Raw genomic sequence first — 51,481 nt, 5'->3', positions numbered from 1 at the left:
AGCATGAATTTGAATCGGCTGATCGATCCTGACGCCACGGTCGCCATCAACTACCAGCGCCTTGCCTCTCAAGCGATGGAGGATGTATTCGTCAACGAGGCGTCCGGGACGACCATGGGCGACTACCGCGAGAAGTTGATCGGAGAGGTCCGGTTGCCGCTCAAGCGGTTGTTCCCCGATCTAACCTTCGTCGGCATCGGAAATCCTCTCGCCGATGGCACCTTTCAGTTCGATAAGGGTACCTCGCAGGGCTTCGACTACAAGAACCTTTCCGGTGGTGAGAAGGCCTCTTTCGACCTGATCCTCGATTTCGTGGTCAAACGCCGCAGTTATGCGGATGCAATCTACTGTATCGACGAGCCGGAGATCCACATGAACACGCGCTTGCAGGGGGCGCTGCTCGGTGAACTCGTCGGGCTGCTTCCCGGCAACTCCCAACTCTGGATCGCGTCGCACTCGATCGGGATGATGCGGAAGGCGCGCGAGATGTACGATGCCGACCCGACGTCGGTGGCCTTCATAGATTTCAGCGGTCACGACTTTGACCAAGCGATTACGCTCTCGCCGAGCAAGCCCACCCGAGCCTTCTGGGAGGGAGTGATGCACGTCGCCCTCGACGATCTCACGGCGCTTGTGGCGCCCAAACAGGTCGTCATCTGCGAGGGCAACCCGAAGGGCACGATGCCTGGAAAGAACACCGAGCACGACGCTAGGATTTACGAAATGATCTTCGGCGATGAAATGCCCGAGACCACCTTCATTTCTGCCGGTAACTCGAAGGAAGTGCAGAACGATTTCATCGGACTCGCGACCGTTCTACCGAAGCTGGCCTCGGGCATAAGAATCATCCGCCTGATCGATCTAGACGACCACACCCCAGATGACGTCGTCGAGTTCAAAAGCAAGGGCATACACGTTCTGAGCCTCCGGCATCTCGAGGCTTACCTTTACGACGACGAGGTATTGACCGCTCTCTGCAACTCGGTCGGGCAGCCCGACAAGGCGACGGACTTGATCGACGCTAAGGCTAACGCAGTCGCGACCGTTGTGAGCCAAGGCCATCCTGAGGACGACGTCAAGAAGGCTGCGGGCATGATCTATACCGCAGCCAAGCAGATGCTGTCGCTCACTCAGGTGGGCAACGATGCCCCGGCGTTCGCCAGGAACACGCTGTCGAAGTTGATCAAGCCCAGCATGGCCATCTACGCCAAGCTGCGCATGGATGTGTTTGGAGTCTGACGAGACCTGAACACTTCTTTCTACCCCTTTATATTCAGACTGTTCAGAACCGAAGTTGCCACGGAAGGGCTGGATGCTGCCGGGCTACAATTGATCTATCTTGTGGCGCGCACTCGTCGCTGCCGACGCCGATCGTACGTCTTTCGCACCATGCGCTCATCTGCATGGCCCGTCGCGTCAATGATCCGGTCGTCGCCTTCCTCCTGCCGATCGGTCACGGCGGCTGGTCGCATGTCGCGCAGCGCAAACCGTTCGAACGGCACGCCGCGCGCCTGCGCTTCCTTCTCGCAGTAGCCCATCAGCCGCGACCAGTTCGTGTTCCATCCGCTGCGCGTGTACACCTGGCCGGCCGTGTTGCCGAAGACGTGCACGCTCGACGTACGCTGCAGAGCGAGCGCTTCGTCGATCACGGCCTTCAGCTCGGGTGACCACAGCACGAGCTTCACGCGCTGCTGCTCGCCGGCCTTGCGCTTTCCGATCGGCACCTCGACGCCTTCGGGCCGGATACTCTGACGGTGCAGCTCGCGCATCTCCGTCGGCCGGCTGACGGTCAGGTAGGCGGCCTTCACGCATAGCGCGAGGATCAGGTACGCGGAACTCGGGTGCTGGTCGCCGATGCTTCGGCGCGACCGCGCGACTTCCACCGCGAGATCGACCTCGTCCTGACGCACATACCGCTGGCGCGGCCGCGTGGGGTTGTACTCGATACCGCGGCACGGGTTCGTTTCGAGCTCGCCGCGGCGCCGGCCGTATTCGAGGATCGCGGACAGGAGGGCGATTTCCTTGTTCGCCTTCGCCGGCGCGCCGAGCTGCGCACGTTTGTCGAGGTAGCCGTAGACGTGCTTCGGTTTGATCGCGGCCGGCGCCATCTTCCCGAAGACCTTGACCAGGCGCTTCGACTCGACGCGGTTCTCGTCCAGGGTGGACTGGGCCTTACGGCGCTCGTCGGAGTGCGGCAGTCCGTCCTGCCATTCGAAGTACCGGGCGACGAGCGCCTCGACCGTGCCCGGTTCGATCGCATTCCCGTTGAGCGCCTCCGCGCGCTCGATCGCCTGCTTGCGGATCTCGGCGAGCGCTTCCTTGTTGTGCGCCGGCGCCGACAGGCGAAACGCCCAGCGGCCGTTCGGCAGCTTGTAGCCGAAGCTGACTTTGTGTTTCCCGTAGTGGGCGTACAGCCGGAAGGGCAACCCGTCCGGCCGTTTCCGTCGTCCGATCATGATTAAAGTGCGGCGAAGTTCGGTTCTTCCGATGCGGCGGCGCGGTGCCGGCGCGCGGGTGTTGGCGGTGCGGTGCCGTTCATGCGGGCGTCGTAATACTCGCGCGCGACGAGCGGCACGCCGGCGATGTTGACGGCGAACGGCCAGTGGTTGCGTTCGAGCCAACGTTTCATGCAGGCGTGGCTACGCGGCTTACAGCCGACCAGCTCGGCCAGCTCCGGCGTGGTGAGGTAGATGCTCATGGTTCGATCCTTCGAAATTCCACGACCCAGACCCAGGGGTTCGCGTCCCAGCCGTGCCCGCGCGCGGCGTTCAGGCTGTCCCACAGGTCATGGAAGGCGCGGATGCTCGGCGGCCGGAAGACTCCGGAGCTGTAGCCGCGCATGTGGTGGTCGGCGATCGTCACACCTTCGTCGCGCGCATCGGCCTCGCTGATGCTCTGCAGGCGCTCGGCGCGCACGCCGGTGATCTCGAGCGTTATGCGGGACGCCCAGCGCGGCATGTGGATCGCCGGAACCGTCGCGCCGGTCTGGCCGCGGTACGCGTACAGATCAAGCCAGCGCCCGGCGGCCTCGCTCGAGTCGTCGATCGCGCGGAACGCGCCATCGGCGGAATACCGCACGCCGTCGAGGCCACCGTCGAGTTCGGCCGCGCGGCACGTCTCGCGCACCCACAGCCGTTCGCCGACTTTGCCGTATGGGCTGGGCGTCCAGTACCAGTCACCGGCCATGGGGTGCTTACCTGGCAACACAGGCCAGCGTCGTAGCGACTTCAGAAGTTGGCCCGGCTGCTGGTCTTCAGACCAGAAAAATGATCCGACCGGGCGTGGCTTGCCGTCTTGCATCAGCGAATGACCTTCTGACGCGAACGTGGCCCAGGCCGGGGGCAATTCGCTGCGCACTTTCACGACTCGTCGCGTCTGCGTCTTGCGGCCTTCGAGGATGGCCCGTACCATCGGGCCAGAAAACAAGATCGGGAGTTCACGCATGTCTTGGCACCACGGGGATTGGTTGTCGTTCGCGCAAGCCGTCGTCTCGGCCACGGCGATTCTCGGCGCATTTGGCGTCGTGTTTCTTCAACATCATCTGGAAGGGATTAGGCGGCGCGCTGCCGAACAGGCCGATGCGCGAAGGGTGTTGATGATCGCTTATGCGTTCACCAAAAGGGCATGGATCGTCGTTTCTAAAGTCTCTAGCTTGCTTAGTAATCCAGAACGCGTCGCGGACGAGTCTGATCGCCGGAAGTATTGCAGCGAGCTATATCAGTCGTTGGAAGCGCTCAATGGACTTCCGATCAATGTTCTCCCTACGGCTGAGGCTGCTGAGCAAATCATTCGGGCGCGCAGTGAGCTTGCTGCGGCCTGCTTTGAGGCTGACAAGCCCCGTCCTAACGATCAGGCTGGCTGTCTTTATCTCGCCGCGCCGTGGGCGAAATGGGAAGCTCGGCTCGCCGACGTGATGAAGATTCTTAGCCAAGAAAGGGATAAATTTTCGGAGTCGAAGTAGGGCGATCATCTGTGTTCCGGGAATTCGTCGTGCGTGCGGCCGTCGAGGTGGCGGCCGGCGGCGCGCTTGCCGATGCGATACACGGTCGGCTCGTCGTCGTAGCTCAGACCGTCATGCTCGCTCGGCGTCATCGTGCTGAACGACCGTTCGTCGCTAAACCAGTCCGCAACACGCTCGGTGCGCGTCGGCCGGCCGCCGCAGTTTTCGCCTGGCGCCCATTCGCCCCATTGCTTGAACAGGAACGGGACACCGGCAGCCGCGCACTGGTCGCGGAGATTTCTGGCCCAATCGGGATGCATCGGCCGCGCGTTGGGGCCGCTTTCACCTCCACAGATGACCCAGTCAGGCATCAACTCGGTAGGGATTTCGCCGAGGTCAGCCAGCATTGGCTCGACACTCCAGAACCGCATGCGCGCCGGCACGGCGAGGAGCTTTTCGGCATCGCGCAGCATCTCTTCGCGGTTCACGATCGTCGCGCCGATCGAGACGTTGTCGTGCAGGCGCGGCCTTTCGATGCAGTCGAGGTCGAATTGGTACTGAGCGGCTTCGCTGACCATCGACATGACGTTGCCGATCCGCTTCGTGAGCAGTAGCCAATCGAGGTTCGGCGTGTCGGCGATCAGCCGGAACAGGTCCGCGCGCCACGCGGGATCGACAGCGTTGTCGAACACGTCCGCGAGCGACGCGCAGAACACACGCTGGCGCCGGCCGTGGATTGCGTAGAACGTGCCATCGCGGTTCCACTGCAGCGGCTTGCGCCAGTTCGCGGCCGACGTGCGGCGGCGCGGCGCGCCGGGCCCCCAGTTCACGGCCGTGCCGCCGGCGAAGCGCGAGTTGCGCGACTCGGCGTAGCAGTGGTCGCAGCCCGGGCTGACCCTCGCACAGCCCTCCCACGGGTTGAACGTGTGGTCGCACCACTCGATTTTTGTGTTCTCGCTCATGGTCTGTTGTCCGCGCCGCAGTTAGGGCAGTCGAGGGAATAACGGTCAGCGTCTCGCAGGAAGCGGCCGCAGCCGACGCAGCTCACGCGGTCGGCGTACAGCTTCCGAGGCTTGGTGAGTGTGATTCCGGTTCCAGCGAGCGCCTCCTCGCGCTTGATGTGCTGAGCGTCGACGGCCGGCCGCCACTTCGAGTCGATGTAATCCTTCGGCCACGGGATGTCGGTCGCGCGCGCGTCGTGGCGCGCCTGTGCCTCTTCCTGCGTGTAGACGTTTGCTTTGCGCAGGTCGGTCGTGTAGCCGTTTCCGTCCTGAGCCCACCACATCACGTCATTGCCGACGAACGAACGGCTGTCCTGAAGGTAGAAAAGTGCGGTCATATCTGGATGTCCACGTATTTGGTGGTGAGGCGCGCTTCCTCGCTGTGGTGCCGGCGATAAACGATACGAATGCCGCCACCGAGGTCGAGCGGCCGGCCGCGGTCGTTGTCGTCGTTGAGCTCGGCCTGGTGGTCGCAGCAGACCGCGCGCAGTGTGTCGGCGAGGGCGACGGGATCGACCAGCAGCCGAAGCAGGAAGTCGTGGTTGATCTCGATGATGGTTCGCGTGCTCATGCCGCAAGCTCCTCGTCGTTGACGTCCATAGGCTGTTGGAAGACACGGCCGCGCTCGCCGACGGGGATCGTCACCAGACCCGCCGCGGTGAGGAACGGATTGCGCTTCATGGCGCTGCGGGCCGCGCGTGCTGCATCGGATTTGATTGCAGCCGGGCAGGGCACATCGGGCCCAGTGCCGACCGCCCAGACCGGCCGCCACTGAGCGCGACCCTCGGGCGGGATCCAGTCGACGATCTGCACTTCGGTGCGGTGAAGCGTCAGCAGCTCACTGACGCGCTGCTGCGAGACGCCGCAGCGTTTAACCAGCTCGCGAACCGACAGTTGCTCCCGCTCGAGGATTGCGCGCATCCGATCCCACGCCGGCGTCGCGCGCGACCTGTAATCGCGCTGCGCCCGCTTGACCTTGAGCACCCTGGTGGCAAAGGTCTGGACCGACTTCTGCGACCGTCGCGGAAACGCTGCGTAGAGCGCCTCGGTTGCGATGGGGGACGGATAGAGGCGGGCGAGCAGGCGCGCCTCGGCGGTCGTCCACAGGTTGTGTGTCGACGTCGACATGCGACGATTCCTCCGGGTATTTGCAGATGGTCGAGCGAAAATGATCGGGCGCCCGAGCGGGCTCAAGTTTGATGCGTGTATGTCGATAACTCGGGGATGAAGACGACAATTACCAAGGCGGAAGCCCACGAAGTCCTTGAAACTGCAACCAAGCTCGTCGAGGCCCTGGCGGCCGCAAACGGGGTTGCGGTGGACTCCCCTGATGGGCAAGTTCTGTACGACAAGATCGTGTTCGGCGCACTTAGCGAATGCATGCCGAATGTCACGATCGAGCAACTGTTCGAGCTACTTGAAAAGCCGGAAATCGACCATTAGCGCGGTAACGCCGCCAGCTCGTCGGCCGGCGCAGCTGCGAGCTGCTCGACAGGGGCTGCGGCGAGCAGGGCACGCATGACAGAGCGCAGTTCTTCGGCGATATACAGGCTTTCTGCTTCATCGAGACGGTACGCACACGCGATCAAGATTGCGGATTGCTCGTCCGTCAGCGCGCCAGCGTGGCTCTTGTCGACGGTCATCAAGCGTCTCCAGATTCGATCGCACCGGTGTCGCGCCATTCGTAGGGTGATCACGGTTCGGATGGACCCGGCAGCGGCGAGTGCTTCGGCTTCGCGGCCTGTTTCGCGCGGATCTTCGCGATCGTCTCGGGCGCGTTGATACGCGTGAGTTCAGTCTCGCCGGCCACGTGCATGTCGAGGCCGTTCGCAAGGCAGAGCGCGGCCAGAGTGACCATGACTCCGCCGACTTCCTGCGTCGGCTCGCCGACTGGCCGCGACCAGGTGTAATCGACCAGCGCGTGCGCTTCCTCGCGCGTCATGCCGCACGCCTGCACGAGTTCGCCGGCCTCCTCGAAGAACCGGTGATTGCGCTCGAGCTTGTCGGCCGAGATCTCGGCGCCGATGCATGCCTGCTCCACGGCTGCACGCGCTGTTGGAAAGGTGCCTGTGTACTGGCGACGGCGCGGTCCCGCCGACAGGAGCCATCCGTGCGCTGCTCGCATAGGCCCTCGCCGCTGCACATGCATGGCGTCGGCACACGAGCGAGCCGCGCGCGCAGCCACGTCGCGACGTCTTCGCCCTGCTGGCAACCGAACTCGCTGCAGATCCCGTGCAGCAGGTCGAGGTTCACTCGCACCGCGTTGTAGACCCAGCGGGTGATCGGGCGCAGCAGATCGCCGTCTTGCTGCGGCTCGATGGCGTCGAGCAGGTCGCGCACGATCTTGACGCTCGCTGAACTGTCGTTCGTGAGTTCGTCGATGTTGTCGCCGCCATGCTCCGCGTCGTAGTGGTGGCGGATGAACTCGCGCAGCTGGTCGACGATATAGCCGCCGTAGGTGTTGGTGGTCATGGTGTGAGCCTCGATGGTCATGCGAATAGGTCGCCCTGCTTTTTGCCGCTCGACTCGGCGAGATGCGTAGGGCAGAAGTGGACGTCGGCATCGACCTGATGCGCATGCATCGCACACAGGTGCCGATCGCACGTCTTACCCGGCTTCGTCTGGAAATCGCAGAGGAAGTCGCTCGGCGCGCCGCAGCCGTCGACCGAGCAGCGACGCCCGCGTTTACGACCGCGCGTGCAGATGATTCCGGACATGCCGCCGGGGAGGCGAAACGGGGTGCAAGGCATCAGTTGCCTCCGCTTTAGAAGGTCTGCGGCGCGACTGTCAGCGCGATCGCGATCGGGCGCACCCAGACCGGTGTCGACGAAAGCTGGAACGTCTCGCCGGTTTCGGCGAGCAGCAGCGTGGTGCCCATCACCTCGGCGATCGCCTGCGCGGCGTCCGGCGGCACCGCGTTGCCGATGCGCTCGCGCCACGCCTGGTCGGACAGTCCGTCGAGCTCGAGATACTCCTCCGGCTCAACGAGCGATTGCAGGACGGCCAGCTCCAGCGTGGTGAACGGCCGGTGCCAGGTGCCGTCGAGCGCGCGGATCACGGCGACGGTCTTCTCGTTCGCCGCGGGCATGCGCGGATCCGCGACGGACCAGCGGCCGTTGTCGTGGCCGGCGGCGGCAGACACCGCGCCGCTGTGCTGGTCCCAGCCGACAACGCCGTAGTGGCCGCCGGTCAGGTACGCGTCGCCGCGCCCGCGGCGCATGCCCGGGCGCGGGTCGGCCACGGCGAACGCGCCTTGGCCGCTGTCGCTGCGCGCGATGACCGTGCCGGCCGGCTCGTCGAAGCCGGTCACGCGGTACTTGCCGGCGCCTTCGAAACCAGTGCTCGCGCGCGGATCGGCGACCGCGTACGCGCCCTGGTCATCGCCACCGATGACCGTACCTGCGTGGCCGGCCCATTCGGTCACCTTGTACTTGCTGAAGAGCGGACCGGCCGGCGGCCGCGGGTCCTGCACGCATTGGCCGGTTCCGTGCGCGCTGGTAACGGCGCCGGCCGGGTCGCGCCAAGGAACGATCCGGAATTCGTTGTTGTGCTTTGCCGGGCCCTGATGGCGCGGGTCTGCGACGCTGAAGGTGCCTTGCCCGGGCGACTTCTGGCCGGTAATCGTGCCGGCGTGGTCGTTCCAGTCGAGTACGCCGTACTGCTGGTATTGTGCGGCGTCGGCCGGCCCGCGCGGGTCCGCGACCGAAAAGGTGCCGTTGCCCGGCCGGCTCGCGCCGGCCACCACGCCGCACGGTTCCTCCCAGCGGTTTACGCCCAGCACGCCGTTGTGCATGTCCGGCACGATCAGGTAGTCGCGCAGCTGGCCGTTCTCGACCGCGAGCTTGTTCAGGCTGCGCCAGTCGCTGCCCGCTTCGACGAAGGCGAGGCGCACCCATGTTTTCCACTGCAGCGACGGCACGCGATGCATTGGGCCGGCGGCCTCGACGTCGCCTGGCAGCGGCATGCGGCCGAGTAGCGTGCCGACGCCGTGAAGGCGATTCTGGGGCGGCTCGTACAGGAATGCTGGTACTTTTTCGGTATGCCGCGCGACGAGCAGGAAGCGTTTCCGGCTCTGTGCCATGCCGCGCTTCGCGATGCGGCCGCAGTCGTGACTCGTCTCGTTCTTCGCATAGCCGAAGTGCTGCAGAATCTGCCCGATCTGACCCAGCAAGTGGCGGCCGCGCGTTGCGAGCCGGGGGACGTTTTCGAACACGATGAGTTCGACCGGGTCGTCCTTCCACGCCTCGCACATCAGCCACACGCAGCGCAGCGTCAGCTCGTTGAGCGCCTGGTACTTCGGCGTGCGGCTAAGCGTTTCCGACAGCAGGCCGGACGCGCCCTTGCACGGCGACGAGATGAACACGCAGTGCGGATGCTGGTAGCCGGCGGCGCGGCGCACGTCTTCGGGTGTGGCCTCACGCCATCCGGCTGGCGGCTCGACGCCGTGGAACGCGGTGTACTGCTCGCGCGTGAACAGGTCCATGACCGTGCACGGCGTGCCGACCAGCATCTCGAAATCGCGCGCGGCCGCCGGATCGTTGTCGATGCCGCCGATGCAGCGCCACGTCGCGGTCATGTTGCCGACGCGAGAGGTGGCTTTGGTGAAACCCTTGGCGCCGCCGCCGAGGCCGCAGCAGAATCCGAAGCTGTTGTACACGCGCTGAACGTTCATAGGTGTCGGAGCAATTAAAAAAACGGGCGCCGTACTGGCCGCCCGCAAAAAAGCCGCGCATCCGAGGCAACGGAATTTGCGCGGCTGAGGAGGGAATAGATTGGGTACTCTATTTGTCTAAAGAATATCGAAATGCAGCCGATATGCCGGATTTGGCGGAGGTGATGTGAATTTCTTCGAGCTCTTGTCGATGTACACAGACGTAGCGATGACGGGATTTTTCGTGTATGGACTCGCGTTTATCCCGGTATGGCTGATCACCGCCAACCTGACGTATGACGAGTGGAAGGTCCCGGTGGCTCTCGCGGTCGCGTTTGTGCTTGTCTTGTCTCCCGAGCTCTATCACTTTGCACAGTGGCATTGGGGCGGTTTCGAGAAGCAACTTGAGATGCAAATGCTTCGGTATGACAGAGACATCGTTTACAACGCGTTGAAGGTCAAATTCTGGTCAGAGATCGCGGGTGGTGCAGCCGCCTGGTTTGTGATGAATCGCTTTGCCTGACAGGTGTAACTCACTGACATGAGGGAGCGGCGTGCGCTCGATTCGCTCGGATTCTTGGCTTGCAGTGCGGCGATAGCCCCTGCAAGACAGGCGACAATGAGTAACCGGGCGCCGCCGATATGCATGCAGTCCACATGCTACGATTCGCACCAAAACAAACGGGGGTGCGATGGAACGCGGTCTGTTTAAGTACGCGGTGGTTGTGATGTGTGCGATGGTCGGCATAGCCGGATACAACGTAGTCGACTGGAAGCGTTTGGACGCTGCCAGCTGGGCCGCATGGGTGCAGGCGGTTGGCGGAATCTTCGCGGTAATTGCGGCCTTCGGAGTTGCGCGATATACGATCCGCGCGGATCAGAAGCGCAAAGCTCGTGAAGAATCAGTTACCCAGGCGGCGGATTTGCTGGCGTTGCACCACATCGCGGCAGAGCTCGAGCAAATGTGCATATTGACGAACTTCGAGAAGTCGAATTTGTGCGAGCGGACCATCTATCCCGACGCGGCCGGCGAATTTCGTTCGATCGCCGAGCTTGTTGCGTCGTTACCCGTCATCAATGTGGTAACACTTGGGGAGATGGAAATGCTGTTGGAACTGCGCAGAACAGCGACATTTTGTTCCCGTATCTTCGAAGAAGATGGTCATCTAAAAGGTGATGAGTTTGTTTTGAAACATAGGCGAGACTTCGCTAAATTCCACGACCGCTGCGCACATATCAGCACTCATATGTGGGATCGCGTCGAAGAAGTTTGCCCTGGACATTTCACTGATAAGCGCCGAATGCATCTTTGAATCCGCCGCTGGGCAGTAGATGCTTATGCAGTCCGCGGATTCATCCCATTCCTGGGTGGTCGCGTGGCCTAGGAGCGCTACGACAAGCACGCCAAGGCTCTTGAGCCATAGGATCAGCGGGGCATCCATTCGATACCGCGCACGATCCGGCCGACCGGTTCGAGCACAAGCACCTCGGATTCCTTCTCGCTGCGCACGAGCGCGTTGCCACGCCGCTGGGCTTTCTCGAGCGACGTGTGACGTTTCGGCTTGCAATACCTGCCGACCGTCACGAACAGCGGCGCACGTGCGCCGACCGGCCCGAGCGTCAGCTCATCGATGCGGGCTTCGAGTGCCGCGGTATTCGCGCGCCAGGTGTCGGCTCGTTGCTGCGCGGCGTCGCGCTCGGCGGTAAGGCGTTCAACTTCGGCGCGCAGGTCCGCGATGATCCGCGCGACGTCGACGACTCCGAAATTCGGCTCCACCGAGTCGTCAACCGGACCGACCGATACCAGTGCTGGCGCTGCAGCGGCGGGCGGCGCGTCACCGGTCGGCGTTGCCGGCCGCGGTGCCCGCGCGAGCCAGTACACATACTCGTTGCCGCCGCCGGCCCGCTTCTCGCGCTCGACGAGCGCCTCGCCAAGCATCCGGTTCAACTCCTTCGTCACGTCGAGATGCGGGAGCCCGGTGCCGGTCGCCACGGCCTTCGCTGTGGCTTCCGACGTCGCGGCGAGATATTTCTCGATGTCCTCTCTCACGCTGCCTCCCGAATTGCATGCTGCGCGGCCGGCGCGACCTGACCGCCCTCGACCCAGAATGCTTCGATGGCTTCGGGCAGGCCGCCGGGCGGCGTTTTCAGGCTCATGAACACGAGCGCCGTGTCGATCTGGTCGGTGTACGCGAGATCGTCGAGCCAGTAGAGCAGCCGGTCTCGCTCCGGCCCGACCAGAACGTCGGCGCGATCGAGCACGAGCACCTTCAGGCCCGAGAAGTGGCTGATCGCCGCGGCGATGTGCGCGTCGACGCGCCAGCGCTCCGATTCGGACAGCAGGGCGTATGCGCGCCCGTCGGCGAAGATCTCCATCTCCGGCGTGATCGTCACGCCGGCCCATTCGGACATCTCGGCGAGGCCCGTCAGGCGCTCGTTCATCGGCGTGAGCGCTTCGCTGAGCAGGTCGGCCGGGATTCCGTTCGGCGCCAGCGCGTCGGCGATCGCCTCGTACGCCGCGACGTCTTCGTGCAGCGCCGCAGCCTGCTTCGCCAGATCGGTGGCGCCGGCGGCGCGCCGCTCGATTTCGCGAAGGGTCGCGATATCTGTATCGAGCTGCTTTCGGCGGCGCTGAAGGTCCGCCAGTTCCGAGCGCGCGGCGTCGCCACTCTCGCGCGCGGCGGCCGCGCCACTTTCCTCTGCGTCGTCTTCGAGTGCGCGCAACTGCGTCGCGGCCGATTCAGCCGCTTCGACGTCGCGCTTGCGGTTCGCGACTGCGTTTTGCAGCGTCTTCAGGCCCTGCTCATACTCGGGCAGCTTCGCGGCCGCGTCAGCGTCGCGCGCGCCGACCGCGGCCGCCGCCGACAGCACGCCGTTGAGGTAGCGCAGGAGCGCACCGCATTCAGGGCACGTGCATTCGGTGCCAGCCGGCGCCGCGCCGGCGAGCACACGAAGCGCTTCGACCTTGGGCAGGAATTCGGCAACCTGTTCGTCGGCGAGCTGCGCGAGCTCGACCGCCTTCGCGTAACCGGCGGCGCGCGTGCGCAGATCGGCGATTTTCGACGCGCGCGCACGTGCCGCGGTGTCCGCCGCGTCGGCCGCGCCGATCTGCTGCTGCAGTTCGCCGATCCGGTCGTCGAGCGCCGCGCGGTCGCCCGTGAGCTTCCGCAATGCTGCCTCGTCGAACTCGACCGGTGCTGGCCGCCAGGTGGCGGCCTTCTGGCTGCCGTACGTTTCGCCGGTGGCGTTGCGCCACGATTGCTTCGCGCCGCGCGCGCGGTCGGCGGCCTCCTTCTGCGCTGCTTCGAAGCCGGCACGCAACATCGGCGTGATGGCCGCGAGCCGCGCGGCGGCCGGTGCCGGCACCGCATCGGCGCGGAACCCGAGCTTGCCGAGCAGCCGGGCGCGCATTTCGTCGACGCCGATCTTCACGCCCATCAGGTCGTACAGGAACGCCCGGCGCTCGGCCGCGCCGAGGTGAGCGAACCGCTGCGCGTCGAGAACCAGCGGAAGGCGCGGATCCTCGGCGAGCTCGCGCTTCAGCTTGCCGGACGGCAGCATGACGCTGTTCGCCTGCTCGCCGCATGCGACAACGATCTGGCCGCCGTCGGCCCCCTCGGTGACGAGCGAGCCGTATTCCTTCTTCAGCGCGACGCGCACGGTGTCGCCGGTGAGCGCCATGCGCACGGCTTCCTGCAGGCTGCTCTTGCCGGCGCCGTTCGGCCCGGTGAAGAGGGTGACGGGTTTCGCGAGCCGGAGGTCCGCCGTGCGGATCCCGAGAACGTTCGCCACGTAGATGTCGGTGATTTTCACGATTCCTCCCTCTGCGGTCCGCGCGGGCGCAGGACCGTGCGGCCGCCGTCCGACTCCATCGCGCTGACGATGCCCTTCGCTTCGAGCAGCTCGACTAACCGCGCGGCGCGGTTGTAGCCGATCTTGAACTGGCGCTGCACGCTCGAGATCGTGACCTTCTGCTGCTCGATCACGAACGCTTCGACTTGGGCGTACAGCGGATCCTCGTTGCCGGAGCCGGCTTGTTCCTCGTGCCACTCCTTCCAGCCCTTCACCCAGGCGATGCACAGCTCGCCGGCCATCACGGGGCATTCGCTCTCCGGTTTGCCGTCGGCGGCCGCTTGCCGGCCGGCCTGATGCTGTTCGTCGATCTGCGCTTGCGTCGGACCATCGCCGAGCTTCGGCACCTCGCGGAACTCGGCGTCGACGACGTCGCCGTCGGGTTTGTCGCCGTCCATGCCGTCACCATCACCGTCCGTGTACTCGCGGCCGAGGTTGAAACCACGCTGATCCGATTCGCCGCGGATCTCGTCCATGCCGCCGGTGTGCTCGCTCGGGTTTGCGACGACGACCAGAACGGTTTTCCCGCTGGCTTCGTAGAGCTCGTGCAGGTTCGGCTGCGAGCCGCCGAATTTCACGACGGCCTTGACGCCGTCCTTGATCGTGATCTGATCGAGGTCACCCTGGACGACGATGCGGCCATCGCTCGCGATCAGGTGCGTCGCCATCTTCACGTTGTGCTCGACGCGTGCACGGAGCCGATCGATGACGTCGTTCTGCTTTTTCTCGGACAACTTGACCCAGATGTCGGGCATCAGCTTCATCTCGGTCACCAGCGCGGAAAGCAGGTCTTTGCCGATGCTGTCGGCGGTCATCTGGAGGACGTTCTTGTCGGTCATGTCGAATTCCTTGGCGGCGGTAGGCGCGCGTTAGTCAGCGTTGATTGGGCCGCGCGGCCGACGCCCAGCCGGCGCGGTCGTTTGGGCGGTTGCCTTGCCGGCGGCCGCCTGTTCAGCTGCCGCCGTGATGGCGCGCATGCGCGCCGAGGCGAGGGCGTTCAGTTCGGCCTTGGCGGTTTCGTCCGGCACGCCACTGATCGCGCTGCGGGCAAGATCGAGGTCTTCGGGCGTCTTGGCGGACTCGATGTCCTCGCGGATACCGCGTACGAGGCCGGCGACGTCGAAGTCGAAACCGCCTTGGCCGTGGCCGTCATCCTCCTGCGGGCCGTCCTGGTCGTTGACCGGGTCGGCTTGCGCGGCCGCCGGCGACGCGCCTTGCGTGTGCGATTCCGTCGTGGGCCCCTTTTGTGCCTGCGATGCGCCGCGCGGGACTTCCTCGGCGGGCTCGGCGCGGCCGCCGCGCAGCTCGTCGAGGGTCGTGCTGTAGACCGTATAGGAACCGTCCGGAGAGACGTCGACGACGTCCGCCTCTTCCTCGGAAGTGCGGCCCATGCCCATGACGATGTCGGGGGCATGGATGTTGCCGAAGAAGCTGCCGGCGCGGTACTGGAACATCAGCGTGCGCAGGCCGGTCTGCCACTTCGAACCAGATTTCCCGAACCAGCCCTCCTCGACGACCATCTGCATGCTGACGGGGGCCGATTCGATCACCGGCATCCCGATATCGCGATAGAGGTCGAGCATTCGGCCGGCGTACTTGCGCACTTCGTCGGGTGCGAGCCTCGGTTCGGGCGTGCCTTTCGGGAGTGCCCAAGCGATGCACTCGATGTCGTCGACCTCGACTTCACGTTCAGCGAAGATCGGACGCCGGGCTTCGCGATCCCAGCCGGTCTTTTCCTTGTACACGGCCTTGATCCGTCCGCGATTGACCATCTGAAAGCGCAGCGGTGTGAATCGCCCTGACGCATTGATCGCCGCGATCACGAACTTGCCGGACCAGCGCAGCTTGCCCTCGATCATGTCGGCGTTCTGCATCACGGCCGTAATCGACATGCGAACGGCTCGCGCGACTTCGATCGCGACAAGGCAGTTGCCGATCGCAGACGGGTTTTCCACCCAGTGCTCTTCGTTGCCGCCTTTCTTCAGGTTGTGCGAACGGAACTGCGCCGGCACGGCGTCGCTGCTGGCATACGCCTTCGCGATCCGGTTCGCGAGCGAGAAACCGCGCTCGGTGAACATGTCGACGGCCTGGTCGGGAGTCAGGGAAGGGACGCCGCCGGCTGCCTTGACGTCTTTAAGTTGAACGGGGGTGCTCATCTTGATGTGCTCTCGCTATTCGTGGAATTGACAGGTGCCGTAGCGCGGGCAGTACTTCTTGTCGCACAACAGCGATTTCGGGTTTGGGTAGAAGCGCCCAGAGCGGAACATGTCGGCAGCGAACTGGATCAGCCCCGGCGTTTCCTCGGTGCCGAGCATCACGCGCTTGGCGTTCTTCACCGGCGCGGTGGCCACCTCCGGCGTGCCCTTCGTCTTGAGCCCGATGATCTCGGCCGTGTCGGCGATCAGCTCGCCGGTCGTGTGCTCGTAGAGCATCTCGTAGGTGCCGATCTGCGGCCCGTGGCCCTTCGTGACGGCGACACCCTGGGCGACAGCTTTTGATCCGCTCTTCAGGTCGGCGATGCCCGGGCCGAGCGCCGTGCGGCGGACGCGTGCGCGGTCCATCGTGCCGGTGAGGCGGATCACGATCCCGCCACCGCAGTCGATGTCGAGCGGCTTCGTCTCCATCTCGACCGCGACGAAGTTGTAGCGAGGCGTGATCTCGAGGCAGTACTTCGTCGTGAGCGAGATGCCGATCCGCTCGGCCTCCTTCAGGTTGAGATCGTCGCTCTCCGGGTTGTACTCGTTCGACGGATCGTGCAGCTTGTCGACGAACGCGCCGGCAGCGTCGTCGACGGTCAGGCCAGAGCCATCGAGCACGCTCTGGTCATAGGCGGCCGTGCCGGCGTGAATCGCGGTACCGAGCGCGGCACGTAGCCCAACGACGTTGCGCATCTTCAGGAGGTGGATTGCCTCCCACCTGTAGGCGCATTCGAACAATGCGCCCCAGCTCGACGCGCGCACGGTGTAGACCGAGGGCGTCATGCCGCAACTGCGGTTTCGGCGTTGACGTCCGCGGCCGGCGTCGGCATCTTCTCGACGCATACGTATGGGAAACGCTCGGGGAACGGCTTGATGTGCTTGTAGAAATGCGAGCCGAGGGAGTCGGCGCCCTTGAGCGCATCGAAGTTCGCCTGCGTGAAGCCCTTGTAGTGGTACAGCGACGTCCGCGCGCCGGTCTTACGATCCTTGAATCGGACCGCGAGCGTTTCGGATTCGGCGTCGTAGCCGATGCTATGGATCTGCGACGACTCGACAGGTCGGGTGTCGATGGTTTTCATGTCTTGGAACTCCGGATAGAACGACGAGAGACGCGCACCGAACGGCGCGGCATGTGACGGACAATGTGGCGTCGACGGGTGCGACGGTGGCGCTTAGAGGATTCCCAAGCGCTTGCTGAAGTAGTCGATCGCGATCGCGATAACTGCAACCGCGATGAAGGTCGCGAGAACGAGCGCGCGCGCAGCACGCGGGTGCCGGCGCTCGAAGAGGTCAGCGTGATCAGTGAAGCGGCTCATGCGGGCCTCGTGACGAGGGCGGTGATGGCCGTGCCGTCCGCGTTGAGCCGAGCAAGCACGAATGTGCACACCGTGGCGATTGCGAGCGCGACAAGGTAACCGGCTATGGGATTCCACTCGAATACCCGGTCGAGCAGCGCGCCGAGGAGGTCGAAGGGCGTCATCCGAGGCTCCGCAGGTAGGGGCCGGCCAGATCAGCGCCGAACCAGAGCGCGCCGATCGCGACGCCGTACGCGAATGCCCATGCCGAGCCTTCGATCAAGTAGCGCAGGCGCGATACAGGCGATTGCCTGTATTCACGAAATACAGGCTGCAGGCTGTTGAGCGGTGAACGCATCACCGGTTCCTCCGTAGGTTCCGCTCGGCAAACGTCGAGACGTTGTGCTTTGTCCGGGTGAGGATCTGCTGCGCGATCGCCTCGCTGCCGACCATGGCGATGCCGAGCGCTGCCTTGCTGATCAGCATTTCCATCACATTCGCGAGCGCATCCGGCTTCCCGTATGCGCCGCAGCTACGCACGTAGTCGGCGATCAGCTTTTCGGCGAGGTCGCCGCATTGGGCGGGGGATTTGAGGGTGCTCATCGGTCGACTCCAGCGATGGTGATGTGGCGAACGGGAGCCGACACCGGCATCGGCGCACGGAAGCCGGCTTTCGCCAGCGCGTCGTCAACAACGGCGCGGATGCCGGACGTGAGGACGGTTTTCGACGCGACCAGGTGCAGTGCGTCGATCAGGTGCGCCATCGGTTGAAGGTGCGCGTCGAGCGACTGATCGGCCGCGAGCGAGCGCGCATAAGCGTCGGCCGACGCGGTTTCGTCCGCATCCGACGGCAGCTCGCCGTAGGCGAAGCTCGAATCGGCCCGCTCCTGCGCTAGCTCCTTCGCGCGCTGCAGCCATGCTTGACCGAGCGTGTACTTGATCTCGTTCATGTGGTCTCTCGGTATGGTTTGAGCGCCAGCCGTAGCGGGCGCGGGTGATCAGTCGTCGAGCGCGTGGCGACCGATGTGGTCGGCGCAGTGGGAGAACCCGGCATTGCCCGGGCCGAAGCCGCGGCCGCATTGTGAGCAACCGACGTTTTCGAATCGCGGCGCAGCCGCGCCGAGATCGGCTTCGGCGATGCGCCGCTTGATCTCTGCGGCGAGCACGTCCTTGCAGACGTTCCAGACCTCGTACACGTCCTCGATCCGCCCGCGGCGCAGCGCCGCGTCGAGCACGGCGATCTGCTCGGTCGAGAACGGCAGGACGTCGAACGTGGCGCCATCGGCGATCGCTTCGTTGCGCTCGTCGCGCGCCAGCGCTTCGTCGTCTGCCGCGGCCTGCAGTTGGTCGGCGTGTCGGTCGACCAGCGCGGGCAGGATGCGGACGTTGTTGCGATGAGGTCGAGGAGTGTGCATCGCGCCCTCCAATGAAAGTAGGATTACTAATCAAATGTCTGTCTTGAACTGCAATGCAGCATGCGCAGATCTCACTGGTGACGCCTCAGAAGAAGAACCGCCACCGGTCAGAACTGCATCACTCGCGCGCCCGGCTACTCCCGGCCGTGCCGGCTCCGGGCCGCGCGAGGTTTGTGCCGATTACGACGCCATCGGTCACGTGTTGCTGGCTGTCTTGTGTCAGGTTCACTCGGGTATTGCATGCCGCTGCGGTCTTCCGCAGCGTCCGCCCTGACTCACGACGCTGATCGCGCCGGCCGGTTGCTCCGCATGTGCGGTCCCGGCATTCCTTCGATTGTTAGAGAGCGATCCGCCTCTGGGCGGTGGCGCGGCGTCGGTGTCGCGTTGAGAGAGACTTTAGCGAAACGCGAAAGTCATGTCTATAGCGAAACGCGAAAATGAGGGGGAAATTTGTAACAGCCGTGCCGAGGCTGGTTTGTTAAGCGTCTGCTGACGGCAGTTGAAAGTCTTTGGTAACTGGGGCTAAACTACTGTACATACGTACAGTAGTGGTGGCGAAAAGGAGCGAGGGCTGGGATGAACCGAAAAGCGAAGGGGGCCGAGCTGCGGTGCAAGGCAGGTGATCTTGCGCGAGTCGTACGCTCGCCGAACGAGGCGTTGTTCAATCGGATCGTGTCGGTCGTGCAGCTGCACGACGATGGGCGCTGGGAATGCGAACTCGTCGGCGCACCGGTGCTCGGCCTAGCCGATGACGGGGAGGGATTGATCTTGACCCGAGATTGGCTGTTCCCGGATTCCTGTCTTCAGCCACGCGTCTCGACGCGTGTAGCGGCATCAGCCGCCTTTGCCGAACCGCTTCTTTGTTGACTGCGAGTCGTCCGTGTGCGCGGGCGACTGCGAAAGGATCCAGCCGATAAAGGATTCCACCTGCGTCCGCTGAGCAGGATTCAGTTTTTCCCACCCAGCTGGGGCGTCTGCTGACGGGGGCGCCGCAGCTGCCAAGGAATGATCGGTATCGAGCCAGCCGGCTGGCTTGCCAATGTTTTCTTCGATCTTGCGTGCCGTGGCGGCACGCATTCCGCGCGGCCGGCCGGTTTTCGAATCCCTGGCGCCGTCTCGCAGATTGGTGAACTGGGAATGGGACATGCCGCATGCCGCTGCTGCTGCAGCCGGGCCGCCGTGCTCCGCTTCAATGAGCCGGAGGTTCTCCCGGCGGATTTCATCGATGTCCTTCATGTGTGGCATTCAATAGCAAAACGCTAAAGGCGTATATGCGCGAAACGCTATAGACATTCCTTTCGCGTTTCGCTAAAGTTCCGTGCATGGACCTGAAAACCTACCTTTCCGCCGAGCGCGGCCGGCTTACGGCTCTCTGCCGAGCAATCGACGCGCACGCATCCGACGTTAGTCGCTGGGCAAGCGGCGAGCGTCCCATTCCGATTCCGTTCGGTTGGCCGATTGAGCGCGAGACAGGGGGGCAAGTCACGCGCGCGGAGATGTTTTCGGTCGAGGTAATCAAGCGCGTTTGGCCGGAATTGCTCGAGGCTCCGCCGGCGTAACTGGTTCGCACTGGTCCTGTTTTTTGAATCGGCCAGGCGCGTCCTGGCCGTTATTTCGCCCCGGCGTCAACTGGGTAAGCAAGTGGGTAATCAACTGGGTAACGATTGATTTTTCGTATGAACCAGACCGAATTCAGGATGTTCGCGCCGTGGGTGCAGGCCGCGACGCTGCCGGATGCGGAGATCGAATCGATGAGCTTCGAGGACTGCCTCGCGCACGCGCTCGAGCTCGGGCTGCGGCGTTTCGATCGCAAGACACTCGCGCGCAACTGCGACATTCACTATCCGCACTTCGGCGACCTGGTCGCCGGGCGCCGGCCGTTTCCGGCGACGAAACTGCACCGGTTCTGCATGTTCACCGGCTGCGACTACCCGCGGCAGTGGCTCGCGATCCAGGAGCGCAAGGCGATCGAGGAATACCGCCGGCTCAGCCAGCAGGCGATCGGCGAGTTCGTTCAGCAGGCATTCGGCCAGCGGCAGGCGGCCGCATGACGCTGACTCTCCGCCAGCGCGACGTCGGCAAGCCCTTCGCCCGCAAGCTCGGGCGCCCCATGACCTATCTCGGCATCGTCGAGAACAAGCACCTTTTCATCTTCCGCGATCCCCCGCAGGACTACCTCGCGTTCCGGGCCGACCAGCTCTGGATGCTCGAGCGCGTGCGTCCGGAGGCGGCGCCGATCGACAACACGAAGGAGGGCGGCTCGTGCTGACCCAACTGTTCGAGCGCGCGGCGCTCCGCGCGGGCTGGCGCGCGGCACGCGCTGGCACTCCATTCCACGAAAACCCGTTCACCCGCGGCGCGCTCGCGCGGTTCGCACGCCAGTGGGGCTGCGGCTGGGCCGCGGCGAACGACTGCCCGCTCAGCCTCTATAGCTGGGAGCGGTTCGGCGGGATGACGCCGGCCGAGTGTGTACGGGAGGCTGAATGGTGAGCGTTGCGTCGAAACTATGCGCGCACGATGTTCTTGCACGTTGGACAGACGTAATGGGACGCGTAGTGCCCACGGGCAGGGTTGTACCTGAGGACGGTCTTTCTGCGGTCAGGACCGTCGTAGCACGGCTGGCAGATGAAGTGTTCGGGCTCGTCGTCTCCGACAAAGCGGTATACGAAACCTCGATCGGAGACCGCATGCAACTTGTACGCGGCGCGCTCGCCGAGCACGCGCTCGAACTCAGCCGATTTCGCGTTCGCTGCGCGGAGCTGTTCCTTCAGTTCGTCGATCTCGTCGCGCGCTGCCGATTGCTTTTCCTGCAACGCCAGGGCCGCGTTTTGGACATCGATCACGCGATCGTTGATCGATTGTTGCATTTCCGCCAGCTTGTGCTCGTCGCGTGCCGCGACGGCGGCTTTTGTGAGGTCGATAGCGTTCTTCAGGCCGGCGATCGCGGCCGTGACAGTCATGATTGGCATCTGGTCTCTCGTGTTGTGGTGGGCCGCGCACGGTTTCGGCGAAACCATCATAGCGCATGCGCGTCGACCGACCGAACCGGGAGGACGGCGTCATGAACTGGCTCGATCGCTCCCACCGCGGCGACTGCCGCGACCTGATGCGCGCCATGATCGCGGACGGCGTGCGCCTGCAGACGATCGTGACGTCGCCCCCGTATTGGGGGCTGCGCTCGTACCTGCCGGACGGCCACCCGGACAAGCAACGTGAGATCGGCCAGGAGCCGACGCTGCGTGAGTTCATCGACACGCTCGTCGGCGTGTTCGATCTCGCGCGCGAACTGCTGGCCGACGACGGCACGCTTTGGCTGAACATGGGCGACGCATACGCGGGCTCGTGGGGTGCGCAGGGGCGCACCGGGCAGATGTCGGACCGCTCGGTGATCAGCGCGCAACAGATCGCCGCAGCGCAGCGCAAGGACAGCGGTACTGGATCGCGCATGCGCACCGGGCTGAAGCCAAAAGACCTGATGGGCCAGCCGTGGCGCCTAGCTTTCGCGCTTCAGGATGCAGGCTGGTATCTCCGGCAGGACATCATCTGGCACAAGCCGAACCCGATGCCGGAGAGCGTGCGCGACCGCTGCACGAAGGCGCACGAATATCTGTTCTTGCTCAGCAAGAGCGAACGCTACTACTTCGACCAGGCCGCGATTCTCGAACCGGTCAGCCCGAACACGCACGCGCGCCTTTCGCAGAACGTGCAGGCTCAGATCGGCAGTGAGCACGCGAACGGCGGAGCGAAGACGAACGGCAACATGAAGGCCGTCGGCCGCGGTGTCGGCTGGGGGCACGGCACCGACGCCGACGAGCGTTCGAGCGACCGCGTGAAGCGAAAGCTCGCTGACGAAGGCGCCGGCACGAAGAACAACGCTAGCTTCGACGAAGCGATGGCGATCATGCCGACGATGCGCAACCGCCGTTCGGTCTGGCACATCCCGACGCAGTCGTACAGCGGCGCGCACTTCGCGACGTTCCCCGAGGCGCTTGTCGAACCTTGCGTGCTCGCCGGCAGCCGGCCGGGCGACGTCGTGTTCGATCCGTTCTTCGGCAGCGGTACCGTCGGCCAGGTCGCGCAGCGGCTCGGCCGCCGCTTCCTCGGCTGCGAGCTGCACCCCGACTACGAGCAGCTGCAGCGGGATCGCCTGCGGCAGCCGGGTCTGATGCTGGAGGCTTCATGAGCCTCGTAATCGTTCCGATTTCGCTCGAAGAGGCGAACGCATTCGTCGCCGAGCATCATCGGCACCACGCACCCGTTGTCGGCCACAAGTTCAGCATCGCGGTTGCCGACGACATGCCGATGGGACGAGACGACTGCACGGGCATCTGCGGCGTCGCGATCGTCGGCCGCCCGGTCGCGCGCGGCAACGACGACGGCTGGACGCTCGAGGTGACGCGCTGCTGTACCGACGGCACGCGCAACGCGTGTTCGGCGCTGTACGGCGCGTCGTGGCGCGCGGCCCGTGCGCTCGGATACGCGCGCCTCATCACATACACGTTGCCGGCCGAGAGCGGCGCCAGTTTGCGGGGCGCCGGATGGCATCTCGTCGGCGCGCGCGGCGGCGGCAACTGGAACACGCCGGCGCGGCCGCGCATCGACACGGCCGCGCATCTGCGCGGGCAGAAGTTGCTTTGGGAGGCTTCGTGACCGATCGCCAGACCATTCACGTCGTCTCGCTTTCGGGCGGGAAGGACAGCACCGCGACGCTGCTCGTCGCGCTCGAGCTGCACGGTCGCGAGAACGTTCGTGCCGTGTTCGCCGACACCGGCAACGAGCACGAGTCGACGTACGAATACGCGCTTGAATACCTGCCGCGCGCGCTCGGCATCACGGTCGACGTGGTGCGCGCCGATTTTACCGACGAGTTCGCGACGAAGCGCGCGAACCTTGCCCGGATTGCCGCCGGCGAGCCGGAATCGGCCGTGTACGGGAAGCGCGAGTTCATGTACGCGTGGACGCCCGAGGCGGCCGCTCGCGCGCTCGACCTGCTGCACCCGACCGGAAACCCGTTCCTTGACCTGTGCATGGTTCGAGGCGGTTTCCCATCGCGCAAGCGCCAGTTCTGCACCGAATACCTGAAGCGAAACCCGTTGACCGAGTATGCGATCGGCCTGATCGATGCGGGTCACTTCGTAGAATCGTGGCAGGGCGTGCGCGCGGACGAAAGCGAGGCGCGCCGGTGGCTCCCGCATTACGAATGGCGCGGTGGCAATTACGCCGTGTTCCGGCCGATCCTGCGTTGGAACGTTGCGGACGTGTTCGATGCGCACGCGGCGGCGGCCATCGCGCCGAATCCGCTGTATCGCGAGGGGATGTCACGCGTCGGCTGCATGCCGTGCATCAACGCTCAGAAGGTCGAGATCCGTGAGATCGCGCGGCGCTTTCCAGAGCATATCGAGCGGGTCGCCGCTTGGGAGCGGCTGGTATCCGAGGTATGCCGCCCGCGCAGCCCGGTCTCGTTCTTCCACCTTGGCACGCAATCCCATGCCGGCCAGAGCAGCACGATCGAGGCTGTTGTCGAGTGGTCGAAAACGACCTTCGGCGGCCGGCAGTACGACCTTCTCGCGGACGCCGAGCCGGCGACCGCATGCGCCTCGGCGTATGGACTTTGCGAATGAACGACCTCCCGAATCCTCTCACCCCAGCGGACTGCAACCTCCGCGATTTCCCGTTCATGCCGCTCGAGGTGAAGCGCCTGTTGACGTCCGAAACATGGATCCTCGGCACCGGCGACGAGCGCGCGGCCGCGATCACGTTGTGGCTCGAAAGCTGGCATCAGATCCCGGCCGCGAGCCTGCCGGCCGACGACCGCATGCTCGGCCATCTGTCTCAGTCGAAGAACTGGAAGCGCGTGAAGGAACACGCGCTGCGCGGCTGGGTGAAGTGCGCCGACGGCCGCCTGTATCACCCTGTCGTCGCCGAGAAGGTGCTCGAAGCGTGGGTCTCGAAGCTGACCAGCAGCTTGTCAGGCACCACCGGCAATGCGAAGCGCTGGGGTATCGAGGTCGACACCGTAGCCGTACGCGCCCAGATCGTCGAGGCTGCGAACCTCCTGAAAGCCATCGCCCCGCAATCCGAATGGCTGCGAAAAAAGCAGGTGCGGGAAATCGTATCCGATTCGCGGCGCGATCCCGATCCGATCGCCCCCCGATCACCAACGCAATCGCCCCCCGATTCGCCCCCCGATCGCAAGCGAGAGGGAGAGGGAGATGTAAACACAGCAAGCGGCGGCGGCACAGCACAGGGAGACGGGGAAGAACCGCCGATCGCCGCCGCCGCTTTCGTCGAAATCCTTCGCTCGTCGGGCGTCGGCTTCGCCGCCGATGACGCGCGGTTGGCGACCTGGCCCGGGCGCGGCGTTACCGCCGACGACCTGCGTGCGGCCGTCGCCACGGGGCGCAAGCGTCGTGAGCGTGAGGGCAGCGGACAGCCGCTGAACGTCGGCCTGCTCGACCTGATCCTCGGCGATTTGCTTGCCGCACGCGCCGCGAAGCCTGCGACGGGGACACGCACGGTCGGCGACTGGTGGCGCTCGTGGACCGGGATCGTCGAGCACGGCGCCGCGCTCGGCATCGAGCAGGGCCGCGAGGAACCTCCGTTCGATTTCAAGCTGCGCGTGTTCGACGCGGCCGGTGACGGCCCGTGGTGGGACGACCACAACCGCGCGTTTCGCAACACTGCCGGGCCCGTCGCGGCCGGCGCACTGCTGGGGGAAGGGCGATGAACTGCAAACCCGGAGACATGGCCGTGATCACGCGCGGCCTTGCACGCGACCGAATTGTCGAAGTGAAGGCACCCTACGGCGACTACATGCATTTCGGCTTCTGCTGGTACGTCGAAGCGCCAGCACCGATCCCGGCCATGGACGCGCGGACTGGCTTGTCATGTCAGATCACGAACGGCTGGTGCCCGGATGCATGGTTGCGACCGATCAGCGGCGTGCCGGTGACCGATGAATTGAGCGATGAGGTGACCGCATGACCCAGCAGTCCCTCATCACGGCTTCGCCGGTCGCTCGCCGCGTAGAGTTCGTCGTTCCCGGAAACCCGGCGGCGAAGGGGCGTCCGAAGTTCGCGCGCCGCGGAGCGCACGTCACGACCTACACGCCCGAGAAAACCGAGCGATACGAGAACCTCGTGAAGATGGCTGCCCGCGCTGCGATGCGCAGTGCCGCGCCGTACGCCGGCCCGGTCCGCCTGATCGTGCACATCGGGCTGCCGATCCCGGCGAGCTGGTCGATGAAGCGGCAGGGGGAAGCGGCCGCCGGCGCCATTGGTGCGACGAAGAAGCCCGACGCCGACAACGTTGTCAAGGCGTTGAAGGACGGCATGAACGGAGTGGTGTATGTCGACGACGGCCAGGTCGTCGATCTCTGGGTGTCGAAGCGCTACGCGCGCACGCCGGGCGTGCGGATCGAGGCGATCGAGTTGAATCTGAAGTCAGCATAAGGAGCGGGGCCTTGAAAGCAAAAAGCAAACTCACCATCAACGCGATGATCGCGGCCATGAAGCCCGGCATCCGCTATTCGGCGCACGACCTCGCACGCCGCTTGAAGCATCCCGTTTCGTCGGTGCGCCAGCTGCTGTCGCTCGACGTCGCGCTCGCGCGGCTCGACTGCCATTCAGAGAGCCGCGGGCGGATGTACTCGCTCGCGGGCACGAGCCGCTCGCCGGGCTCTCACGTCGACACGCGCGTGCGGCCGGACTTCACGAGCAACCTGTCGGGCTACATGGCCGAGCTCAACGCGCGCCAGGCACTCGCGATGACGACGCGGGGTGTGCGTTGAACGGCATCTTCGAGAACACGCAACAGGCGCTGCACGTCAGCTTTCTCGTGACGTCGTTGCCGCCGCGGCAGAAGCAGCAGTTCCGCCTGGCGCTGATCCAGATCCTCGAATCGGTCGGCCGTCTCAGTGACCGGCAGGCTGAATTCCTCGAATACCTGTACGGCACCTCGTCGGGCACGATTAACTTCGACGGGCTGAGCGGTGACGAAATCCGGGCCCAGTGCGCAATGGTCGTGGGCGCGGTGCGAGATCACCTGCTGAAGCCGGAACGCAACGCGGTGTGGCTCCGCTATGCCTGCGGCATGCCGGCGCGTCCCGCGAGCGCGACGCGCGCGGCAGACCCGGGAATCCCGCCGTCGGCCGAGTGGAAACGGGCGCTGGTCGAGATGCGGACGTACCTGCGGCCGTCGCTCACCGTGACGAATGGCAAGGCGATCATGGCGCTCATCGCGGGCCACTCGCAGGTGCGGCTGCGCCAGGATGGGCTGTCGTATCGGGAGATCTCCGAGGAGACGCACGTGACGGTCCGGACGCTCGAGCGGAACGCGCAGATCATCCGGAAGCGACTCGTCGAGCTGGAACACCAAGCCGTGAAGCGACTGACGCCGCTTTTCGAGCGAAACAGCGTGACGATCGCGGAGGCCGTTGAGGCGTAAGGGGTACGGCGAAAATTCTCCTTGCAAATGTGGCGGATAGGGTGTAGATTTTCGCCAAATTGCAGAGTTGCGACCAAAGCCCGCTGAGCCGACAAGCCAGCGGGCTTTTTCGTTGTGGCGTGTCCGCGCTATACTCGACCCGGCCTTAGCTGCGCCGGCGGGAAAGACGCAGCGAGGTGATCAGCCAGCGCGCCGAAAGGTGCAGACGGGCTTCCGCCGCCCTGCTGGCACCAGACATATTGCCCAGTTCGGCGAAAGTCGACGGCCTTTTGCGTTACCATTTCTTTCCCTTATAAGGAGATAGGAATGAGTAGCGAGAAGACCATTGCCGAAGGCCTATTCGAACTTTATGCCGCCCGTCAGAGCGAGTTTCGCGAGTACTTCCAAGGAGCGCAGATTTTTCTCGCCCACTTGAAGGAAGCGCTGCGCGAAACGATCGGTCTGCCGGAGTACTATGAGCAAGGTGGACAAAGGTATCCATGGGCTCGCATGTACAAGTGGGACTCTGAGACGGGGCGAGTCGAACACGTAGAGTCGCAGTTTGACGTCGATACGATGAACGAGAAGGGCGAGCTCGAAGCCGCGATCGGCATTACGCTCGCGCATGCCTTGAATTCATCTCCGAAGTCGAACTTTTATGTCGCCGTGCGCATTCGCCCAACTCGTACTGAGTTCCACGTGTCGATTGGGCCGGACCGCGAGACTTCGCTGACATTTGCGCGTAATGCCACCGATTTCCCGCAGTTTTACGATGCATTCCTCCGTCTGCTAGAGGATACTTTGAGGCGTTCGCCTTACGATATGTCGGCTGAGTCCTTCACCGCTAAACCCGGCATTGGGTTCATCTGACGCTTCGTCAGAGCATCATCTTGGAGCCCGCTGAGCAAAATTCAGCGGGCGTTGTCGTTTGCTATGCGTTCCACCCACGCCACACGGGTTGGCTCATTTCGCAGGTCGCTACCCACTCACCGAGTTCGTCGAAAAGCTGCTGCGCGCGGTCTTCGTCAATGTTCCCACTGTCAAGTTCACCCCAAATGAACTCGAAGAAACCGCCGAGCTCGGTCGGGTACTTCACGTAGTCCTGGTCGAAATTCGCATAGACCAAATGGTTGCCAGCCTTGTCCGTGTCTCCTTTGAATGACAGATGCTCGACATGCCAGCCAGCATCGGTTTTGCGGATGCGCAGTGTCTCAGAATGCCCCCAGCGCTTCGTGTGGTACTTGAGTTGATATTCTCGTTCCATCTCGGTGGTCTCCCATAATAGGTGCCCGCTGAGCGAATGGCCGCGGGTTTTTCATCACTTCTTTCCAAAACCGTCGCCTACTAAACCCCCGCTCCCGTCGGCGAGGATGTACGACATGTTTTCCTTGTTGCAATCAACCAATGCACCGCATGTCGGACATTGAGCCGTGTTGCCGAACAGGACGCCGCTGTCAAAAGTTTCAGTGTCTCCGAGAAAAATCGGCGACCGGAATCGGTGACCGTTCGGACATTTGATCCAGATTTCTTTGATTTCTGCCATCTTTGTCTCGTAGCGTGAGCCGGCGGATTCCGGCTCGACGATTCTACGCCGGGTGCCTAGCCTTCCCGAACTCGCGAAAAACATGCCTCGTTCGAAGCGAACAGAAGTCGCTCCGGTGGCGCGTGCGCCGCGGCCTGCGCCGCCGGACATCCTGTTAGACGATTCGAACTGGATCCGGCACATCGTGCCGGCCGACGGCGTTGCCGAGTGGGTGAACGATACATTCCTGCGCGACGGCGCGCCGCTGCACAACCCTGACCACGAGCACCTCATCGACGCCGACGTCGCCTATCTCTGGGCGGCGGTCGAGAACGTGCGCCAGATGCGGCGCGTCGTCGGCCAGTGCGAAGAGGTGACGATCCGCGCCGGTGGCTGGCAGCGCGCCCGGCAGGAGCAGCAGTACCTCGAATGGTTCGGCCGCGTGCCGGCGTTCCTGATCACGCTCGACGCGCATTACGCGCGCGAGTGCAGCGACCTGGAATGGTGCGCGCTGGTCGAGCATGAGCTGTATCACATCGGCCGGCGCACCGACGCGTTCGGCGCGCCGGCCTTCACGAAGGACGGCATGCCGAGGCTCGGCATCCGCGGGCACGACGTCGAGGAATTCGTTGGCATCGTCCGGCGCTACGGCGTCGGTGGCGGCGCCGGCGACACCACGAAGCTGGTCGACGCCGCCCGCCGCGCGCCGGAGGTCGGCCACGCTGACATCGACCGCGCCTGCGGCACCTGCATCCTGCGGGCCGCGTAAACCGAACGTTTTCCCGCTATGGCAGCACTTCCCGACGCGATCAAGGTGTTCATCGTGCAGTCGCTGGCGTGTTTCGACACGATCTCGCGCACCGCGAAGGCCGTGCGCGACGAGTTCGGCGTAGAGGTGTCGCCGCAGCAGTGCGAGCGCTACGACCCGACGAAGCGGGCGGGCGCAACGCTCAGCAAGAAGTACCGCGAGATCTTCGAGCGCACGCGCGAGAAGTTCCTCAACGACACGTCCGGCATCGGCGTGTCGCACCGCGCCGTGCGCCTGCGTGCGCTCGACCGTGCCGTCGCGGAGGCGGAGCGGCGCAACAACCTGCCGCTGATGGCGCAGCTGCTCGAGCAGGCTGCGAAGGAATCCGGCGACGCCTACACGAACCGGCGGCGCCTCGAACACACTGGGGAGAACGGCGGCCCGATCGAGAACAGGACGGTCGTCGTCGATGAAAGCCAGGTCGCAGCCGCCGTCGCCAAACTCGAAGACGAGTATTGACCCCGCCATCGAGCGGGCCGTCTTGAAGGCGAAGTGCGAGCGGGATCACCTGTTTTTCAGCCGGTACTTCTTCAAGCACCGCCAGGCGATCAAGTTCCGCGTCAACTGGCACCACGTGCTCATCGCCGACACGGTGCAGCGCGTGATCGACGGCACGCTGAAGAACGTCGTCATCAACGTGTCGCCGGGCTCGTCGAAGACGGAGCTTGTCGTGGTCAATCTGATCGCGCGCGGCCTTGCGCTGAATCCCCGCGCGCGGTTCCTGCACATCAGCTACTCGGACGACCTGGCGCTGCTGAATAGCGAGACGGCGCGCGACATCGTCGAATCTGGCGAGTTTCAGGCGCTTTGGCCGCTCCCGATTGCCGACGATGCGAAGTCGAAGAAGCGTTGGAACGTGATGATCGACGGCCGCAAGGCCGGGGGCGTGTACGCCACCTCGCTCGGCGGGCAGATCACCGGCTTCCGCGCCGGGCACATGGCCGAGGGCTGGCAGGGCGCGATCATCATCGACGACCCGCTGAAGGTCGAAGACGCGTACAGCAAGACCGCGCGCGACAAAGCGAACCGCAAGCTGCAGTCCACCGTGAAGAGCCGGAAGGCGAATCCGGACACGCCGATCATCGTGATCATGCAGCGGCTCGCTGAGGAAGACCCGACGGGCTTCATCAAGGCTGGCAAGCTGCCAGGCGACTGGGAGTTCATCGAGATCCCGGCGCTGATCACGGACGACTACGTCGCGAAGCTGCCGGCGCACATCCGCGATCGCGTCGAGTGCGACGAGCGAGACGCGGACGGCCGGTACAGCTATTGGCCTTACAAGGAGCCGCTGCATGAGCTGCTCGCGTCCGAGAAGGCCGACGCGTACGTGTTCAACGGCCAGTACATGCAGCGGCCGTCGCCGCTGGGCGGCGGGATCATCCAGAGCGGCAAGTTCCTGCGCTACGGCGCGCTGCCGCAGTTGCAGTACCGGCAGATCTTCGCCGACACGGCGCAGAAGACTGCCGAGCGCAACGACTACAGCGTGTTCGAGTGCTGGGGGCTCGGGTACGACAACCGTCTGTACCTGATCGACCTGGTGCGCGGAAAGTGGAAGGCGCCCGAGCTGAAGCGCCGCGCGATCGACTTCTGGAACAAGCATGCGGCCATCGGCGCCGACGATCCGGGCGCGCCGGTGCTACGCCAGATGAAGGTCGAGGACAAGTCCAGCGGTACGGGCCTGATTCAGGACATTCAGGCCGAGGGCGGCATCCCGATCGAGGGCATCGAACGCGTGAAGGACAAGCTGACCCGCGTGATGGACGTCGTCAGCCACATCGACGCCGGCAACGTCGGCGTCCCGTTGGATGCCCCATGGGTCAGCGACTTCTTGACCGAGTGCGACTCGTTCACCGCTGACGACACGCACATGCACGACGACCAGATCGATCCGATGGTCGACGCAATCAACGACATGCTGGGAGGCGCGAAAGACCTGTCGGTCTGGGAGCGGCTTGCCGGTTGAGCACGACAGGATTTCCCGGAATGTCGAAACGGAAACAACAGACGCGGCCGCCGCGCGCGCCGGCGGCGACGCACGCGCATCGCACGGTCGACTCGTTCGCCAACTTCGAGGCGCGGCTCGGCTGGGGCGCCGACAACCAGGCGTCGGCGGCGCAGTACACGCTGTCGTACCAGAGCCGCAACCGCGTCTGGCTGGAAGCCGCGTATCGCGGATCGTGGATCGTGCGCGCCGCGGTGGACGCGATCCCGGAGGACATGACCCGCAAGGGCATCGAGATGTCCGGGCTCGATCCGACCGACGTGTCCAAGATGGAGACGGCGCTCACACGCAAGGCGATCTGGGATCAGCTCTGCGACACCGGCAAGTGGGCGCAGCTGTACGGCGGCGCGATCGCCGTGATGCTGATCGACGGCCAGGACATGTCGCAGCCGCTTCGGCGCGAGACCATCGGGAAAGGCCAGTTCAAGGGCCTGCTCGTGCTCGACCGCTGGATGGTTGCGCCGCCGGTGGGCGAAGTCGTGACCGAGTTCGGTCCCGATCTCGGCATGCCGAAGTACTACGACGTGCTGCCGACGGCGATCGGCTTGCCGCAGGGGCGCATTCACCACTCGCGCGTGCTGCGCATGGATGGCGAAGCGCTGCCGTTCTACCAACGCATCAGCGAAAACGGCTGGGGGCTGTCGATCCTCGAGCCGATGTGGGACCGGCTGATCGCATTCGACAGCGCGACGGTCGGCGCCGGCCAGCTCGTCTACAAGGCGCATCTGCGCACGCTGAGCGTCGAGAAGCTGCGCGAGATCATCGCGGCCGGCGGCCCGGCGCTCAACGGCCTGCTGAAGCAGGTCGAGATGATCCGGCTCGGGCAGTCGAACGAGGGCATCACGCTCATCGACGCGACCGACAAGTTCGAGACGCACCAGTACGCGTTCAGCGGTCTGTCCGACGTCATGCTCCAGTTCGCGATGCAGCTCAGCGGCGCGACGGGCATCCCGCTTGATCGCTTGTTCGGCCAGCAGCCGGCCGGCCTGAGCGACACCGGCGAAGGGTCGCGCCTGCTGTATCACGAGAAGGTGCACACGCGGCAAGAGCGTCGGCTGCGCAACCCGTTGCACAGCCTGCTCGATGTGATGTGCCGGTCGGAAATCGGTCAGCCGTTGCCCGAGGATTTCTCGTACGAGTTCAATCCGCTGCAGGAGATGTCGGCCGCCGAGAAGGCGGAGATCGGCAACAAGACGGTCGATTCGGTGACGAAGGCCGTCGACGCGGACCTGATTCCGCGCAGCCAGGGTATGCGCGAGCTGAAGGCGTCGTCGCCCGACACCGGCATGTTCGGCGACATTCCGGACGAAGCTATCGAGCAGGCCGAGCGCGACGAAGCGGGCGAGGATCCGCCGGGAATTGATCCGACGCTTCCGCTCGGTCCGGCGCCGGGCGCGGCCGCACGGACGAATGATTCTCTGCTTCGCAGGCTTTTCCGACGTCGATGATCCTCACCCTAGATCGAAAGCGCGAGCGCCGCAAGAACCCTGTCCGCCTGGGCGGCGCCGAGCGGCAGTACGGCAGCCAGTTGCGAAAGATCGCCCATCAGGTCGGCGTGCTCGTGAACGGCTTTCCGGCCGATGACGCGTCGTACGCGCCGACGATCGAGGAGCTGCTGCGGCGGTACGCCGAAGCGCTCGCGCCGTGGGCCGAAGCGACCGCGGCGCGCATGATCGCCGACCTGAATCGGCGCGACGAGCAGATGTGGATGAAGCAGGCGGCCGACATGTCGCGCGCACTGCGTGAAGAGATCCGCGGCGTAGCCACCGGCGAGACGATGCGCGCGCTCCTGTCCGAGCAGGTGCGGCTGATCAAGTCAATCCCGCTCGACGCAGCCGAGCGCGTGCACCGGCTCACGCTGGTAGGAATCGTCGACGGCACGCGCGCCGCGCAGATCTCGAAGGCGATTCAGGAGTCTGGGCAGGTCGCGAAAAGCCGGGCCGACACGATCGCGAGAACCGAGGTCAGTCGAACGGCCGCGACCCTCACCGAGGCGCGCGCGATCGACGTCGGCAGCCCAGGCTACTTCTGGCGGACGTCGGGCGACTCGGATGTGCGTGAGGACCATCGCGAGCTGGAAGGCAAGTTTTTCACGTGGGACAAGCCGCCGGTCGCGGATAAGCGGTCAGGCGCGCGGGCGCATCCGGGCTGCATCTACAACTGCCGGTGCTGGGCCGAGGTCGTGCTTCCGACGGACTGATATGGCGAAGATGAAACGGGACAGCAGCGGATCGTTGCTGTTCGAGTGTCCGTGCAGTGAGCTGCACGTCGTCTATCCGCATGGTTGCGATTCTCCGAACCCAGCGCGATGGAACTGGAACGGCAGCGTCGATGCCCCGACGTTGTCGCCGTCGATCCTCGTGTCGTGGCCGGGCCCCGGCGACCGCCGGAACGTCTGCCATTCATTCATCACGGATGGTCGGATCCAGTTCTGCGGCGACTGCACACACGAACTGGCCGGGCAGACGGTCGAGATTCCTGACTGGGTGGACTGAGCATGCCGACACATCGAACGACGTTGCGCGTGCGAGTGCGCACCGCATGGTGGTTGCCGCTGTATGTCCGGGCCCTGGCCGTCTGGTGCCGGGTCACACGCACCGAGCCCGATTACGAGCGAGTCCGCAGCGTCATCGCGCGCGGCGTCCGAACCAGCATCGAAGACTGATATGCGCATTTTCACCACTGACCACGCGTGCACGTGCGGCTCGCATGCGCCGCGCGCCCGCGCGCACACCCGCGACGGCATCACCGCGTCGGGCGTGTACGCGACCGAACAGCTCGGCGAGCGGCAGTCGATCACGCCGGAAGGCTTCCTGCTCTGCGAGGCCGTTCCGATCGCGCGCGTCGGCGCGCAGGACTACGCCTACTTCGAACTTCCCGAGATCGAGGCGAAGGACGGTGTGATCGTCGCCGAACGCACGGCCGACGTGCTGTTCAGCCCCGAGACGCTCGCCAGCTTCGAAGGCAAACCGATCACGATCGACCATCCGCCGGATTTCGTGACGCCGGCGAACTACATGTCGGTGGCGCGCGGCACGGTCCGCAACGTGAGGCAAGGCGAAGGCGACCAGGCCGAGCTGATGCTCGCCGACCTGCTGATCACCGACGCGGAGGCGATCCGGCGCGTCCAGAGCAAGGGCGCGGACGCGCTCACGCAGGTCAGCAACGGCTATGACGCCGACTACGAACAGATTGCGCCTGGGCGGGCGCGACAGGTGGTGATCGTGGGCAACCACGTCGCCCTCGTGAAAAGCGCCCGCTGTGGCCCCGTGTGTTCGATCGGGGATAGCAGTTCCAACCTACTCCCGACAGGAGATGCAAGCATGGCAACCAAGAAAGGGTCCAAGTTCGTCGACGCGTTGCGCAAGGCATTTATGACGCGTGACTCGGAAGCGTTCGAGAAGGTCGCGAACGAGATGACCGGCGACGAAGGCGGCGAGGGTGGCGACGGCCAACCCCAGATTCACATCCACATGCCCGGTACCGGCGCTGATCCGAAGGCTGGCGTCGCCACCACGGGCGACGACGGTGCAGGCGGCGGCGAAGGCGATCCGCTCAAGCAGGTGCTCGATGCGATTCAAGCCACCAACGGCAAGATCGATGCGCTTGCCGAGCGCGTGACGAAGCTCGAAGGCGGCGGCACGCAGACGGGCGACGGTGACGGCGATGACGACGATCTGGACGGCACCGGCACGACGGACAACGACGGTGCCGGCGAAGGCGACGACGACAAGACCGGCGCGCGTACCGGCGACAGCACTGCGCTGCGCGACAAGTTTCAGGACGCGCTCTCGCGCGCCGAGATCCTCGCGCCGGGCGTGCGGCTGCCGACGTTCGATGCGAAGGCGGTCCGCAAGAAGACGGTCGACGCGATGTGCGTGCTGCGCCGCCGCGCGCTGCGCGCCGCACTGGACAACGAGAACGCCGAAATCGTCAAGTCGGTGGTCGGCGGCGCGAACGTGGCCAGCATGACCTGCGATTCCGTCGCGGCGTTCTTCAACGCAGCGTCGGAGGTCGTGCGCAGCAAGAACTCCGGTGTGACGCAGCGCCGGACGAACGATTCCGCTCAGGCCGAGCGGAAAGACATCAACGCAATCCACGCGGAATTCTGGAAGGTCCGCAAGTAAGGAGCCGACATGCCCTCGTTGCAAGCTTATCAATATCGCATGCCGGCAGGCTTTGCCGGTGACCTCCAGCGCGCCGAAGTTGCCACGATCGAGACGCAGCTGATCGACCCGGCGGCACCGCCGGCGGCGTTCGGCGTCCCCGTGAAGATGGTGAACGGCAAGATCCAGCCGATCAACAACGCGGCCGACACGGCAGCGCTCGTCTATGGCGTGAACCTGCGCGCGTATCCGATTCAGGGCAACGGCACGGATCCGCTCGGGGCGTCGACGCCGCCGACCAGCGGCGTGACCGACATCCTGAAGCGCGGCTACTTCAACGCCTCGCTCGGCGGCACCGCGCCGGCCACGAAGAACGGTACGGTGTACGTGCGCGTCGCGGCAGCGGCCGCCGGCAAGCCGCTCGGTGGTTTCGAAGCGGCAGCCGACGGCACGAACACCGTCGCGATGCCGGCGAACTGGTACTTCACCGGCCCGGCCGACGCATACGGCATCGTCGAAATCGCCGTCAACATCTGATCCGGCGCTGAACAGCGCTTCACCCGAAGCCCCGCAATCGCGGGGCTTTTGCATTTCTGGAGCCATTACATGGACATGTCCGAACTGAAGCACCTGCGCCGGGCCGGGGCCTCGATCCCGATGTCGGCGGCCGTCGCGGACGCGACGCGCCGGCTGATCCGCGCGCGTACGCAGGACCAGCAGTACACCTACGATCGCCAGACGATCGACTCGACCGGCGCATTCCTCGTCGGTCAGCTCGAACGCCTCGACCAGACGCTCAACGAGCCGCTCGTCGAGTACACCTGGTCGCGCGACATCTACATCCGCAGCGACGTGTCGGCCGCCGACGAAGTCGCGTCGTTCACGAACTCGGCGTTCGGGATGAGCGGTGGTATCAACCCGAACGGTCTGAACTGGATCTCGAACGAGGGCAACGCGCTCGCGGGCCCGTCGGTCGACATCGGCAAGACGCCGCAGCCGATGCGCCTGTGGGGTGCCGAGGTCAAGTACACCGTGCCCGAGCTCGTGAAGTCCCAGGCGCTCGGCATGCCGATCGACTCGCAGAAAGTCGAAGCCATGAACATGAAGCGCAACATGGACCTCGACCAGATCGTGTACTACGGCGATCCGCAGATGAGCTTCACCGGCCTGGTGAACTCGATCGGCGCCGTCGGCAGTGTTTCGAACGTTGCGAACGGTGCGGCCGGCACGCCGCAGTGGAACACGAAGACGCCGGACGAAATCCTGAAGGACGTCAATGAAATCCTGACGTCGGCGTGGCAGGCCAGCGGCTGGAAGGTGAAGCCCAATCGCCTGATGCTTCCGCCGGCCACGCTCGGTGGTATCGCATCGCGCATCATCAGCAATGCCGGGAGCAAGTCGATCCTGACCTATCTGCTCGAGAACAATATCTGCACGCAGCAGGGCACGCCGCTGGAGATCCTCGAGCTGAAGTGGCTGATCGGCGCGGGCGCCGGCGGCACGCAAGGGCAGCTCAACACCGTGGACCGGATGGTCGCGTACAACAGCGACAAGAAGTACGTCCAGTTCCCGATGACGGACCTCCAGCGCACGCCGCTCGAGTACCGCTCGCTCTATCAGATCACGACCTACTGGTCGCGGATCGGTCAGGTCGAGTGGCGCTACGGCACGACGGCTGCTTACCGGGACGGGATCTGACATGGCGAAGATCAACGTTCTGACGGCGTTCACGATCCGGCTGGCCCATGAGGGCGAGGAGGTCATCCGGCGCGTGGAAGCCGGCGTGCAGGAGGTCGAGGACTTCATCGCCGAGCACTGGTACGCGAAGGCGCACACGGGCCCGCTGCCGGAGAAATCCGGCGATTCGAGCGGTTCGCAAGACGGCCCGGCGGATCAGGCTTCGGCGCTGGCAGCAGCGAAGGCCGATCTCCAGGCCGAGTCGGACCGCCTCGACAAGCTGCGTGTCGAGCTCGACACGTTCAGCAAAGGTCTGGACGAACGCGCGGCGGCGATCGATGCGCATGAGGCTGCAGTTGCGGCGGGCGTGAAGGATCTCGCCGCGCGGGTCGCCGCGTTCGAGGCAGCCCAGAAGGACGCCGCGGCGGCCGCGAAGGATGGCGCGGCCGACGGCGCGACCCAGAAGTCCGGCGGCGGGAAGAAGGCATAATGGCCTCCCGGCGCCGCGCCGCGCAGGCGCGCGCCGGCATCCGCATTTTGGCAAGGTGACACGTGGACATCGCCCAGTTCCGACAATCGTTTCCCGAGTTCAACGACACGACGACGTACCCTGACTCGCTCGTCCAGTTCTGGATGACCGTCGCGGTGTCGCTCGTCAATGCTGAGCGCTGGGGCGAGCTGACCGATCTGGGCGTCGCGCTGGTCACCGCCCACCACCTCGCGCTCGCGCTGAAGGACCAGAAGACGGCCGCAGTTGGCGGCGTGCCCGGGCAGGTAACCGGGCCGCAGTCGTCGAAGGCGGTCGACAAGGTGAGCGCGAGCTACGACACCGCGGCCGTCGCCATCAAGGACGGCGGCTTCTGGAACGCCACGATGTACGGCGTTCGCTATCTCAGCCTGGCGCAGATGATGGGCTCGGGCGGCATTCAGCTGTAACGCTGCCGCCACCCATCGGGAGAATCCCATGGACGGCATGAAAATCGACCGCCTCGACGAGGTGCTGAAGTCGATCAGCGGGCTCGTGCAGAAGGAGGTGCTCGTCGGCGTGCCCGACAGCACCGCCGGCCGGAAGAACGAAGGCGAGCCGCTCAGCAACGCCGAGATCGGCTACATCATGGAAAACGGTTCGCCGGCCAACAACATCCCGGCGCGCCCGCACCTGGTGCCGGGCGTGCAGGACGCGCGGCCGAAGTTCGAGCCGCAGCTCCAGAAGGGTGTCGAAGCGGCGCTCGACGGCGATCTCGAACAGGTCGATCGACGGCTGAAGCTGGCCGGTCTCGCCGGGCAAAACGGTGTGCGCGCGAAGATCAACAGCAACATCGCTCCCAAACTCGCCGACTCGACGCTGGCCGCGCGCCGGCGCCGCGGCATCACGCGTGAGAACACGCTGGTCGACACCGCTCAGTATCGAAACGCGATTACGTACGTGGTCCGCAAGAAGTAGTTTCCAGTCTCCCCGATCCAAGGGCCGCCGTGTGCGGCCCTTTTTCGTTGGTGCGCTCGCTATGGCCTTCCTCGACGTAACTGAGGTCCTGCTCGATCCGGATTTCATGGACACGGGCCTGATCTGCAATCGCATGACGCAAACGGTCGACGGCCACGGCCGCGCGCAGAACACCGAGGCGTCGACGCAGTTCGCCGCTGTCGTGACGAGCGACAAGGGCGACATCCTGCACCGCAACGCTGACGGGAGCCGAATCATCGGCTCGATCACGCTGCACACGATGTTCCGGCTGATCGACGGGAGCGCGGGTTACGACGCCGACGAAGTCGTGTGGGCCGGACGCACATACACCGTCGTGAACGTGAACGACTACTCGCACTTCGGCCGCGGATTCGTCTGCGCGACGTGCGACCTGAAGCCTCTCTCGGGATGACCCCATGAACGACAGCTCGACCGGCGGATACCTGGCACCAGCCGTCGATGCGCCGCCGGCCGAGGACGATGCTCTTGACGATCTGGTCCACGATCTGATCGCTGGCATCACGGCTCTGTCGCCTGACCTCGTGCGGCCGCGCTGGCAGCAGACCGTCCCGAAGCAGCCCGAGCCGTCGGTGAACTGGTGCGCGTTCGGCCTGCAGGAGCAGGAGCAGGACGCCGGCCCCGCCATCCAGCACGACGGCACCGGCGACGGGCACGACACGTACATCCGGCACCAGGACATCGACGTGCTCTGCACGTTCTATGGGCCGCGCGCGAAGGGTTACGCGCAGCGGCTCGCCGACGGCATCGCGATCCCGCAGAACCGCGAGCAGCTCCAGCTACATGACATGGCGTTCGTAGGCGTCGGCGCGATTCGGGCAGTGCCCGACCTGGTCAACCAGCAATGGGTGCGGCGCTACGACATGACCGTGGCGCTGCGCCGCAAGATCACCCGGACCTACGCGGTCCTCAACCTCCAATCGGCCACCGTGGCGACGACAACCGACTCGTCGACGCCGGTGGCTGGCGTTTCGAACATCCACTCGTAGGGGACCAGCATGTCCAACGGATTGCCGGTATCGCGTCTGATCAACGTGATGATCAACCTCGCCGCGCTCGCGGCGCAGGGTGCGGATATGAACACCGGACTGATTCTCGGGCCGTCGGCCATCATCGATACCAACGAGCGAGCGCGCTCGTACGGCGGCATCGACGAGGTGACAGCCGACTTCGGCACGAATACGCCGGAGTACTACGCTGCCGCGCTGTACTTCAATCAAAAGCCGAAGCCGAAGGAGCTGTTGATCGGCCGATGGGCGAAGACGGCGACGTCCGGCTCGCTGCGCGGCGGCGTGCTTTCGGCAGCGCAGCAGGACATCGCGCTGTGGGAAGTAGTGACGACCGGTGCGTTCAGCATCACGATCGACGGTGTGGCGAAGTCGGTCACGGGGCTGGACTTCTCGGCACAGACGAACCTCAACGGCGTCGCCAGCGTGATCAACGCGAAGCTGACGGGTGCGACCATCGTCTGGAACGGTTCGCAGTTCGTCGTGACGTCGAACACGACCGGCACGAACTCGAAGGTCGGCTACGCGACCGCGCCGGGCAGCGGTACTGACATCTCTGCGATGCTCGGCCTGACGAGCAGCCTCGCCGGCGTGCCGGCGGATGGCATCGCGCCCGAGCAACCGGTCGACGCTGCCGCGCTGTTCTTCGACCGCTTCTCGAACCAGTTCCTCGGGTTCGATTTCGCCGATGCTTCCATCACGGATGCTCAGCACATCGCGGTCGCGACTCTGACCGAAGCCGACCAGCGGCATATCTACGGCATTACGACGCAGAACCCGCAGGCGCTCGATTCGACTGTGTCGACCGATCTTGCCAGCAAGCTGAAGGCTCTGAAGCTCCAGTTCACGGCCGTGCAATACTCGAGCTCGACGCCATACGCAGTGTCGTCGCTGCTCGGCCGCCTGCTGACCGTGAACTTCGACGGCAACAACACGACGATCACGCTCATGTTCAAGCAAGAACCGAGCGTCGCGGCCGAGCAGCTGACCAGCACGCAGGCGAACACGCTGCAGGCGAAGAACTGCAACGTGTTCGTGAACTACAGCAACGACACGTCGATCATCCAGTATGGCGTGACTCCGAGCGGCTTGTTCATCGATTCGGTCTACAACGCGATCTGGTTCCGCAATCGTATCGAGACGGACGTCTACAACCTGCTGTACCAGAGTCCCACGAAGATCCCGCAGACCGACGGCGGAAACGCCCAGATTGCAGCGAAGATTTCGGCGGCCTGCGAAGCTGGCGTGGACAACGGGTATCTCGCGCCGGGCGTCTGGAACTCTGACGGTTTTGGCGCGTTGAACCAAGGCGACACGCTTGCGAAAGGCTACTACGTGTACCAGCCGCCGATTGCGTCGCAGTCGCAGGCGGATCGCGAGGCGCGCAAGTCCGTCGCATTCCAGGTCGCGGCGAAGGAAGCCGGCGCGATCCACAGCGTCGACATCCTCGTCAACGTCAACCGCTAATAGGGGCATCTCAAGATGACGACTTACAGCTTTCAGGACGTCGCGGCGACGATCGTTGGCCCGGGCGGCGCGTTCTCACTCGGCTACGGCGAAGCGACCGCGGAGGAAGGCATCACGATCGTGCGCGCGGGCGACAAGAACACGATGACGATCGGCTCGGACGGCGAGGGCATGCACAGTCTGCACGCCGACAAATCCGGGCAGGTCACGCTGCGCTACCTGAAGACCGCGCCGATCAACGCGAAGCTGATGGCACTGTACGACGCGCAGTCGCTCGACAGTCGCCTGTGGGGCAAGAACCTTATCGAGGTTCGGCAGACGGCTGCCGGCGACGTGGCGACCGCGCGCAGCTGCGCGTTCAAGAAGGCGCCGGACCTGAAGTACGCGAAGGACGGCGACATCGTCGAATGGGTTTTCGACGCGATCAAAATCGACAACATCCTCGGGACGTACTGAGCATGACGACCGAAGTCAAATTGAACGGCGTGCGGTACGCGATCGGCAAGCTGAGCGCGATGCAGCAGTTCCACGTGTCGCGACGCATCGCGCCGATTATCCCGCCGATGATCCCGGTGCTGATGCAGTTCTACGCCGAGCTCGAGCAGGTCGACGTCGCACGCGAGCAGGCGCGCGCGAACGCAGCGCTCGCCGCGCTGGCCGCAGGTGCGGAAGGTGCCGAGGGTGCGGAAGCGCCGGCCGCCGAGGTGCCGGCGCCCGCGCGCGATCGATCGCGCGAGCTGCTGTCGCTGGTCGACGCAATCGCGCCGGTGCTGCAGCCGTTCGCCGACGCGCTGGCCGGTCTGAAGGACGAGGACGCGGAATACGTCTTCGGCACGTGCCTGTCCGTTGTCGAGCGATGGCAGGCGCCAGGCTGGGCGAAGGTCTGGAACACTGCCCACAAAACCGCAATGTTCGACGACATCGGCATCGACGTGATGCTGCCGCTCGTCGTGCGCGTCGTGGTGGCGAACCTCGGCCCTTTTATCAGCGGGCTGCTTACCAGCCAAGCGAGCAGCCCGACGGCGACGTAGGCTGGATCCGCACGCTGCCCGGCGGCGAGGACTGGCTGCTCGCGCCGGTGCACGCGCAGATGTGCCGGTACGAGTCGCTGATTGACGGGACGCTCGGGCTCGCCGACGTCGCGCTGATGAACGACTCCATTGCCGTCCGGGCAGACAACGACGCGGCGTTCCGCCGCAAGATGGAAAGAGAAAATGGCTGATTCGGTCGTCATCCGCGAGTTTCTGGTCGCTCTCGGCTTTAAGGTCGACGAGAAGGGCCTGAAGAACTTCAAGGAAGGCGTCGAAGGCACGACGAAGGGCGTCAAGCAGCTGATCGCCACGGTATCCGGCGCCGCCCTCGCGGTGAGCGCCGGCGTCGCGGCATTCGCGTCGAAGCTCGAGCGCCTGTACTTCGTGTCGCAGCGCACGGGTGCATCGGCAGCTAACCTGCGCGGCTTTGAGTTCGCGGCGCGGAACATGGGCGTCTCGGCCGAGGCGGCCACCGGCACGATCGAGAACCTCGCGCGCTTCCTGCGCAACAACCCCGCGGGCGAGGGCTATCTCGCGACGCTCGGCGTGCAGACGCGCAACGCGAACGGCGAGCTGCGCGACACAGTCGACATCATGTCGGACCTCGGCAAGGCGCTGGCGAGCAAGCCGACGTGGCTCGCGAGTCAGTACGGCAACATCCTCGGCATCGACGAGAACCTGCTTCTCGCGATGCGCAACGGGGACTTCGAGAAGTTCCTGAAGCAGTACCGCGAGATGTCGCAGACGACGGGCCTGGACAAGGCTGCGGACGATGCGCACCAGTTCATGACGCAACTGCGCGGTATCGGCACTGCGTTCGAGAATCTCGCGATTCGCGTCGAGGGCGCGATGTTGCAGAAGATCGGGCCGCAGCTTGACCAATTTCAGCGATGGATGAACGAGCACGGCGACGAGATCGCCAACCGCGTCACCGACATCGCGAACGCGGTCGTCCGAGCTGCGGCCGCGATGGCCCCGGCGCTCGCATGGCTCGCCGACAAGTTCGTCGAGCTGGACCACGGCACTGACGGCTGGTCGACGAAGATTCTGCTGCTCGGCGTTGCGCTGAAGGCGCTAGGCGTGTTCCGGATCGCCGGCGGCATCCTGAAGATGGCGGGCGCGTTGCGCGCTGCCGGTGCGGCCACGACGGCAGCCAGTGCCGCCGGCGGCGGCCTGCTGACGGTGCTCGGGAGTCTCGCGACGGCCGTAGCGGCAGTGGGTGCTGCGTTCGCCGGATGGAAGATCGGCGACGCGCTGCGCGACAAAGTGGACGGGCTGATTTCGCAGCTGTCGGGCGGCAAGTATCGGTCGATCTGGGATGTTCTGACTGGAACAGATCGCCGCGGACTGGGCGCGACCGGCGGTTACACCCAGGCGGAGATCGACAGCGTGAAGGACGGCGGCGGTGCGAAGCTGACGCCGCGGCGCGGCGCTGCCGCTGCTCCGGCGACCGCAGCTCCCGCTGCGCCGGTCGGTCTGGCTGGCGCGATGTCGCGCCTCGCTGACACGGCGTTCGGCCAGCTGATCGCGCGCGGTGAGGGCGACTACAACAGCGTCAACCGCGGCGCGCGCGGCGGCTACCGCGCCGGCACCGAGAACCTCGAAGGCATGACGCTCGCGCAGGTCATGGCGGCGCAGCGGGCCGGTCAGTTCAATGCGGCCGGCCGCTACCAGATCATCGGCAGCACGCTCGCCGAGGCGGCGCGATCGCTGAAGCTCAACGGCGACGAGATGTTCGACCGGAAGCTGCAGGACCGCATCTTCGAGCAGTACCTCGTGCGCAACAAGCGGCGCGCGATTGCCGACTACGTCGAAGGGCGTAGCGATGATCTGCGCGGCGCGCTGCGCGCGGCGTCGCGCGAGTGGGCGAGCGTCGCAGACCCCGATACCGGCCGCAGCTACTACGCTGGCAAGGGCAACAACCGTGCGAGCATCACGGCGGCCGAGATGGAAGCCGCGCTGCGGAACACACGTGCGACGTACCAGCCGGCGGCCGCGCTAACCGCGCAGTCGGCGGCGCGCGGCGGCTCGGCGAAGGTCGAGCTGCACCAGTCCACGCAGATTCACGTGACCGGCATGGCCGATCCTTCGGCGGCTGGCCGCGCGGTCGAGCGCGAGCAGCGCGCGGTGAACGCCGACATGGTGCGCAATCTACAGGGGGTGATCGCGTGATCCTCGACATGATCATGATCTCGCCGAAGAAAATCGGCAGCATCACGGTGCAGGTCGCGATCGAAGAGGTCTACAACGACGAGCTGACGATCACCGAGCATCCGGTCGAGCAGGGGGCGCAGATCACCGATCACGCGTTCAAGCGCCAGCCGGATCTATCGATGCGGTGCGGCTGGAGCAACGCCGACTACGAAGCGCTGCTCGGCGCGGCGGAGGCGACGTTCGACGGCGGCGGCTTGCCGTCAGCGCAGTACATCAACGCGATCTACTCGCAGCTGCTGGCGCTGCAGCAGGCGCGCACACCGTTAGACGTCACGACGAGCCGCCGCACCTACCAGAACATGCTTCTGCAGGGCCTGCGGCTCACGGTGGATGCGAAGACGTCGAGCGCGCTGATCCTGACGGCGACGCTCAAACAGATCCGCATCGTGTCGACGCAGGTGACGAAGCTGCCGCCGCGCGAGAACCAGGCCGACCCCGCGTCGACTGCCGAGACTGGCAACGGCGGCACGAAGGCTGCGATGCCGGCGACGCCGGCGCCAGGCGGCGCAGTGGCGCCGGGGAGTATGTGATGCCGAGCTTTTTCGAGATTCCGTTTTCGCCGCGGCCCGAGCGCTTCACCGTAACGCTGAGCGGGACCGACTATCGCCTGACAGTCCAGTATCGCAAGGCCGGCGGCGCGGGATGGGTGCTGGACATCGCGGACGCCTCGGATAACCCGCTGGTGTCAGGCATCCCGCTGGTAACTGGCATCGACCTGTTGGGTCAGTACAAGCACCTGGGGTTCCAGGGGCGAATGTGGGTGCAGGGCGCCGAGGATCCGGACGACGTTCCGACGTTTGAGGATCTGGGCATCGGATCGCACGTTTTCTGGGTGACGGACCAATGAGCGTTGAGCAGTTCGGCCGCAAGGTATCGCTGATCATCGGCTTCGACAGCGGCGAGGCGCTCGACCTGTCCGAGCTGCGGATCGTGTTCCGCGTGCAGCGGGGCGACCTGCAGACGCCAAATTCCGCGCGCATCCGGGTCTACAACGTCTCCGTGACGACTGCGCGACGCGCGCAGAAGGAGTTCACGCGCGTCGTGCTGCAGGCCGGCTACGAGGGCAACTACGGGATCATCTTCGACGGCCAGATCAAGCAGGTCCGACGGGGGCGCGAGAGCCAGACCGACACGTTCCTCGACATCGCTGCGGCAGACGGCGACTCGGCGTACAACTTCGCCGTGGTCAACACGACGCTCGCGGCCGGCTCGGTCGCTACTGATCACGTGTCCGTGGCAACGGCGGCGATGAACCCATACGGCGTATCGCTCGGCTACGTGCCGAAGGTGACATCGAACCCGCTACCGCGCGGGAAGGTGATGTTCGGGATGGCGCGCGACTTTCTGCGGGGAATTGCGAAGACGACGCAGACGGTCTGGAGCATCCAGGATGGGAAGGTCATGCTGGTGCCGGAAACGGCGTACATGCCTGGCGACATCCCGGTGATCACGTCGGCGACCGGCATGGTCGGGCTGCCGCAGCAGACCGCGAACGGCATCGAGGTGAAGATGCTGCTGAATCCGAGCGTGAAGATCGGCCGGCTACTCTGGCTCGACAACGCGAGCATCCAGCAGTACGAGTACAGCCTGAACGTCGGCCAGCAGGCCGAGAACGAGCGGATCGAGATGCAGGCGAAGCTGCAGGATGATGGCTTCTACTACGTGATGCTCGCGGACGTGAGCGGCGATACGCGCGGCGAAGAGTGGTACACGAGCGTGACCTGCCTCGCAGCCGACGTCACGGTTCTGCCGGACTCGTTCAAGGACAAGGCGGCGGTACTGTCTGCCAACGTGATCAAGCGGTTCGGCTAGCGCCCGTACGTCGGGAGTGCCTTGATGGTCATCGTCGTGTTTTCGCCGTTGCGCTTCACGTCCGCGCGCGCGAGCACGTTGAGCGGCATCGATTTCGTCGGCATCTGCGGCACGACGATTACGGCGTTGCCGTCGATCGTCTCGCCCCAGCAGCCGATGTCCCACACGCCGCGGTAGGACTCGTAACGTCGCATGTTCTTCGCGTTCGCGAGCGGCAGATCGCACTTCTTCCCCGTGTACAGGATGGTCGGGAATTCGTTCTCGACGGTCACGCCGACCTTCATGCCGGCAAACGGGTAGACGTATGCGTCGTCAGCGACGGCGGCGAGCGGTGTGAGAAGCGCGGCGGTCAACAGCAGTTTTTTCATTTTCATCCCATGGATCGACGTGAAAGGGTAGGCGACCCGGAGGTCGCCCTGCGTGAAGCGTTCGACGGCGTGCGCGCGGGCATCTGGACAGCGTTGCCCGGCATCATCCAGTCGTTCGAAAGCGCAACCGACCGGCCGCCGACGTGCAGCGTGCAGCCTGCGATCAAGGCGCAGGTGCGCGGCATCGACGGCACGATCCAGAGCGTCGCGCTGCCGCTGCTGGTCGATTGCCCGGTCCAGTTCCCGGCTGGCGGGAATTGTACGTTGACGTTTCCGGTGGTGCCTGGCGACGAGTGCCTCGTCGTGTTCGCGTCGCGCTGTATCGACGCGTGGTGGCAGTCGGGCGGCGTGCAGGAGCAAGCCGAGCTGCGCATGCACGACCTGTCGGACGGGTTCGTGCTGCTCGGCTTCCGATCGCGGCCCCGCGCGCTCGCTGGCGTCAGCGGCAGCTCTACGCAGCTGCGCAGCGACGACGGCGCGACGTACATCGACCTGAACCCGACGCTGCAGAAGGTCAAGATCGTCGCGCCGGGCGGATTCGACGTCGTCGCGCCGCTGTCGACCTTCTCGGCCGCGGTGACGATCACGGGTTTGCTGACGTTCGTCGGCGGTATGGTCGGCAGCGCGGCGAGCGGTGCCGCGGCCGTGTTCAACGGCATCCTCAATGTGATCGGCCAGATCACGGCGAACGGAAAGCGCGTCGATGACACGCATACCCACCGCGAGAACGGCGCGGGCAGCAATACGAGCCCGCCTAACTGAAGACTCCCATGCGATACCGAAAACTCGACGCTGACGGTGATTACGTCTTCGGTGGGGGCGCGGCCGACTTCCTCGTGAACACGCCGGAGACGGTCGCACAGGCCGTGCTGACGCGCCTGCGCCTGCTGCGCGGCGAATGGTTCCTCGACACGACGGCCGGCATGCCTTGGGCGACCGACGTGCTCGGAAAGTACACGAGCGGCAAGTATGACGCTGCGATCCGCACGTGCATTCTCGGCACACACGGCGTGACCGAACTCGTCAGCTACTCGAGCACGGCTGATCCCGAGACGCGCGTGCTGACGGTAACGGCCACGATAAACACCATCTACGGCACCACCACGGTACAGGCGACATTGTGACTCTCACGACCATCGCACCCACCATCGACGCGAGCGGCATCACCGCGCCGACGTACGCGGACGTGTTCGCGTATCTGCAGGACCAGTACCGATCGATCTACGGCGCCGACACGTACCTCGAGCCGGACAGCCAGGACGGCCAGCTGCTCGGCGTGTTCGCAAAGGCAATCAGCGACGTCAACTCGGTCGCGATCGCGATCTATCGGTCGTTCAGTCCTGCGACGGCGCAGGACGATGCGCTGTCGAGCAACGTCAAGATCAACGGCATTGCACGTAAGACCGCGTCGTACTCGAGCGCCGACCTGGTGCTGGTTGGGCAGGCTGGCAAGACGATTACGAACGGTGCGGCGAAGGAGGCCAACGGCGTGCAATGGATGCTACCCGCGACCGTGACGATCCCGCCGAGCGGCACGATCACCGTCACAGCCACGTGCGCGACGATCGGCGACGTGTCCGCGCGGGCCGGCACGATCAACCAGATCGCGACGCCGGCGCTCGGCTGGCAGTCGGTGACGAACCCGGCGGACGCCGCCGAGGGTGCGCCCGTCGAGAAAGACGCGGTGCTGCGGCAGCGGCAGACGGTGTCGACCGCGCTGCCGTCGCTCACCGTGCTCGACGGCATCATAGGCGCGGTGGCGAATGTCGCCGGCGTCACGCGGTACGTGGCATACGAGAACGACACCAGCGCGACGGACGCGAACGGCATCCCGTCGCACTCGATCTCGCTTGTGGTCGAGGGCGGCGACGCGACGGCGATCGCGAATGCGATTGCAGCGAAGAAGACGCCAGGCGCCGGCACGTACGGCACCACGGCGATCGTCGTCACGGACATCTACGGCCGCCCGATCACGATTCGGTTCTTCCGGCCGGTTGCCGCGCCGACCGGCGCCACAGTCACGATCAAGGCGCTCACCGGATACACCAGCCAGACCGGCCAGCAGATCCAGCAGGCCGTGTCGGACTATGTCAACGGCGTGCAGATCGGCGGCGGCCTGTCGGGCAGCGTCGAATGGGGTGACGCACTGACCGCGGCGAACAGCGTGGGCGGCGGCGTCACGTTCAAGCTGTCCGGCTTGACGCTGACCGGCCCGCGGGGCGCGGGTACGCCCGACGTCGCATTGCTGTTCAACGAGGCGGCGTCGTGTACGCCGACGAACGTGACTCTCGTGGTGACCTGATGGCAGATTCCAGCGATTACACCGTGCTGATCACGTCCGAGCATCGCGACAAGCCGCGATTCATGGCGACCGTCCGGGCGCTCATGCAGCCGCTCGTCGACCAGATGAGCGTGCTTCAGAGCATGCCGGGCAAGTTCGACCTCGATAACGCGGTCGGCGTGCAGCTCGACGACGTCGGCCTTTGGGTCGGCGTGTCGCGGAAGGTCCGCACGCCGCTGACCGGGATCTACTTCTCGTTCGACGTCGCCGGCCTTGGCTTTGATCAGGGCATCTGGAAGGGGCCGTTCGATCCCGATACGGGCCTCACGGTGCTGGACGACGACACGTACCGGCTCGTTATCCGCGCGAAGATCGGCGCGAACCATTGGGACGGAACGCTCGCGTCGAGCGCCGCGATCCTGAACAGCATATTCGGGAATCCGAGCGGCGATCTCGTGCCGGTGCACGCCAACGGAGAAGCCTGCGGGACCGGTGACGGCATCACGAAGAATTTCCCGCTGACGTACAGCGGTGCGCAGGTTCGACGGGTCGACAGAGCGACGCTGTACCGCAACGACTGGCAGGGCAATCAGCAGCTCTACCCGACACCTCGAACGAACATCATCGCGCAATCTGCCGCGTTCGATAACGCGGCATGGACGAAGAACCTGTACACGATGGTGCCGACGGCCGTGATAGCGCCGGACGGCACTCTCACGGGCCAAAAGTTGACGGACACAGATTCGTCGACAAACGTGCATACGCTGCTATCGCCGACGAGCAACGCGCTCGGCATCGGTGGCATGGGTTGCGCCTCTGTGTATCTGCAGCAGGGAGATCGGCCGTATGCGGTGCTGCGCCTGCAAGACGCGTCGAACTCGGGCAACTACTGCTATGCGGTTTTCAATCTGTCGACCGGTGCAGTGCTGCAATCGAACACAGCCGGCGCGGGCGCGAATGTATCGGCTGGCATCGTGAACATCGGTGGCGGCTGGTATCGCTGCTACGTTTCGGGAGTCCCGAATCCCGGTGGCAGCGGCGTACGCATGCTGATCGGTGCACCGCTGGCAAACACGAACAGCACGAATTACACCGGGGTCACCGGTCAAGGGATTTACGTCTGGGGCTCGCAGGTTGAGGCGGGGACGACCCCGACCAGCTACATCCCCACGACCACCTCGCCGGTGACAGTGACGGACTGTGCGCTCAGCTCGAGCGGTGTTGCGCAGTTGGCCGTCGCGCCATCGGTGGGCGCAAAGCTGTCGTGGACCGGCGACGGCGCAGTGTATCAGCAGGGTACGCACGTTTTCATCGAAGACCACCAGGACATGTCGATGACGATCGGAATCGCGGGAAAGGTGCCGTCGGCCGTGTTCCTTGCGCTGCTTGCCGGCGGCTATATCCCGCTGAAGCCTGAGGGCGTACGCGTCAACTACACGATTGTCTCGAGCGTCGACAACGAGTCGTTGTTCGGTTTCGACGTCAACAACCAGTACATCGCCGGCTTCGATACAGGAGCATGGGGCACACCGGTCTGAACGACAACCACCTTTCACGCAGTGAGCCGCCTTCGGGCGGCTTTTTTATTGCTCGGAGCATTGATGGCAAACAACAACTTCAAGCCGTTTGCTGCCGCCGGCGGCGCGAACGTGATGGCGCAGGCCGACTACGAGGCGCTGGCCGCGCTTCTGACCGGCTTCCAGAGCGGCACCGCGCAGTCGCAGCAACTCAACAAGGTGTGGCGGCAAAGCTCGATCATGGCGGCCGTGCTTGCGCAGTTCATTGTCGACCTGACCGGTCAGGATGCGATCGACGATGGCACTACGGCGACGCTGCTTGCGAATCTGAAAATGGCAGTACAGGCCCAAACGACGGCACTGGTCGGCCAGGCGCGCAATGTCGTGATGAACGTCACGGCCGCGAGCGCGAATGCGACGTTGACGGCTGACGAGATCGTCGTCGGTACGGCGCTCGGCGGCCAGAAGTATCTGCTGAAGCAGTTCTCAAAGACGATCAATCTGGCGTCAACGGGCGCTGGCGGAATGGACACCGGATCGGCTCCGGCATCGGGCTACGTCGCGCTGTACGCGATTTACAACCCGACCACGGGCACGTCAGCCCTGCTGGCGACAAACGCGACGAGCACCATAGCGCCGAACGTCTATGGTGGTAGCGGGATGCCGGCGGGCTATACCGCGAGCGCGCTCGTCTCGGTCTGGCAGACGAACGCGAGCGGGCAGTTTAGCGCAGCCTATCAACAGGATCGTGACTACTTCTTTGCCCCGACAACGGTGCTCAATACGACTGCACAGACATCGGTGCTGACTGCTTTGTCGATCGCGTCTTTGGTGCCGAAAAACGCAAAATATGTGCGGGGCGAAACTGTCGTTGCTACATCCACAGCCACAAATGCGGGCATGCAGGTGGCGGGTAACGCCTCAGGGTTTGGCCGCGCGGACAATGCACTCTCGACCTCAGGGGCGCAATCATTTAACTCGTGGTTCAGTCAAATTCCCTTGATCACCCCGCAGCAGATGTATTACATCTTCAATGGAAATTCGGGAACGGTAACGTTCACCATCATTTTGACCGGGTATTCCATCTAACAGGGGGTAGGTTATGGTCGCGTTGAGTGTTCAATTTTTCGATTCGACGAAATCGACAATCGTCGCATACTTCGCCAGCCCCCAAGATTCATCGACATATGCCAACCTTGGCACTGTCTCGACTGCTGACGCAATGTGGAAATCCTTTTACGATGCGGCAGGTGGTGCGAAATCTGGCATGCCTGCTCCGACGGCATCATGAGATTGCTATCCATGCCAATCCGAGGCTATCGCGTAGAATGCGGTGTTTGGGAAAACGGCTGCTGATAGATATGGATATAACCGGCATCGAAGCAAAGTCATCGCGGCGAAGGATTCGCG

Annotated in this window: 73 protein-coding genes and 3 pseudogenes (2 of these 76 only partly in view); 48 read left to right on the top strand and 28 right to left on the bottom strand. The window is 64.8% G+C overall.

Annotated elements, in window-relative coordinates; genetic code table 11:
- Nucleotides 1–1,239, top strand: partial view of an ATP-binding protein gene (locus WS45_RS20520; protein WP_257140558.1) — the 3' portion only. 204 nt of this gene lie to the left of the window's left edge; the window shows 1,239 of its 1,443 coding nt (coding positions 205–1,443); its start codon lies off the left edge, out of view; it ends in the stop codon at nt 1,237–1,239.
- A 95-nt stretch (nt 1,240–1,334) separates the two neighbouring features.
- On the opposite strand, the gene WS45_RS20515 is transcribed toward WS45_RS20520, so the two are convergent.
- The 3 genes from WS45_RS20515 to WS45_RS20505 are packed head-to-tail and all read right to left on the bottom strand — an operon-like array spanning nt 1,335 to nt 3,444.
- Nucleotides 1,335–2,456: a hypothetical protein gene (locus tag WS45_RS20515; RefSeq protein ID WP_059701403.1), complete on the bottom strand. Its 1,122-nt coding sequence runs from the start codon at nt 2,454–2,456 to the stop codon at nt 1,335–1,337.
- 2 nt (nt 2,457–2,458) lie between these two features.
- Nucleotides 2,459–2,698, bottom strand: coding sequence for a DUF4224 domain-containing protein (locus WS45_RS20510; RefSeq protein ID WP_059701400.1), 240 nt, complete (start codon nt 2,696–2,698; stop codon nt 2,459–2,461).
- Nucleotides 2,695–3,444: a hypothetical protein gene (locus tag WS45_RS20505; protein WP_063896552.1), complete on the bottom strand. Its 750-nt coding sequence runs from the start codon at nt 3,442–3,444 to the stop codon at nt 2,695–2,697. Before WS45_RS20505 ends, WS45_RS20510 begins: the two co-directional genes overlap by 4 nt.
- Here WS45_RS20505 and WS45_RS20500 point away from each other — a divergent pair.
- Nucleotides 3,443–3,961, top strand: a complete 519-nt coding sequence (locus WS45_RS20500; protein ID WP_063896550.1) for a hypothetical protein — start codon at nt 3,443–3,445, stop codon at nt 3,959–3,961. The two genes, WS45_RS20505 and WS45_RS20500, sit on opposite strands and share 2 nt — an antisense overlap.
- Before the next feature lie 5 nt (nt 3,962–3,966).
- Here the strand turns inward: WS45_RS20500 and WS45_RS20495 are convergent, their stop codons facing one another.
- The 4 genes from WS45_RS20495 to WS45_RS20480 are packed head-to-tail and all read right to left on the bottom strand — an operon-like array spanning nt 3,967 to nt 6,069.
- A complete protein-coding gene (locus WS45_RS20495) occupies nt 3,967–4,902 on the bottom strand; it encodes a phage Gp37/Gp68 family protein (RefSeq protein ID WP_059701394.1) in 936 nt (311 codons plus the stop codon).
- Nucleotides 4,899–5,279, bottom strand: a complete 381-nt coding sequence (locus WS45_RS20490) for a hypothetical protein (protein WP_059701392.1) — start codon at nt 5,277–5,279, stop codon at nt 4,899–4,901. The genes WS45_RS20495 and WS45_RS20490 overlap by 4 nt, the downstream gene beginning before the upstream one ends.
- Nucleotides 5,276–5,512, bottom strand: coding sequence for a hypothetical protein (locus tag WS45_RS20485; RefSeq protein ID WP_059701390.1), 237 nt, complete (start codon nt 5,510–5,512; stop codon nt 5,276–5,278). Before WS45_RS20485 ends, WS45_RS20490 begins: the two co-directional genes overlap by 4 nt.
- Nucleotides 5,509–6,069 carry a hypothetical protein gene (locus tag WS45_RS20480; protein ID WP_059701387.1) on the bottom strand — a complete coding sequence of 187 codons (561 nt, stop codon included), beginning with the start codon at nt 6,067–6,069 and terminating at the stop codon, nt 5,509–5,511. Before WS45_RS20480 ends, WS45_RS20485 begins: the two co-directional genes overlap by 4 nt.
- 96 nt (nt 6,070–6,165) lie before the next feature.
- Between WS45_RS20480 and WS45_RS20475 the strand changes: the two genes are divergently transcribed.
- Entirely contained in the window at nt 6,166–6,384 is a 219-nt protein-coding gene (locus WS45_RS20475; protein WP_059701385.1) for a hypothetical protein, read from the top strand.
- Here the strand turns inward: WS45_RS20475 and WS45_RS20470 are convergent.
- The 4 genes from WS45_RS20470 to WS45_RS20455 form a co-directional block, all read right to left on the bottom strand.
- Nucleotides 6,381–6,584, bottom strand: a complete 204-nt coding sequence (locus WS45_RS20470) for a hypothetical protein (protein ID WP_059701382.1) — start codon at nt 6,582–6,584, stop codon at nt 6,381–6,383. The genes WS45_RS20475 and WS45_RS20470 overlap by 4 nt on opposite strands.
- Nucleotides 6,585–6,634: 50 nt before the next feature.
- Nucleotides 6,635–6,883 (bottom strand): hypothetical protein, encoded by a 249-nt coding sequence (locus WS45_RS20465; protein ID WP_257140557.1) that lies wholly within the window; start codon nt 6,881–6,883, stop codon nt 6,635–6,637.
- Complete coding sequence (locus WS45_RS36220) at nt 6,880–7,413, bottom strand: hypothetical protein (RefSeq protein ID WP_257140556.1); 534 nt, start codon at nt 7,411–7,413, stop codon at nt 6,880–6,882. The genes WS45_RS20465 and WS45_RS36220 overlap by 4 nt, the downstream gene beginning before the upstream one ends.
- 292 nt (nt 7,414–7,705) lie before the next feature.
- Nucleotides 7,706–9,613 (bottom strand): hypothetical protein, encoded by a 1,908-nt coding sequence (locus WS45_RS20455; RefSeq protein WP_059701378.1) that lies wholly within the window; start codon nt 9,611–9,613, stop codon nt 7,706–7,708.
- A gap of 166 nt (nt 9,614–9,779) precedes the next feature.
- On the opposite strand from WS45_RS20455, the gene WS45_RS20450 reads away from it, so the two are divergent.
- The gene (locus WS45_RS20450; protein WP_059701376.1) at nt 9,780–10,115 is read left to right on the top strand and encodes a hypothetical protein; all 336 of its coding nucleotides are present in this window, start codon (nt 9,780–9,782) and stop codon (nt 10,113–10,115) included.
- A gap of 169 nt (nt 10,116–10,284) precedes the next feature.
- A complete protein-coding gene (locus tag WS45_RS20445; protein WP_059701374.1) occupies nt 10,285–10,905 on the top strand; it encodes a hypothetical protein in 621 nt (206 codons plus the stop codon).
- 113 nt (nt 10,906–11,018) lie between these two features.
- Here WS45_RS20445 and WS45_RS20440 read toward each other — a convergent pair whose 3' ends face one another.
- From WS45_RS20440 to WS45_RS20395, 13 genes are all read right to left on the bottom strand, one after another.
- Nucleotides 11,019–11,585, bottom strand: a complete 567-nt coding sequence (locus WS45_RS20440) for a 1-pyrroline-5-carboxylate dehydrogenase (protein ID WP_257140555.1) — start codon at nt 11,583–11,585, stop codon at nt 11,019–11,021.
- Nucleotides 11,586–11,638: 53 nt separating this feature from the next.
- Nucleotides 11,639–13,405 carry an AAA family ATPase gene (locus WS45_RS20435; RefSeq protein ID WP_059701370.1) on the bottom strand — a complete coding sequence of 589 codons (1,767 nt, stop codon included), beginning with the start codon at nt 13,403–13,405 and terminating at the stop codon, nt 11,639–11,641.
- A complete protein-coding gene (locus WS45_RS20430) occupies nt 13,402–14,283 on the bottom strand; it encodes a DNA translocase FtsK (RefSeq protein ID WP_059701368.1) in 882 nt (293 codons plus the stop codon). Before WS45_RS20430 ends, WS45_RS20435 begins: the two co-directional genes overlap by 4 nt.
- 30 nt (nt 14,284–14,313) lie before the next feature.
- Nucleotides 14,314–15,456 carry a hypothetical protein gene (locus tag WS45_RS20425; RefSeq protein ID WP_257140554.1) on the bottom strand — a complete coding sequence of 381 codons (1,143 nt, stop codon included), beginning with the start codon at nt 15,454–15,456 and terminating at the stop codon, nt 14,314–14,316.
- A gap of 159 nt (nt 15,457–15,615) precedes the next feature.
- On the bottom strand, nt 15,616–16,425 hold the full coding sequence (locus WS45_RS20420) for a RecB family exonuclease (RefSeq protein ID WP_059701364.1): 810 nt from the start codon (nt 16,423–16,425) through the stop codon (nt 15,616–15,618).
- Entirely contained in the window at nt 16,422–16,721 is a 300-nt protein-coding gene (locus WS45_RS20415; protein ID WP_059701362.1) for a KTSC domain-containing protein, read from the bottom strand. The genes WS45_RS20420 and WS45_RS20415 overlap by 4 nt, the downstream gene beginning before the upstream one ends.
- A gap of 93 nt (nt 16,722–16,814) precedes the next feature.
- On the bottom strand, nt 16,815–16,958 hold the full coding sequence (locus WS45_RS35715) for a hypothetical protein (RefSeq protein ID WP_179950386.1): 144 nt from the start codon (nt 16,956–16,958) through the stop codon (nt 16,815–16,817).
- A complete protein-coding gene (locus WS45_RS35710) occupies nt 16,955–17,122 on the bottom strand; it encodes a hypothetical protein (protein WP_179950385.1) in 168 nt (55 codons plus the stop codon). The genes WS45_RS35715 and WS45_RS35710 overlap by 4 nt, the downstream gene beginning before the upstream one ends.
- Nucleotides 17,119–17,295, bottom strand: a complete 177-nt coding sequence (locus WS45_RS35705) for a hypothetical protein (protein ID WP_179950384.1) — start codon at nt 17,293–17,295, stop codon at nt 17,119–17,121. Before WS45_RS35705 ends, WS45_RS35710 begins: the two co-directional genes overlap by 4 nt.
- Nucleotides 17,295–17,540, bottom strand: a complete 246-nt coding sequence (locus tag WS45_RS20410; RefSeq protein WP_059701360.1) for a hypothetical protein — start codon at nt 17,538–17,540, stop codon at nt 17,295–17,297. Before WS45_RS20410 ends, WS45_RS35705 begins: the two co-directional genes overlap by 1 nt.
- A complete protein-coding gene (locus WS45_RS20405) occupies nt 17,537–17,887 on the bottom strand; it encodes a hypothetical protein (RefSeq protein WP_059701358.1) in 351 nt (116 codons plus the stop codon). The genes WS45_RS20410 and WS45_RS20405 overlap by 4 nt, the downstream gene beginning before the upstream one ends.
- Before the next feature lie 48 nt (nt 17,888–17,935).
- On the bottom strand, nt 17,936–18,364 hold the full coding sequence (locus WS45_RS20400; protein WP_257140553.1) for a hypothetical protein: 429 nt from the start codon (nt 18,362–18,364) through the stop codon (nt 17,936–17,938).
- An 822-nt stretch (nt 18,365–19,186) separates the two neighbouring features.
- Entirely contained in the window at nt 19,187–19,588 is a 402-nt protein-coding gene (locus WS45_RS20395; protein WP_059701356.1) for a hypothetical protein, read from the bottom strand.
- A gap of 86 nt (nt 19,589–19,674) precedes the next feature.
- Between WS45_RS20395 and WS45_RS20390 the strand changes: the two genes are divergently transcribed.
- The 4 genes from WS45_RS20390 to WS45_RS20375 all read left to right on the top strand — a co-directional run bounded on the left by WS45_RS20390 (nt 19,675) and on the right by WS45_RS20375 (nt 20,842).
- Nucleotides 19,675–19,911: a YdaS family helix-turn-helix protein gene (locus WS45_RS20390; RefSeq protein WP_059701355.1), complete on the top strand. Its 237-nt coding sequence runs from the start codon at nt 19,675–19,677 to the stop codon at nt 19,909–19,911.
- Nucleotides 19,912–20,028: 117 nt separating this feature from the next.
- The gene (locus WS45_RS20385; RefSeq protein WP_059701354.1) at nt 20,029–20,403 is read left to right on the top strand and encodes a hypothetical protein; all 375 of its coding nucleotides are present in this window, start codon (nt 20,029–20,031) and stop codon (nt 20,401–20,403) included.
- Nucleotides 20,400–20,621, top strand: coding sequence for a hypothetical protein (locus tag WS45_RS20380; protein ID WP_082721988.1), 222 nt, complete (start codon nt 20,400–20,402; stop codon nt 20,619–20,621). The genes WS45_RS20385 and WS45_RS20380 overlap by 4 nt, the downstream gene beginning before the upstream one ends.
- On the top strand, nt 20,615–20,842 hold the full coding sequence (locus WS45_RS20375) for a hypothetical protein (RefSeq protein ID WP_059701353.1): 228 nt from the start codon (nt 20,615–20,617) through the stop codon (nt 20,840–20,842). The genes WS45_RS20380 and WS45_RS20375 overlap by 7 nt, the downstream gene beginning before the upstream one ends.
- Before the next feature lie 14 nt (nt 20,843–20,856).
- Here WS45_RS20375 and WS45_RS20370 read toward each other — a convergent pair whose 3' ends face one another.
- Entirely contained in the window at nt 20,857–21,321 is a 465-nt protein-coding gene (locus tag WS45_RS20370; RefSeq protein WP_156437243.1) for a hypothetical protein, read from the bottom strand.
- A gap of 92 nt (nt 21,322–21,413) precedes the next feature.
- Here WS45_RS20370 and WS45_RS20365 point away from each other — a divergent pair, with 92 nt between their 5' ends.
- The 9 genes from WS45_RS20365 (at nt 21,414) to WS45_RS20325 (ending at nt 27,646) form a co-directional block, all read left to right on the top strand.
- The gene (locus WS45_RS20365; RefSeq protein WP_059701517.1) at nt 21,414–22,535 is read left to right on the top strand and encodes a DNA-methyltransferase; all 1,122 of its coding nucleotides are present in this window, start codon (nt 21,414–21,416) and stop codon (nt 22,533–22,535) included.
- A complete protein-coding gene (locus WS45_RS20360; RefSeq protein WP_059701351.1) occupies nt 22,532–23,002 on the top strand; it encodes an XF1762 family protein in 471 nt (156 codons plus the stop codon). Before WS45_RS20365 ends, WS45_RS20360 begins: the two co-directional genes overlap by 4 nt.
- Nucleotides 22,999–23,973 (top strand): phosphoadenosine phosphosulfate reductase domain-containing protein, encoded by a 975-nt coding sequence (locus tag WS45_RS20355; protein WP_179950388.1) that lies wholly within the window; start codon nt 22,999–23,001, stop codon nt 23,971–23,973. Before WS45_RS20360 ends, WS45_RS20355 begins: the two co-directional genes overlap by 4 nt.
- The gene (locus tag WS45_RS35885; RefSeq protein WP_218921639.1) at nt 23,943–25,079 is read left to right on the top strand and encodes a DUF1376 domain-containing protein; all 1,137 of its coding nucleotides are present in this window, start codon (nt 23,943–23,945) and stop codon (nt 25,077–25,079) included. The genes WS45_RS20355 and WS45_RS35885 overlap by 31 nt, the downstream gene beginning before the upstream one ends.
- Nucleotides 25,076–25,336 carry a hypothetical protein gene (locus WS45_RS20345; protein WP_059701349.1) on the top strand — a complete coding sequence of 87 codons (261 nt, stop codon included), beginning with the start codon at nt 25,076–25,078 and terminating at the stop codon, nt 25,334–25,336. Before WS45_RS35885 ends, WS45_RS20345 begins: the two co-directional genes overlap by 4 nt.
- On the top strand, nt 25,333–25,803 hold the full coding sequence (locus WS45_RS20340; protein WP_059701348.1) for a RusA family crossover junction endodeoxyribonuclease: 471 nt from the start codon (nt 25,333–25,335) through the stop codon (nt 25,801–25,803). Before WS45_RS20345 ends, WS45_RS20340 begins: the two co-directional genes overlap by 4 nt.
- Before the next feature lie 11 nt (nt 25,804–25,814).
- Nucleotides 25,815–26,141 carry a hypothetical protein gene (locus WS45_RS20335; protein ID WP_059701347.1) on the top strand — a complete coding sequence of 109 codons (327 nt, stop codon included), beginning with the start codon at nt 25,815–25,817 and terminating at the stop codon, nt 26,139–26,141.
- Nucleotides 26,138–26,797, top strand: coding sequence for a hypothetical protein (locus WS45_RS20330; RefSeq protein ID WP_059701346.1), 660 nt, complete (start codon nt 26,138–26,140; stop codon nt 26,795–26,797). Before WS45_RS20335 ends, WS45_RS20330 begins: the two co-directional genes overlap by 4 nt.
- A gap of 306 nt (nt 26,798–27,103) precedes the next feature.
- Nucleotides 27,104–27,646: a hypothetical protein gene (locus tag WS45_RS20325; protein WP_059701345.1), complete on the top strand. Its 543-nt coding sequence runs from the start codon at nt 27,104–27,106 to the stop codon at nt 27,644–27,646.
- A gap of 61 nt (nt 27,647–27,707) precedes the next feature.
- Here WS45_RS20325 and WS45_RS20320 read toward each other — a convergent pair whose 3' ends face one another.
- Both WS45_RS20320 and WS45_RS33795 read right to left on the bottom strand, forming a co-directional pair.
- Nucleotides 27,708–28,040: a hypothetical protein gene (locus WS45_RS20320; protein WP_059701344.1), complete on the bottom strand. Its 333-nt coding sequence runs from the start codon at nt 28,038–28,040 to the stop codon at nt 27,708–27,710.
- 54 nt (nt 28,041–28,094) lie between these two features.
- The gene (locus WS45_RS33795) at nt 28,095–28,319 is read right to left on the bottom strand and encodes a hypothetical protein (RefSeq protein WP_082721992.1); all 225 of its coding nucleotides are present in this window, start codon (nt 28,317–28,319) and stop codon (nt 28,095–28,097) included.
- 82 nt (nt 28,320–28,401) lie between these two features.
- On the opposite strand from WS45_RS33795, the gene WS45_RS20315 reads away from it, so the two are divergent.
- The 22 genes from WS45_RS20315 to WS45_RS20215 all read left to right on the top strand — a co-directional run bounded on the left by WS45_RS20315 (nt 28,402) and on the right by WS45_RS20215 (nt 45,905).
- The gene (locus tag WS45_RS20315; protein ID WP_059701343.1) at nt 28,402–29,067 is read left to right on the top strand and encodes a putative metallopeptidase; all 666 of its coding nucleotides are present in this window, start codon (nt 28,402–28,404) and stop codon (nt 29,065–29,067) included.
- An 18-nt stretch (nt 29,068–29,085) separates the two neighbouring features.
- Complete coding sequence (locus WS45_RS20310) at nt 29,086–29,565, top strand: DUF2280 domain-containing protein (protein ID WP_059701342.1); 480 nt, start codon at nt 29,086–29,088, stop codon at nt 29,563–29,565.
- Nucleotides 29,516–31,069: a phage terminase large subunit gene (gene terL, locus WS45_RS20305; RefSeq protein WP_059701341.1), complete on the top strand. Its 1,554-nt coding sequence runs from the start codon at nt 29,516–29,518 to the stop codon at nt 31,067–31,069. Before WS45_RS20310 ends, terL begins: the two co-directional genes overlap by 50 nt.
- 20 nt (nt 31,070–31,089) lie before the next feature.
- Nucleotides 31,090–32,556, top strand: coding sequence for a DUF1073 domain-containing protein (locus WS45_RS20300; RefSeq protein WP_059701340.1), 1,467 nt, complete (start codon nt 31,090–31,092; stop codon nt 32,554–32,556).
- Nucleotides 32,553–33,308, top strand: coding sequence for a phage head morphogenesis protein (locus WS45_RS20295; RefSeq protein WP_059701339.1), 756 nt, complete (start codon nt 32,553–32,555; stop codon nt 33,306–33,308). The genes WS45_RS20300 and WS45_RS20295 overlap by 4 nt, the downstream gene beginning before the upstream one ends.
- A gap of 10 nt (nt 33,309–33,318) precedes the next feature.
- Nucleotides 33,319–33,603 carry a DUF6527 family protein gene (locus WS45_RS20290; RefSeq protein WP_257140551.1) on the top strand — a complete coding sequence of 95 codons (285 nt, stop codon included), beginning with the start codon at nt 33,319–33,321 and terminating at the stop codon, nt 33,601–33,603.
- Nucleotides 33,604–33,774: 171 nt separating this feature from the next.
- A complete protein-coding gene (locus WS45_RS20285) occupies nt 33,775–35,235 on the top strand; it encodes a DUF2213 domain-containing protein (RefSeq protein ID WP_059701334.1) in 1,461 nt (486 codons plus the stop codon).
- Between the two features lie 9 nt (nt 35,236–35,244).
- Nucleotides 35,245–35,751, top strand: coding sequence for a structural cement protein Gp24 (locus tag WS45_RS20280; protein WP_059701332.1), 507 nt, complete (start codon nt 35,245–35,247; stop codon nt 35,749–35,751).
- 69 nt (nt 35,752–35,820) lie between these two features.
- A complete protein-coding gene (locus WS45_RS20275) occupies nt 35,821–36,912 on the top strand; it encodes a DUF2184 domain-containing protein (RefSeq protein ID WP_059701331.1) in 1,092 nt (363 codons plus the stop codon).
- Between the two features lies 1 nt (nt 36,913).
- The gene (locus WS45_RS20270; protein WP_059701329.1) at nt 36,914–37,381 is read left to right on the top strand and encodes an STY1053 family phage-associated protein; all 468 of its coding nucleotides are present in this window, start codon (nt 36,914–36,916) and stop codon (nt 37,379–37,381) included.
- A 62-nt stretch (nt 37,382–37,443) separates the two neighbouring features.
- A complete protein-coding gene (locus tag WS45_RS20265) occupies nt 37,444–37,827 on the top strand; it encodes a DUF4054 domain-containing protein (RefSeq protein ID WP_046545592.1) in 384 nt (127 codons plus the stop codon).
- 28 nt (nt 37,828–37,855) lie between these two features.
- A complete protein-coding gene (locus WS45_RS20260) occupies nt 37,856–38,335 on the top strand; it encodes a hypothetical protein (RefSeq protein ID WP_059701323.1) in 480 nt (159 codons plus the stop codon).
- A 61-nt stretch (nt 38,336–38,396) separates the two neighbouring features.
- Nucleotides 38,397–38,768, top strand: a complete 372-nt coding sequence (locus tag WS45_RS20255; RefSeq protein ID WP_059701320.1) for a hypothetical protein — start codon at nt 38,397–38,399, stop codon at nt 38,766–38,768.
- A gap of 4 nt (nt 38,769–38,772) precedes the next feature.
- Nucleotides 38,773–39,363 carry a phage neck terminator protein gene (locus WS45_RS20250; protein WP_059701318.1) on the top strand — a complete coding sequence of 197 codons (591 nt, stop codon included), beginning with the start codon at nt 38,773–38,775 and terminating at the stop codon, nt 39,361–39,363.
- Nucleotides 39,364–39,372: 9 nt separating this feature from the next.
- Nucleotides 39,373–40,848, top strand: coding sequence for a DUF3383 domain-containing protein (locus tag WS45_RS20245; RefSeq protein WP_059701316.1), 1,476 nt, complete (start codon nt 39,373–39,375; stop codon nt 40,846–40,848).
- A 15-nt stretch (nt 40,849–40,863) separates the two neighbouring features.
- Nucleotides 40,864–41,304 (top strand): phage structural protein, encoded by a 441-nt coding sequence (locus tag WS45_RS20240; protein WP_059701314.1) that lies wholly within the window; start codon nt 40,864–40,866, stop codon nt 41,302–41,304.
- Nucleotides 41,305–41,306: 2 nt separating this feature from the next.
- Nucleotides 41,307–41,879, top strand: coding sequence for a phage tail assembly chaperone (locus WS45_RS20235; RefSeq protein WP_059701312.1), 573 nt, complete (start codon nt 41,307–41,309; stop codon nt 41,877–41,879).
- Nucleotides 41,880–41,926: 47 nt separating this feature from the next.
- Complete coding sequence (locus tag WS45_RS35700) at nt 41,927–42,070, top strand: DUF6889 family protein (RefSeq protein WP_179950383.1); 144 nt, start codon at nt 41,927–41,929, stop codon at nt 42,068–42,070.
- On the top strand, nt 42,063–44,051 hold the full coding sequence (locus tag WS45_RS20230) for a hypothetical protein (protein WP_059701310.1): 1,989 nt from the start codon (nt 42,063–42,065) through the stop codon (nt 44,049–44,051). The genes WS45_RS35700 and WS45_RS20230 overlap by 8 nt, the downstream gene beginning before the upstream one ends.
- 14 nt (nt 44,052–44,065) lie before the next feature.
- Nucleotides 44,066–44,623, top strand: a complete 558-nt coding sequence (locus WS45_RS20225; protein ID WP_373559432.1) for a phage baseplate protein — start codon at nt 44,066–44,068, stop codon at nt 44,621–44,623.
- On the top strand, nt 44,623–44,940 hold the full coding sequence (locus WS45_RS20220) for a phage baseplate plug family protein (protein ID WP_059701308.1): 318 nt from the start codon (nt 44,623–44,625) through the stop codon (nt 44,938–44,940). Before WS45_RS20225 ends, WS45_RS20220 begins: the two co-directional genes overlap by 1 nt.
- The gene (locus WS45_RS20215; protein ID WP_059701306.1) at nt 44,937–45,905 is read left to right on the top strand and encodes a phage protein; all 969 of its coding nucleotides are present in this window, start codon (nt 44,937–44,939) and stop codon (nt 45,903–45,905) included. The genes WS45_RS20220 and WS45_RS20215 overlap by 4 nt, the downstream gene beginning before the upstream one ends.
- On the opposite strand, the gene WS45_RS20210 is transcribed toward WS45_RS20215, so the two are convergent.
- Nucleotides 45,902–46,279, bottom strand: coding sequence for a hypothetical protein (locus WS45_RS20210; RefSeq protein ID WP_059701303.1), 378 nt, complete (start codon nt 46,277–46,279; stop codon nt 45,902–45,904). The two genes, WS45_RS20215 and WS45_RS20210, sit on opposite strands and share 4 nt — an antisense overlap.
- A gap of 3 nt (nt 46,280–46,282) precedes the next feature.
- On the opposite strand from WS45_RS20210, the gene WS45_RS20205 reads away from it, so the two are divergent.
- The 8 genes and pseudogenes from WS45_RS20205 to WS45_RS20180 all read left to right on the top strand — a co-directional run.
- Nucleotides 46,283–47,035 carry a Gp138 family membrane-puncturing spike protein gene (locus tag WS45_RS20205; protein ID WP_059701302.1) on the top strand — a complete coding sequence of 251 codons (753 nt, stop codon included), beginning with the start codon at nt 46,283–46,285 and terminating at the stop codon, nt 47,033–47,035.
- An 8-nt stretch (nt 47,036–47,043) separates the two neighbouring features.
- The gene (locus WS45_RS20200) at nt 47,044–47,397 is read left to right on the top strand and encodes a hypothetical protein (protein ID WP_059701301.1); all 354 of its coding nucleotides are present in this window, start codon (nt 47,044–47,046) and stop codon (nt 47,395–47,397) included.
- A complete protein-coding gene (locus WS45_RS20195) occupies nt 47,394–48,575 on the top strand; it encodes a baseplate J/gp47 family protein (RefSeq protein WP_059701299.1) in 1,182 nt (393 codons plus the stop codon). The genes WS45_RS20200 and WS45_RS20195 overlap by 4 nt, the downstream gene beginning before the upstream one ends.
- Nucleotides 48,575–48,988, top strand: a pseudogene (locus WS45_RS36215) (DUF2612 domain-containing protein); the annotation flags it as partial. The gene WS45_RS20195 and the pseudogene WS45_RS36215, both read left to right, overlap by 1 nt.
- A gap of 21 nt (nt 48,989–49,009) precedes the next feature.
- Nucleotides 49,010–49,687 (top strand): annotated as a pseudogene (locus WS45_RS36670) (phage head spike fiber domain-containing protein); the annotation flags it as partial.
- A gap of 162 nt (nt 49,688–49,849) precedes the next feature.
- Nucleotides 49,850–50,092 (top strand): annotated as a pseudogene (locus WS45_RS36665) (DUF2612 domain-containing protein); the annotation flags it as partial.
- Between the two features lie 63 nt (nt 50,093–50,155).
- Nucleotides 50,156–51,160, top strand: a complete 1,005-nt coding sequence (locus WS45_RS20185) for a hypothetical protein (RefSeq protein ID WP_059701296.1) — start codon at nt 50,156–50,158, stop codon at nt 51,158–51,160.
- A gap of 248 nt (nt 51,161–51,408) precedes the next feature.
- Nucleotides 51,409–51,481 carry the beginning of a hypothetical protein gene (locus WS45_RS20180; protein WP_156437242.1) on the top strand. The gene runs 2,003 nt beyond the window's last position, so only the first 73 of its 2,076 coding nucleotides appear in the window; it begins with the start codon at nt 51,409–51,411; its stop codon lies beyond the right edge, outside the window.

The sequence above is a fragment of the Burkholderia sp. RF2-non_BP3 genome (assembly GCF_001522185.1).
GTDB lineage: Bacteria > Pseudomonadota > Gammaproteobacteria > Burkholderiales > Burkholderiaceae > Burkholderia > Burkholderia diffusa.
Note: the sequence above shows the minus strand (reverse complement) of the source record. Positions and strands in the feature narration are given on the sequence as shown.

Excerpts from the sequence above, each read along its gene's own strand:
- WS45_RS20515 (WP_059701403.1), bottom strand. The coding sequence starts at position 2,456 with ATGATCGGACGACGGAAACGGCCGGACGGGTTGCCCTTCCGGCTGTAC.
- WS45_RS20510 (WP_059701400.1), bottom strand. The coding sequence starts at position 2,698 with ATGAGCATCTACCTCACCACGCCGGAGCTGGCCGAGCTGGTCGGCTGT.
- WS45_RS20500 (WP_063896550.1), top strand. The coding sequence starts at position 3,443 with ATGTCTTGGCACCACGGGGATTGGTTGTCGTTCGCGCAAGCCGTCGTC.
- WS45_RS20505 (WP_063896552.1), bottom strand. The coding sequence starts at position 3,444 with ATGCGTGAACTCCCGATCTTGTTTTCTGGCCCGATGGTACGGGCCATC.
- WS45_RS20495 (WP_059701394.1), bottom strand. The coding sequence starts at position 4,902 with ATGAGCGAGAACACAAAAATCGAGTGGTGCGACCACACGTTCAACCCG.
- WS45_RS20490 (WP_059701392.1), bottom strand. The coding sequence starts at position 5,279 with ATGACCGCACTTTTCTACCTTCAGGACAGCCGTTCGTTCGTCGGCAAT.
- WS45_RS20485 (WP_059701390.1), bottom strand. The coding sequence starts at position 5,512 with ATGAGCACGCGAACCATCATCGAGATCAACCACGACTTCCTGCTTCGG.
- WS45_RS20480 (WP_059701387.1), bottom strand. The coding sequence starts at position 6,069 with ATGTCGACGTCGACACACAACCTGTGGACGACCGCCGAGGCGCGCCTG.
- WS45_RS20475 (WP_059701385.1), top strand. The coding sequence starts at position 6,166 with ATGAAGACGACAATTACCAAGGCGGAAGCCCACGAAGTCCTTGAAACT.
- WS45_RS20470 (WP_059701382.1), bottom strand. The coding sequence starts at position 6,584 with ATGACCGTCGACAAGAGCCACGCTGGCGCGCTGACGGACGAGCAATCC.
- WS45_RS20465 (WP_257140557.1), bottom strand. The coding sequence starts at position 6,883 with ATGACGCGCGAGGAAGCGCACGCGCTGGTCGATTACACCTGGTCGCGG.
- WS45_RS36220 (WP_257140556.1), bottom strand. The coding sequence starts at position 7,413 with ATGACCACCAACACCTACGGCGGCTATATCGTCGACCAGCTGCGCGAG.
- WS45_RS20455 (WP_059701378.1), bottom strand. The coding sequence starts at position 9,613 with ATGAACGTTCAGCGCGTGTACAACAGCTTCGGATTCTGCTGCGGCCTC.
- WS45_RS20445 (WP_059701374.1), top strand. The coding sequence starts at position 10,285 with ATGGAACGCGGTCTGTTTAAGTACGCGGTGGTTGTGATGTGTGCGATG.
- WS45_RS20430 (WP_059701368.1), bottom strand. The coding sequence starts at position 14,283 with ATGACCGACAAGAACGTCCTCCAGATGACCGCCGACAGCATCGGCAAA.
- WS45_RS20420 (WP_059701364.1), bottom strand. The coding sequence starts at position 16,425 with ATGACGCCCTCGGTCTACACCGTGCGCGCGTCGAGCTGGGGCGCATTG.
- WS45_RS20415 (WP_059701362.1), bottom strand. The coding sequence starts at position 16,721 with ATGAAAACCATCGACACCCGACCTGTCGAGTCGTCGCAGATCCATAGC.
- WS45_RS35715 (WP_179950386.1), bottom strand. The coding sequence starts at position 16,958 with ATGAGCCGCTTCACTGATCACGCTGACCTCTTCGAGCGCCGGCACCCG.
- WS45_RS35710 (WP_179950385.1), bottom strand. The coding sequence starts at position 17,122 with ATGACGCCCTTCGACCTCCTCGGCGCGCTGCTCGACCGGGTATTCGAG.
- WS45_RS35705 (WP_179950384.1), bottom strand. The coding sequence starts at position 17,295 with ATGCGTTCACCGCTCAACAGCCTGCAGCCTGTATTTCGTGAATACAGG.
- WS45_RS20410 (WP_059701360.1), bottom strand. The coding sequence starts at position 17,540 with ATGAGCACCCTCAAATCCCCCGCCCAATGCGGCGACCTCGCCGAAAAG.
- WS45_RS20405 (WP_059701358.1), bottom strand. The coding sequence starts at position 17,887 with ATGAACGAGATCAAGTACACGCTCGGTCAAGCATGGCTGCAGCGCGCG.
- WS45_RS20395 (WP_059701356.1), bottom strand. The coding sequence starts at position 19,588 with ATGAAGGACATCGATGAAATCCGCCGGGAGAACCTCCGGCTCATTGAA.
- WS45_RS20390 (WP_059701355.1), top strand. The coding sequence starts at position 19,675 with ATGGACCTGAAAACCTACCTTTCCGCCGAGCGCGGCCGGCTTACGGCT.
- WS45_RS20385 (WP_059701354.1), top strand. The coding sequence starts at position 20,029 with ATGAACCAGACCGAATTCAGGATGTTCGCGCCGTGGGTGCAGGCCGCG.
- WS45_RS20380 (WP_082721988.1), top strand. The coding sequence starts at position 20,400 with ATGACGCTGACTCTCCGCCAGCGCGACGTCGGCAAGCCCTTCGCCCGC.
- WS45_RS20370 (WP_156437243.1), bottom strand. The coding sequence starts at position 21,321 with ATGCCAATCATGACTGTCACGGCCGCGATCGCCGGCCTGAAGAACGCT.
- WS45_RS20365 (WP_059701517.1), top strand. The coding sequence starts at position 21,414 with ATGAACTGGCTCGATCGCTCCCACCGCGGCGACTGCCGCGACCTGATG.
- WS45_RS20360 (WP_059701351.1), top strand. The coding sequence starts at position 22,532 with ATGAGCCTCGTAATCGTTCCGATTTCGCTCGAAGAGGCGAACGCATTC.
- WS45_RS35885 (WP_218921639.1), top strand. The coding sequence starts at position 23,943 with ATGCGCCTCGGCGTATGGACTTTGCGAATGAACGACCTCCCGAATCCT.
- WS45_RS20345 (WP_059701349.1), top strand. The coding sequence starts at position 25,076 with ATGAACTGCAAACCCGGAGACATGGCCGTGATCACGCGCGGCCTTGCA.
- WS45_RS20340 (WP_059701348.1), top strand. The coding sequence starts at position 25,333 with ATGACCCAGCAGTCCCTCATCACGGCTTCGCCGGTCGCTCGCCGCGTA.
- WS45_RS20325 (WP_059701345.1), top strand. The coding sequence starts at position 27,104 with ATGAGTAGCGAGAAGACCATTGCCGAAGGCCTATTCGAACTTTATGCC.
- WS45_RS20320 (WP_059701344.1), bottom strand. The coding sequence starts at position 28,040 with ATGGAACGAGAATATCAACTCAAGTACCACACGAAGCGCTGGGGGCAT.
- WS45_RS33795 (WP_082721992.1), bottom strand. The coding sequence starts at position 28,319 with ATGGCAGAAATCAAAGAAATCTGGATCAAATGTCCGAACGGTCACCGA.
- WS45_RS20315 (WP_059701343.1), top strand. The coding sequence starts at position 28,402 with ATGCCTCGTTCGAAGCGAACAGAAGTCGCTCCGGTGGCGCGTGCGCCG.
- WS45_RS20310 (WP_059701342.1), top strand. The coding sequence starts at position 29,086 with ATGGCAGCACTTCCCGACGCGATCAAGGTGTTCATCGTGCAGTCGCTG.
- terL (WP_059701341.1), top strand. The coding sequence starts at position 29,516 with ATGAAAGCCAGGTCGCAGCCGCCGTCGCCAAACTCGAAGACGAGTATT.
- WS45_RS20300 (WP_059701340.1), top strand. The coding sequence starts at position 31,090 with ATGTCGAAACGGAAACAACAGACGCGGCCGCCGCGCGCGCCGGCGGCG.
- WS45_RS20295 (WP_059701339.1), top strand. The coding sequence starts at position 32,553 with ATGATCCTCACCCTAGATCGAAAGCGCGAGCGCCGCAAGAACCCTGTC.
- WS45_RS20290 (WP_257140551.1), top strand. The coding sequence starts at position 33,319 with ATGAAACGGGACAGCAGCGGATCGTTGCTGTTCGAGTGTCCGTGCAGT.
- WS45_RS20285 (WP_059701334.1), top strand. The coding sequence starts at position 33,775 with ATGCGCATTTTCACCACTGACCACGCGTGCACGTGCGGCTCGCATGCG.
- WS45_RS20280 (WP_059701332.1), top strand. The coding sequence starts at position 35,245 with ATGCCCTCGTTGCAAGCTTATCAATATCGCATGCCGGCAGGCTTTGCC.
- WS45_RS20275 (WP_059701331.1), top strand. The coding sequence starts at position 35,821 with ATGGACATGTCCGAACTGAAGCACCTGCGCCGGGCCGGGGCCTCGATC.
- WS45_RS20270 (WP_059701329.1), top strand. The coding sequence starts at position 36,914 with ATGGCGAAGATCAACGTTCTGACGGCGTTCACGATCCGGCTGGCCCAT.
- WS45_RS20260 (WP_059701323.1), top strand. The coding sequence starts at position 37,856 with ATGGACGGCATGAAAATCGACCGCCTCGACGAGGTGCTGAAGTCGATC.
- WS45_RS20255 (WP_059701320.1), top strand. The coding sequence starts at position 38,397 with ATGGCCTTCCTCGACGTAACTGAGGTCCTGCTCGATCCGGATTTCATG.
- WS45_RS20250 (WP_059701318.1), top strand. The coding sequence starts at position 38,773 with ATGAACGACAGCTCGACCGGCGGATACCTGGCACCAGCCGTCGATGCG.
- WS45_RS20245 (WP_059701316.1), top strand. The coding sequence starts at position 39,373 with ATGTCCAACGGATTGCCGGTATCGCGTCTGATCAACGTGATGATCAAC.
- WS45_RS20240 (WP_059701314.1), top strand. The coding sequence starts at position 40,864 with ATGACGACTTACAGCTTTCAGGACGTCGCGGCGACGATCGTTGGCCCG.
- WS45_RS20235 (WP_059701312.1), top strand. The coding sequence starts at position 41,307 with ATGACGACCGAAGTCAAATTGAACGGCGTGCGGTACGCGATCGGCAAG.
- WS45_RS20230 (WP_059701310.1), top strand. The coding sequence starts at position 42,063 with ATGGCTGATTCGGTCGTCATCCGCGAGTTTCTGGTCGCTCTCGGCTTT.
- WS45_RS20225 (WP_373559432.1), top strand. The coding sequence starts at position 44,066 with ATGATCTCGCCGAAGAAAATCGGCAGCATCACGGTGCAGGTCGCGATC.
- WS45_RS20220 (WP_059701308.1), top strand. The coding sequence starts at position 44,623 with ATGCCGAGCTTTTTCGAGATTCCGTTTTCGCCGCGGCCCGAGCGCTTC.
- WS45_RS20215 (WP_059701306.1), top strand. The coding sequence starts at position 44,937 with ATGAGCGTTGAGCAGTTCGGCCGCAAGGTATCGCTGATCATCGGCTTC.
- WS45_RS20210 (WP_059701303.1), bottom strand. The coding sequence starts at position 46,279 with ATGAAAATGAAAAAACTGCTGTTGACCGCCGCGCTTCTCACACCGCTC.
- WS45_RS20205 (WP_059701302.1), top strand. The coding sequence starts at position 46,283 with ATGGATCGACGTGAAAGGGTAGGCGACCCGGAGGTCGCCCTGCGTGAA.
- WS45_RS20200 (WP_059701301.1), top strand. The coding sequence starts at position 47,044 with ATGCGATACCGAAAACTCGACGCTGACGGTGATTACGTCTTCGGTGGG.
- WS45_RS20185 (WP_059701296.1), top strand. The coding sequence starts at position 50,156 with ATGGCAAACAACAACTTCAAGCCGTTTGCTGCCGCCGGCGGCGCGAAC.